The sequence below is a fragment of the Novipirellula rosea genome (assembly GCF_039541335.1).
In the GTDB taxonomy this organism is placed as follows: domain Bacteria; phylum Planctomycetota; class Planctomycetia; order Pirellulales; family Pirellulaceae; genus Novipirellula; species Novipirellula rosea.
This window is the reverse complement of record NZ_BAABGA010000043.1, coordinates 1-57671: the sequence shown is the minus strand read 5'-3', so window position 1 is coordinate 57671 and position 57671 is coordinate 1. Positions and strand designations below refer to the sequence as shown.

The window sequence follows — 57671 nt, the reverse complement described above, 5'->3', positions numbered from 1 at the left end:
CTCGGGTAATTTGTATGCTGCGATGGGTCCGAGCCCCTATATCCTACTCGCCGACCACACGGCTCAGGGCGAATACACACCTTGGTTGACCAACATTTCCTCCTTCCGTTGCCCAAGTGACCCGGGCGTAGGGCTCCCTGCGCAAGGCCGGACGAATTACGGCATCTGTCTCGGCGACTCGCTGTACTATCAATACAATGCAATCACCGATCAGTTCGGAAAGTCGGCCTCCACTTTTGCCGACGCGAATAACGTTAACCGCGGAATTTTTGCTCACGGTCGTCTCAAGCCGAAGTTCCGCGACGTGCTTGACGGGCTTTCTAACACGATTATGGCTGGCGAGTTCAATACGGACTTGGGCGATCGAGACGTCACCACTCAACCACGCAGTGGCATCAATGGTCACCACCTTGACCCGAAAAAGGCTTACGAGCAGATCGATCCTGAGCGACCAAGGTTTTGGCTTTCGACTGCCTCAACGAATGGAAGCCCCGAAGAGATGCGAGGCTACAAATGGGCATACGGGTTAGCCGTATTTACCGGCATTACGACGATTCTTCCTCCCAATGCCCCCGTGGTCTACGACACTTCAAGCACCACCGCCACTGACATTTTCCGATGGGGAATCTGGTCTCCCAGCAGTCGGCATCAAGGTGGTTGTCACGTGTTGATGGGGGACGGTGCAATCAAGTTCATCACCGATTCGATTGAATCGGGTGGCGGCCCAATGGTGTCGCATAACGGCAGCGGCGGTACGCTTCCACCGGGCTCCGCAAGTCCTTATGGGTTGTGGGGAGCGTTGGGAACCAAAGCCAGCCGTGAGACGATTGACCAAGCATTCTAGTGCTTCGTCAGTCTTTGAACTTTAGTGTTTCTAATGTAGTGGAGCTTGCTAACGCTCCCTGTTCCTTGGGGTGGGAGGAGCTTTAGCAAGCTCCACTACAGGTTGGTCGTAGCGGAAGTCGTCAAGACTTTCGGCGGATTACCCGAACGAACCAGAACTCTCACGCGAGTTCCGTTACTCTATTGATAAATGATTAAGCTGTTACGCTGCATTAATCTGCAATCTACAATCTGCAATTCGTAGTTTGCGCGACGGGGGTCAGTCGCATAGTCTATGGACGTAACGAGTTCGGCATTTCACAACATGGTTCCCCCTAACGGTTAAAAAATGATTGACAACAAACTGAACGGTTTAATTGCAGCGACTTATACACCGCTGCATGACGACGGTGAGCTGAATCTTGATCCGATTGCGGCGATGACCGAGTGGTTGATAGCGCAAGGCATTAGCGGTCTTTACGTGTGCGGAAGTACGGGCGAGGGAATGTCACTCAGTGGAGCCGAACGGCGAGTCGTGGCGGAGGCCTACGTCCAGTCCGCCGCTGGACGCGTGCCTGTCATCATTCAAGTCGGACACAACAGTCTGGCCGAAGCGAGACAGCTTGCTGTTCATGCGCAAGAGATTGGTGCGAATTACGTCTCGGCGACCTGTCCGTCGTACTTCAGCATCAATGATGTTAACACGCTGGTTGATTGCATGGCTGAAGTTGCCGGTGGTGCACCTGAGTTACCGTTTTACTACTACCACATTCCTGCGCTGACCGGGTCGGCACTGGATATGGTCGAGTTTCTCGAGCGTGGGGGCAAACGAATTCCCAATCTTGTCGGTCTGAAGTACACCGACACCAAACTGCACGAGTTTCTGCAGTGTTTACAGGTGGATCCGAGAAGATTCGATGTCGTTTGGGGATGTGATGAAATGATGCTCGGCGCGTTGGCAACGGGTGCCACCGCAGCAATCGGCAGCACCTTTAACATCGCAGCTCCGCTGTATCTTGGAATCATGGAAGCGTTTCGCCAAGGTGATCTGGACGAAGCCCGACGTCTACAGTCGCTTTCGGTAGAGATGATTCGGAGGATAGGCAAGTATCCGTTCCATGCGGCCATGAAAGCGGTGCTCGGCATGAATGGATTCGATATCGGTGGCTGCCGACTGCCTCAGGGCCGTCTTTCGGAATCCGAAATTGAAAAGTTGCGAAACGATTTGTCGTCGCTTGGATACTTTCAGTGGTCACAGCCAAGTCCCGCACTTTCAGCAAATTCGCTATGAAGTTCTTCGCCGCATCGATCTTCCTTAGCTGCATTTACATTGGCTCGATGTCGATGTTCGCTGGTTCAAAGACTTGGTCCGCCGAGCCGCAATGGTTGATTTGGAACGAACTGCCACCGGTGCCCGATGAGCTTGGATTTGCTGGGCCTTATGCAGGCGTTCACAATGACGCATTGATCATCGCTGGCGGTGCTAACTTTGCCAAACCGGTTTGGCAGAACGACAAACAATGGCATGACGAGATCTTCGTACTTGTCAAGAACGGCCTCGGAAAAGACAGTAACGATTACGAGTGGAAAGACGGCGGCAAACTTGCCAAACCGATCGCCTATGGCGCCGCCGTCTCGACTACCGACGGCGTCGTCTGTATCGGTGGAAGCGACTCCACGGGCATGCATGATGAAGTCTTCGTGCTGCAGTGGGACGGCGAAAAAATCACAGTCGAGGAATATCCGCCGCTACCAAAGCCCTGTGCCCATGGCGCCGCCACGTTATCCGGTAATACGATCTATTTCGCAGGCGGCCAACAGGATGCGTCACTCGATTCGGCGATGTCCAATTTCTGGTCGCTGGACTTGTCGCAGCAAGGCGATCCCAACGCATTCGTTTGGAAAGAGCTTCCGTCGTGCCCAGGTCCGCCCCGCGCGTTCAATCTCACTGTCGCACAGCACAACGGTTATCACGATTGCGTCTATGTGATCAGCGGCCGGCGACAAGACGGCGAGAATGTTGACTTCCTAAAAGACGTTTGGGAGTACACGCCCGTGACACAGCAGTGGCGGCAGCGAAATGAAACGCCGCGGTGCGTGATGGCTGGCACCGGAATTGGGTTTGGGCAAAGCCACATCTTCGTCCTAGGCGGCGCCGATGGCTCACTGTTTTTCAAGGGCGATGAGCTCAAAGACAATCATCCCGGTTTTATCAAACAATCACTCGCGTACCACACGATCACCGATACCTGGGTCGAAGCGGGCGCAACGCCCGCGAATCATGTCACCACAATCGCGGTGAAGTGGGACGATTCAATCGTTATTCCCAGCGGCGAAGTTCGTCCACGCGTACGATCGCCCCAGGTGTATCGCGTCACACCGACCAGCACAGGCCGCGACTTCGGCGCGGTCAATTACATCGTCCTTTTTAGCTATTTGCTTGCGATGGTTGGCGTTGGCGTCTACTTCACCAACAAGAACAAGAGCACGAACGACTTCTTCCGCGGCGGCCAGACGATTCCGTGGTGGGCCGCTGGCTGCAGCATCTTTGCCACCATGCTCAGCTCGCTGACGTTCACCGGAATTCCGTCCAAATCGTTTGCTCAGGATTGGGTGTACTCGATTGGCAATTTCATGATTCCGGTGGTCGCGGTGCTGGCGGTCTTTGTGGTGATGCCGTTTTACCGCCGGATTGATGCAACCAGTGCGTACGAGTACTTGGAAAAGCGATTTAGTCCTGGGGTGCGTATGTTTGGCAGCGCCAGCTTCACGCTGTTTCATGTTTTCCGAATGGCCGTGGTGATGTCGCTCACCGGTTTGGCGCTGGCGGTCGCCACACCGCTCACCCCTGCACAATCGGTGTTGTTGATGGGAGTGCTAAGCATCACCTACTGCACGATGGGCGGAATTGAAGCGGTCATTTGGACCGACACCATCCAAACCGTCGTGTTACTGGGCGGCGGGCTGCTGGCGATGATCTTGCTGGTCAGCGGCGTGGATGGAGGTGTCAGTGGATTTACGACGACGGCAGCGGACGCGGACAAGTTTCAAATTGCCAATTTCCACTGGGACGCCACCAGTGCACAGATCGCCCTGTGGGTGATCATCCTTGGTTCGATCGCTCAGAATGTGTCGTCGTACTCTGCCGATCAAGCGGTGGTGCAGCGGTACATGACCACGGCGACTAAAGAGCTAGCAGCACGTTCGATTTGGACCAATGCGGTGCTGACTGTTCCTGCGACCTTGTTGTTTTTTGGGATCGGAACGGCACTGTTTGCCTTCTACAGTTCGCATCCCGAGAAATTGGATCCGACGATCACGACCGATCAAATTTTCCCATTGTTCATCGCTCGTGAAATGCCGATCGGAATCGCGGGGCTAATTGTGGCCGCCGTGTTTGCGGCAGCTCAGTCGACGGTGTCGACCAGCATGAATTCAACGGCCACCACGATCGTCACCGATTTCATGCGACCTTTGAATCTGTGCAAATCCGATCACGGTTACTTAAACGCCGCTCGTTTCTGGACGCTCGCTTTGGGCGTGATCGGCACACTACTGGGACTCGTCTTCGTGAATCCCGATATTAAGTCGCTGTTTGACACGTTCATTATGGTCATCGGTTTGTTCATGGGGGTGCTGGGGGGTTTGTTCGTGTTGGGAGCGCTCAGCAGACGAGCCAATGCGACCGGGGCAATGATTGGTGCGATCGTGGGCGCCGGCGTGATGTTTTGGATGTGGAAGTTCACTGCCATCAACGGATATCTGTACACGGCCAGCGGTATTACCTCCTGTGTTGTCGTGGGTTTCATCGCCAGTCTGGCGTTTGGTAAGCCATCAAACGATTTGACAGGCTTGACGATCTATACATTGCACGCCCCGGAAGCTGCTGCCCACACGGACCAGGTTGCACTGACGCCCCAAGAAGCAACAACATGATGCATTGGCGAAGTCAGAGGCAATCCGTTTTTTCAAAATTGGTATTTTTCAGACACTTTTCGGTGAACGCCAACAAAAACCGCTCGTGCCCAGGCTCCTGCCTGGGGACAGTTTTCCTGGGGCTTGCGCCGGGCCGCTACAACTTTGGTATTGACGTCGGATCTTTAGCGGTGAGTTTTTTTCGGCCCAAACTGCAGTTACCTCTCCACCGACGAAGTCGGGGGAGAGGTCGAGCACGACCTTTAGGCGTTGCTCGGGTGAGGGCGCGACCGCGCAATCGACCGCGCAATTCCGGTGCAAACGGCGTGATCATTGGTGAGTGGCTTGCTCGGTCAGCCCCCTCACCCGAACGTCGCTGAAGGCTCCGTTCGACCTCTCCCCCAACGAAGTTGGTGGAGAGGTGGCAGAAAACTAGTGCAACCGAGGATCACGACAACCCCAGAGTTTTAACAGTCCAGGCTTGCGCCGAAGGAAAACTACAGCCGCCACTCCGAGGCTAAAAAATATGCGTAATATACTCGCCCCAACACAAAGGCCATGTCGATGGATGCTATCCGCCGATCCAAACTAATTTCCACTTACCGTGACGGCTTACTCAACGACACATTGCCTTTTTGGACAAAGCATTGCGTCGATCGAGAGCATGGCGGTTTCATGATGTCGCTGGGCCGTGACGGTACCGTCATCGACACCGACAAGGGCGTTTGGCAACAGGGACGATTCACATGGCTGTTGGGGGAACTCTACAACAACGTCGACCAGCGACCTGAGTGGCTCGAGTTAGCAAAACACGGGGCAAAGTTCATTGACGACCACTGCTTTGACCCGAGTGACGGCCGCATGTGGTTCCATGTCACCCGCGATGGGAAACCGATTCGTAAGCGACGCTATGCGTTCTCAGAGAGTTTTGCTGCGATCGCCTACGGAGAGTTGGCCAAAGCGACGGGCGAATCACATTACGCCGAAAAAGCGAAGCGGACGTTTCGGCGTTTCATTGACCACAACCTGAATCCCCAGGACACCGCCCCCAAATTCACCGACACTCGTCCGATGCGTGGACTCGGCTTTCCGATGATCACGATCGTCACCGCGCAAGAATTACGCGAATCGATCAACCTACCCGATGCCAATGAGTGGATCGATCACAGCATTGACGACATTCGGCGATTCCACTTGAAAGAGGACATACAGTGCGTGATGGAAACGGTGGGCGTCGACGGCACACGGATCGATCACTTCGACGGGCGAATGTTAAATCCAGGTCATGCCATCGAGGGGGCGTGGTTCATTATGCTGGAAGGAAAAATCCGTGGCGATCAGGAACTGATTCGTACCGGCTGCCAAATGCTCGACTGGATGTGGGAGCGTGGCTGGGATCGCGAACACGGCGGAATCCTCTATTTCGTCGACGTCAACGGGTTGCCAGTTCAAGAATATTGGCACGACATGAAGTTCTGGTGGCCTCAAAACGAAACGATCATCGCCACGCTGTTAGCCTATGAACTAACTGGCGATCCGAAATATGCAAAGTGGCACGCGATGATTCATGATTGGACGTACAAACATTTTCCCGACCCCGAACATGGCGAGTGGTTTGGCTACCTTCATCGCGACGGAAGCGTCAGTTCGACGCTGAAGGGTAATCTTTGGAAAGGGCCGTTTCACATGCCACGAATGCAACTCGTCTGCTGGCAACTGTTGACCGAAACTGTGTAAAGAACAAACGAACTTACCCCCCAACACAGAGTATTCACGATGACTTTCAAACTGATGGTTCCTTTCACCATCATTGTCTTGAGTAGCTCACTTTTTGCGGCGAGTCCCGATTGGGAAAACGAGCAGGTCATCGGAATCAACAAGGAGCCTGGGCGTGTCTTCTCACTGCCGTATCCTGACCGAGACGCTGCGATCAGCCAAGATTGGCAAGAGTCCGCTCGCGTCCAAATGCTCAACGGACAGTGGAAGTTCTATTACGCAAAACGTCACGATTTGCGACCAACGGACTTCTTCACCGAGTCATTTGACGATTCCGATTGGAGCGACATCCAGGTTCCCGCGAGTTGGCAGACGCAAGGTTTCGGTGTTCCGATCTATTGCAACCAAGCTTACCCGTTCAAACGAGATTGGCCCAAGGTCACGGGCGAGCCCCCCCAGCATTTCACGTCCTATGAGTATCGCAATCCCGTCGGCAGCTATCGACGAACGTTTGAATTACCAGCCGATTGGAAGGACAGTGAAGTATTCATCCATTTCGGCGGTGTTGAGAGCGCGTTCTACTTGTGGGTCAACGGCGAAAAAGTCGGGTACAGTCAAGGCAGTTACCTGCCTGCCGAATTTGATTTGACCAAGTTTGTGAAGCCTGGTCAGAACACGCTCGCCGTACAAGTCTTCCGATGGAGCGACGGATCTTACTTGGAGTGCCAGGATTTTTGGCGACTCTCTGGCATCTTTCGTGACGTCCTGGTTTACGCGACACCCAAGGTTTTGCTGCGTGATTTCTTTTTAAAGTCAGACCTGGACGACGACTATCGCGATGCCACGTTTGCAATCGACACTCATTTACAGAACCGGGGCGAATCCAGTGCAACGGGTTCGGTTGCCGCTGAGATTGTTGACTCACGCGGAATGACCGTTTGGGAGGGATCGACCGGCGCGGTGACCTTGAATTCAGGAGAAGAAAAACAGTCGAAGATTCAAGGTTCAATCAAAGACCCACAAAAGTGGACCGGCGAAACACCAAATCTTTACAAATTGATCCTGACGGTGAAAGATGAATCGGGAACAACCGTCAGTGTCCATCGTCATACGATTGGTTTCCGCGACGTGGCGATCAGTCAACGTGGGGAATTGTTGGTCAATGGCAAGCCGGTCATTTTGAAAGGCGTCAACCGGCACGAGAATGATCCGGATACCGGGCGGCATGTCAATGAGGAGTCGATGCTCAAAGACATCCAGACGTTTAAGCGATTTAACATCAACGCTGTGCGATTGAGCCATTATCCAAACGATCCACGCTGGTATGAATTGTGCAACGAGTATGGGATTTACATGCTTGACGAGGCCAACATCGAATCACACGGTTATGGGTATGGCAAAGATTCGTTGGCTCACCCGCCCGAGTGGAAGAAGGCTCACGTCGATCGCTGCGTGCGAATGGTCCAGCGTGACAAGAATCATCCGGCGATCGTGATCTGGTCGATGGGCAATGAAGCCGGCACGGGTGAGAATTTCGCCGCCTGTTTCCAAGCCATCAAGGACCTCGATAACTCGCGGCCGGTCCACTACGAACGTAACGCGGACCCGTCAGCGATAGATGACATGGACAGCGTGATGTATCCGAGTGTCGACTACCTGCACAGCGTCGGAAAACAGGATTCGGCGCGACCGTTCTTTGTTTGCGAGTACGCCCACTCGATGGGGAACGCGACGGGTAACTTGGACGAGTATGTCGCCGCGTTTGAAGCCCATCCACGTTTGATTGGCGGGTGTATCTGGGATTATGTCGACCAGGGACTGCGACAAACCAACCCGGATGGCAAACGAGGGCCAGACGGGAAAGACTACCATTTTGCCTATGGTGGCGATTTTGGCGACCAACCCAATGATGGCAACTTTTGCATGAACGGGATTGTCGATGCCGATCATCTGCCGACGCCGAAAACATGGCAAGTCAAGTACTCCTACCAGCCCGCTGATTTTTGGTTTGATGGCAATCAATTGCGAATCCGCAATGAGCTGTTCCATACAAACCTTGTCGATTATGTCGACCTCGTTTGGACTGTGACGGACCAAGGTCGCCTTGTCGCCCAAGGGCAACTCCCCACGCCATCGATTGAGCCATGGAGAGAAGCGACGATCACGCTCGATTCGCTTCCAACACTCAGCGAAGTCCCAGGCTCCGAGTATCAATTGAAGGTTTCACTAATCCTAAAACAAGAAACCGCTTGGGCCGACAAAGGCCACGAAGTCGCTTGGAAACAATTCTCACTCGGCAGCACACCAGCGACGGTCCTCGATCCCGACGGCGTCGTTGACGTGCAAGAGTCTGACGTCGCGTTTGTAATGACGGGCAAGGAATTTTCGGTTGTTTTGAACAAAGCATCCGGACGGATCACAAGCCTAGTCTACCACGGACGCGAAATACTTTCGGATTCACAGGGTCCGCTACCGAATCTCTACCGGGCCGCTGGTGACAACGACGGTTATGCGGCGGGACAATGGCGAGGTGCTGGTCTTGATGATCTGCGGCACACCGCGACCTCGGTGCGACAGACGGCCCAAGCAAAGAACTACCAGCAATTCACGGTCGACTACGCCAGCGAGGGTAAAGCAGGCTTCCATGTCGAAAGTTCCTGTGCCTATACGGTTTTCGCCGATGGCAGCGTCGCGATCGACACCGTGCTCTCCCCGAACCAAGATAAACTGGTGCTGCCGCGAGTTGGAATGCGACTATTTGTGAATCCCAAATTTGAGCATGTGACCTACTACGGTCGCGGCCCATCGGAGAATTATGTTGATCGTAAAACGGGGCAAGCAATCGGTCGGTATCAGACAACGGCAACGGAGATGTACGTTGATTACGCCAAGCCACAATTCATGGGATCACGGTCGGACGTGCGTTGGACATCACTTGCTGATGACGACGGGAATGGCTTCGTAGTCACCTCGGAGACTCCGATCAGTTTCAGTGCGATGCACGTTACCGACCAAGGACTGACGGGCATCCGCCATCCGCATGAAATCCCCACTCGCAACGATATTGCTTTGACGATCGATACTGCAGAAACCGGGATCGGCGGCGGCAGTTGTGGACCGTCTTGTTTGACGGAGTATCGAGTTCATGGCACTCAGCACTTGCGTTTCATGATCCGGCCAATCACCGCAGGTGTCGATCCAAGTGAAGCGACTCGCCAGCGAGCGAATTTGGGTGGTACCCTGACGGTTTCACGCGACAATGCTGGAAACCTCAGCTTTCACCCAACGACGCGTGGTGCATCGATCAACGTAACGATTGACGTTCAGCAGCAAAGCTCCATTGAGGACATCAATTTGATTCAGGGCGGCAAAGTGATCGCGAGCGTGGATGCCGCTGAGGACGAGATTCCTGGAGTCCAGATCAAACGAGTCTTCGCAAAGAAAGTCGACAAATCGAAATGGACGGCAACCGCGTCTAGCATCCAATCAGGCGAAGGCGAGGTGAATCATTCGATCGACAACAACCCCGACACATTCTGGCACACCAAGTGGCAGGGAGGCGTTGATCCACCACCGCATACCTTGAAAATCGATTTTGGCTCGCCCCAGCAAATTGCCGGGATCAGTGTGCTGCCGCGGCAAGATTCAGCAAATGGACGGATCATTCGCTACGAATTATCCGCTAGCGAAGACGGGGTTCAATGGCAGCAAGTTGCCGCCGGTGTCATGCAAAATACTGACCGCCGCCAAGACATCCGCTTCACCAAGAAGCAAAATGTTCGCGCGATTGAGCTAAAAGTCTTGAGCGGACAAGCGGGCGATTTCGCGACCGTTGCCGAAATTGGGATTTTGGAGGAGTAGGCTTGCCACCGTCATCGCCGAGAATGAATCAACATACACGCCTCCATCAATCATTTCCCACAGCAGCGTAGGGTTTGATCAATTGATCCTCGCCGTCGGTCAATTCGTCAAGCGTGAAGCGGACGAAGCGGACTTCTTCGTATCCAGGTTCGTACAGCACGCCGAAGCTGCCATCTTTGAGCACCGTAATCTCTGAATAGGCTGACGGTCCCGGATCGATCACCTTGCCGTCGCTCCAAGTCCAACCGCCGTCGTAGCTAATCCGCACCGCCAAGTTTTCGCGTGCCGAATTGGACGCCGCGTTGACAAAAACAAGTCGATCTTTGGCATAGCCATCGCGTTTGGCCGTGTACTGAATGAGACAGGCGTTACAGCGTGGGTCGGGTAGACTGAAATCACTGACGCTGTCCCACGTTTGCCCGCCATCAGATGACCTGTGCACAAACCGCTTTCCCGGGCCGATCCGCGAATTCACCATCAGCGTTCCGTCGGGTAGCTCGACCACTTTCGACTCGTCGCCGGGACTGACATCGCCGATCGTTTCCCAAGTCGCCCCGTGGTCTCGACTTGCGAACAACGTGACGCCTTTGCCAACCCGCACATAGTTGTGAACGAGCAAGCCCGCACGCGTTTGAATCCCGCGGCCCGAGGTAATGAATTTGAAGGCATCCTTTAACTCAGGCCCCGCCACTTGATCGGTAAAGTCAATCGGCGCATCCCAAGTCGCGCCATGATCCGAGCTCTTTTGCACCACAAAACGGTATTCCTTACTCGATCGGTCGGCGACCATGTAGTTGTAGAAACAAAAGATATCGCCAGTGGTCTTGTCAACGATCAGCGACGGATCGCTACAGCCTCCGTCCTCGTACGGGTCAAGCACTTCCATCGCAGACCAACTCTTGCCATTGTCGGTGCTACGTCGAAAGACGATATCGATCGTGCGTTGGCCGATCAGATCCGCACTTCCTTTCCTTCGCGCATCACATGCCGCAATCAAATGCCCGTTCACCGCGGTTGCGATCGCGGGGATTCGAAAGGTATGGGTGTCGTTTTGGCCAGACACGAATAACGGTTGATCATCGATCAATTTCAGTGGCTCTGTTGGCATCACGTCCGACGGAATCGAACTCGGTCGCTGCAGCGGCGAGGCGAGCAGCGACAAATCGTCGATCAATACACCAGCCTTGGGTGCTGCGGTCACGCTGAAGCGAATCGCCTCGACCTTGTCCTCACCGGGGATCGCAAGTTGAATGTGCGACAGAAACCTCGCTCCGACGGTGACGATACGGTCAATCTTGGAAACCTCACACCATTTGCCACCTTGTTTCGCCTCGACCAAAAATGAAAACGGGTCTCGACCGGTCCAGCGTTCCGCGTGGAAGCGGACCCCTTTGACCGGTTGCATGTCTGCAGGAATCACAAACGTGATCGAATTATTTTCGTCGCCCAGCAGGTGTAAACACTGCTTGCCCGTGCGAGCAAATTTCGACGTGACACTTGCAGTCCCCGTCGCTTCGATGCGAATCGGACCGTCTTGGATCGTCGGGAATGCCGCGTCGCTGCCGTATTCAAAGGACGTGCTGAAGAGAACCTCTTCGGCGCATGCAGCGGTTCCCCCCAACCCCGAAAGCACGGCGTAAATCGTAAATACGAGGCGAATCCTCGCGACAGCAGTGAACATTTTCATCTCCGCAATCCCCTAATTGACGTTCGCGACGCAAGGACGATTAAGACAACGCGTACCTGCCCTGTCGGAAGCAAAACCCGCCTTGTTATAACATGGTATCACGCGGGGTACGCGGAGGCAAGAGTTTTCCATAGGCAGTGCGTCGACGCCGTTTTGACCTGGCGGCGGCAGATCGCAGCTTGCTGAAGGTGCGAATAACGAGGCTGGAAACTTAAGCCTCAGTCGTCGTCGTTTCGGCAATGGCTTCGGCCGAGGCGGTGTCGTCGAGTTCGTGATTGAGAATTTCAAGCAAGGTTTGCAGGAACACCACGACCATTGGGCCAACCAAAATACCGATCGGCCCGAACACTTTCACGCCGCCCAAAACGCTCAGTAGTGCAAACAGCGGGTGCAATTGCGAACGGCCGTGCAGCACATAGACTTTGATCACGTTGTCGATCGAGGAAATCACCAGCACGCCATACAGCGCCAACACAATTGCGGCAGTCCAGCGCTGTTCGACCATGCCAAGCCAAACCACACATGGCACCCAAACCGATGCGGCGCCCAGAAACGGGACCAACGACATCAGCGTGGTAGCCAAAAACAACAACACGACCGATTCAAATCCGAGCACATAATAGCCCAATCCCCCCAAGATCCCTTGCACGACCGCGCTGAGCACACTTGCCAACACGACCGCGCGACTGGTTCGATCAAATTCCAATAACAACCGCCGCTCGTAGTTGTCATCCAGCGGGCTCAGCCGCATCAAAGTACGAATCATCGCTGCACCGTCGATCAGAAAAAAGTAAACCGCAATGATCAGGACCAACAACCCCACCACGATCTTGCCAAGGTAACTTCCCGTTGCACTGGTTAAACTGACGAACCGCGGCTGCAGCGATTCACGTCCACGGCTCAATAGGCTCTTGAAATCTTCGGCACTCGGGTTGGCGATCAATCGCACTTGGCTGCGTAGCGTGCCACCAAGCAACGTTTGCATCCATGACCGGATTGCTGCCGACGCGATCACACTCTGGCGATGAAATTGTTCTTCTGCGTTGAGTTGATCCAGCGGCTCCGCAGTGTCGGATGGGTTGCCGTCAATCGTGCTGTCGTCCAATTCGAGGGCATCCGCGGTGGAGGAGGCTGACAATTCGGCCTCGCTCGCCGCTGCCGATGCGAGCGATGCCCCGCTGCCCATTGCATCGCTGCCCGTTTCTTCGCTGCCCAATTCTTCGACAGCCGTTTCCCCGCTGCCAAAATCCTGGGCGTCACTGTGCGACAGCAAAGATCTCTCCAGTTCGTTGAGGCGATCGATCGCGGTCTCCGCCGCAATGTCTGCCGTGGGCGGCCCTTCTACGTTTTTCTGCAAATGCAGGATCAACGATTTCGCTTCGGCAATATTGTCGAGGATTTCCTGACGATTTTCAGGAGCCTGCATCATGCCGGACAATGTTTTTAGGAACACAGATACGGACGTATCGGGATTGACCCCACGCAATCCTTCGCTCGACAGCACCGAATCATCTAAGGAATCGGTCAATTCATCCAAACGTCGAAATTTTTCGGCGTGGGGCAACGAAATCCCAAACTGGTCGCGGGCACGGTCCAATGCCGCCGTCAGATCGTTGAAATTCATGTGGCTGACCATCGCGGTAAACTGGCTGGTCGCGACCGACAACACGACAATCATTGGCATCAACACCATCATCAAAATCATCAGCGTGGTCGAAGCGGCAGCCAAGCGACGCTTCCCTTTTGTTTTGACGTAGATCCAATCGTGCACCGGTCGAAAGATCACGACCAGCAGCGCGGCCAAGAACAACGGCACAAAGAATCCGGCCATCACCTTGTAGAACAACGCTCCGACCGCGAATATACCGAGCAACAGCATCAGCACCGACAAAATCCGCGACAGGGACGGCAACCGCTCCAGCATCGCTTTGGTAGACGCCAACGTTCGCGGTGGCGAAGTGGTATCGTCGCCCGAACGCGTTGTCGATGCTGCCTGGCCGGGGGAAGCAATCGGTGTGGCGGGCTGAGATTGTTTGGGATTATTTTTGGGTCGACGTTTCGTCATCGAGCCTGCTCGACTTAGGGAGGGGGTAGGGAACTGGGGAAGCTTGGTTAGGGATTGTATCCCAATCGGATCGTGCCCGATTGTGAAGGATCACCGAATTTATGGATAGACGGAACAATCGTTCTCGAAAGAATCGCAGTGGTTAAGTCAAACGAAACCTCCGAAATCGACGCTGTCTCGTCACAGCCTGCGGCTTCGCATCGCAGCGGCCGCAAAAAATGGCTGCGAATCACCAAGATTTTGATTGCCATCGCGGTGATCGTGGGACTTTTTTTTGCCATCCGCTCGGCCGCACGCCAATGGCAAACCGAACGCGAGCGTGTGGTCCGCCAGATTCATCAAATCGACTTACAGATCGCCGCAGCGGATGATTCGATCACAACCCGCTCGCTAAAGCAGCAACGAACGGCATTGCGGCAAAGCATTCCCACACTTGCCAACATCCGCTGGTCACGCATCGGATTGGCCGCGCTACTGTACGCGGCCGGGACGCTTGTATCGGCCATGGTGCTTCGCGGCTGGTTGGCGGTGCTCGGGCATCGACCTCCGGCGGCTCTCGTTGTTGCCGCCCAAACGCTCGGACACATCGGCAAGTACGTGCCGGGCAAGGCGATGGTCGTCGTGTTGCGGGTCGGCGTGCTCAAACGATGCTCGGTGCCGGTGATGCCTGCGACCATTTGCGTGTTCTTGGAAACGTTCATGATGATGGCCGTGGGCGCCGCGGTCGCAGGCATCGTGATCGTCACGCTGCCGGTCCCGCTTTGGATGATGGTCGCCGCGGCAACCGGAGCGGTGCTGGCCAGTGTGCCTACGCTGCCCCCAGTGCTTCAAATTGTCGCCACTCGGTTGATGGGGCAAACCTCCGATCTTGGAAATCATGCCTGGTTAGCGTGCGGCAAGGGATGGGCTTGGTCGACCCTTGGCTGGATTTTGATCGGCAGCTCGTTCGCGATGATCGTGACCGCGATTCCGACCGCGGCCCCCCCCGCATCGATCACGCAATTGTTGGCGATCGCCACCGCATCCATTTCACTTGCCATGGTAATCGGGTTCGCGTCGCTGCTGCCTGGCGGTGCAGGCATTCGCGAATTGGTTTTAACGACCATTCTTGGTTTGGTGACCGGCCCCACGCACGCCTTGCTGGCGGCAATCATGGCCCGCATGATCTTCATCGCGGTGGAATGTTTGATGGCGTTTATTGCTTGGGTTTATATCCAGCAGCGGCTTGAACCGATTCGGCACGATATTTGTAGTGTGAGTCAGTAATGAAGCGTCATCCGATAACCAGTGCATGACGGAACGCTCATTGACAGTGCTTTAATTGACACTGTTTTAGATGGAAAAGCAGGGCAATTCCTGTCGTTTGATCCCCTCGAATTGATTCCCCGAATCCGATCCCCATTCAGTCCCATGGAAGACCAGCTTCACCAAATCATTGTGGTCTTGATCGCTGGCGCGCTTGGCGCCGTCGTCGGCATCGAGCGTGAGTTTGCAGACAAACCTGCCGGGCTGCGGACTCACATGTTTGTCTGTGCTGCCTCGGCGATGTTGGTGTTGCTCGGCGATGTCGTGCTCGAGCGATTCAATCAAGGCAACGAGAGCAATATTAGCGCCGACCCGATTCGGATGATTCAGGCTATCGTAGTCGGCATCAGTTTCTTAGGGGCGGGAACGATCATTCATCATCAAGACAATCGGGTCGAAGGGTTGACCACCGCGGCTTCGATTTTGTTAACTGCCGGAATTGGCATCGCCGTGGCGGTGGGACAACTCACCTTTGCCGTGGGCGTCTCCGTCATGGCAGTGCTCGTATTAATCTTCGTCGGTGGCGTCGAACGTCGCATCCAAAGACAAGTCGCGAAGAGGCAGCAAAGGTCGGCGGAATCCGGCAAAGTCCAATCGTAAGCGGTCCCCCTTCCATCAGGACCGCGTGGTTCCTTCATCGCTCTCGCCCAAATGCACCTTCGCTACGCTCGAATTCCAATAGTTCGATCGCCGCAACCATTTCTCGAATCCGACAATCATGTACGTTGCCAATCCAGTCAGCAAGATTCGCCACCAAGCATCCCAGCCGATCGGCGCGCTGTGGAAAATGCGGTTCATGATCGGCGAGTAGGTAAACGCCATCTGCAATACCAACATGGTGGCCACTCCGAGACCGATCCAGCGATTCGAGAATACTCCTATGGCGAACATCGATTTCGTCAGCGAGCGACAATTGAATAAATAAAACAATTCGACCATCACAAACACGTTCACCGACACCGTGCGGGCGACGACTTCGCTGTAGCCTTGGCCTATCGCCCATTCAAACGAACCAAAGGCCCCTACCAACATAACCAGCGAGACGAGGACGATTCGGCCGATCAACTCGCCAGTCAAAATTGGAGCGTGAGGATCGCGTGGAGGTCGCGTCATGATGTCGTCTTCCTTGGGTTCAAAGGCGAGCATCAGCCCCAACAAGACCGCAGTGGTCATGTTGATCCATAGAATTTGTACCGGCAGGATTGGCAACGCCACGCCCACAAAGATTGCCGCCAAAATCACAAACCCCTCGCCCATGTTCGTGGGCAGCGTCCATACGATGAACTTGGTCAGATTGTCAAACACGCCGCGGCCTTCTTCGACCGCAGCTTCGATCGAGGCAAAGTTGTCATCGGTCAGCACCATATCGGCCGCTTCCTTGGCCACTTCGGTCCCACCGATCCCCATCGCCACGCCGATATCGGCCTGTTTGAGTGCCGGTGCATCGTTAACCCCGTCGCCGGTCATGGCGACGATGTGACCGTTGGCTTGTAACGCGCGTACAAGCCGCAACTTCAACTCGGGGGTCGCGCGGGCGAACACGGCCACCCGATCCGCCACCTCGATCAACTGTTGGTCGCTGGTCCCGGCAAGATCGTGAGCGGTCTTGACGATCGGGGCGTGTTCGTCGCTCTGGCGTGTTCCATCGAGCCCGAGTTGCTGTGCAATCGCTTGTGCCGTCTTGGCATGATCACCGGTGATCATTTTCACGCGGATGCCCGCGGTCTGACACGCTTTGATCGCCGCCACCGCTTCGGGGCGTGGCGGATCAATCATGCCTTGCAATCCATAGAAAACAAGGTCGCCGACATCGCCGTGGCTGATGTCGTGGGTCGCCGGTGGCAGCGGTTTCCCCGCGAACGCCAACACTCGCAGTCCTTCGGCCGCCATTGCTTCGACTTGTTGATGAACCACCGCGACATCCAGTGGACAGGTTTCTCCCGTGGCCGTCATTGCCCGCGGACACTTCGAAAGCAGCACTTCCACTGCTCCTTTGACGTAAAGATGTCGCGTGTGATTCGCAGCGTTTTCGTGCAAGGTCGCCATGTATTGATATTGTGACTCGAACGGAATCGTGTCCAACCGAGGCGATTGCGTGTCGAGCTGCTTCGCGTCCAAGCCTGCTTTGCCCGCCACGGCGATCAATGCCCCCTCTGTCGGATCGCCTTGCACCTTCCATCCCGACTCGCTGCAAACCAATTGCGAGTCATTACACATCAATCCGGCCTGCAAACAATGACGCACCGCGGCGCTCGACAAAACCTCGGCTTGTTCGTCGCCGCAGACCTGTATTTTGCCGCTCGGTTCATAACCGCTTCCCGATGCCGTCAACCGCTGACCGGCGGCCCAGATTTCCAGCACGGTCATCTGGTTGACGGTCAACGTGCCTGTTTTATCGGAACAGACAACGGTGGTGCCGCCGAGCGTTTCCACCGCGGGCAATTTGCGGATGATCGCACGCCGACGCGCCATGCGGGCAACACCTATCGCCAACGTGATCGTCACTGCGGCAGGCAATCCTTCGGGAATCGCGCCGACGGCCAATGCAACGGCCGCCATAAACATCTCGAATTTGGCCTGTCCACGCCACACGCCGACGGCGAAGGTGACCGCAGCCAACAACAGAATCACGACCAACAACACGCGGCTGAATTTGGCGATTTTGCGCGTCAGCGGTGTTTCCAGCACATCGGCCAGCGAAATCAGTTCGGAGATCCGCCCGACCTCGGTTTTCGCTGCCGTCGCCACCACGACACCGCGGCCTTGACCATAAGTCACGAGGGTCGAGGCGTAAGCCATGTTGCGACGTTCGGCGAGCGGTGTTTCCAACCCCAGTTCGATCGCCTTCTTTTCGACCGGGACCGACTCGCCCGTCAGCGCCGACTCGTCCACTTGCAAATCACGCGACCGCAGTAAACGCAAATCTGCGGGAACCTTGTCACCCGATTGCAAAAGCACTACGTCCCCTGGCACCAATTCGGTTGACGGCACGTTGCGTGTTTCTCCCGATCGAATCACGCGAGCTTCGGTCAATGTCGTCTTGGCCAGTGCCTCGAGTGCCTTGGCGGCCTTTGATTCTTGTAGGTAGCCGATAACGGCGTTCACCAGCACGACTGCAAAAATGACCGATGCATCCACCCACTCGTCTAACAAAGCGGTGATCGCAGCCGCCGTTAAAAGAATATACAGCAGCGGCTGATGAAACTGCATCAGAAAACGAATCAGCGGTCCTGGACCACCGCGGACAGGAATGGCGTTGACACCAAAGTGCCGTTGCCGTGCCTCGACCTCGAACCGATCCAGCCCACGGTTTGCATCGCTCTTGAGCAATTGGACGACTTCGTCGGCTGCAGTCTGATGCCACAATCGTTCAATCAGCGTTTCCATGCTTTCTCCTGCCATTGTTCCCACACGATGGATGCCGTTTGATGTTCAAAGCCATTGGACGAATGCCACTGCGCGGAATCGTCCCCAATTGCGACTGCTGAATTCGAACACCATCACCGCGTTTGTGTTAGCCGTTTGGGCGATAGCCCCGGTTGGATGGTGGCGAAACCGTGGCTAGCGCCAAAACGACTAACCAAAGCAGCGAAACAATTGAGGACAATGGTTCTACATAGCAACGCAGATGTGCGGAACTGGAACTAGCGGCATCGCTACCGTCACGAATCGCACACGTGTGACGCTGTGTCTCGCTATCCGTTTCCGAAACCGTGCGGTTGTTCCGCAGAGCGATTGACGGCTTGATGCCAACGTTTGATAAACGTTTCGCCATGCTCGGCTTCGAGTCGCTGTCGTTCGACATGGACCTTCTGCAAAACTTTGGGCCACCACACGGTGTCGAGGTACTCGAGGCGACGCTTCTTTTCTTCCGCCGAGATTCCCTCTTCATTCGGATCCATGTCGGCATGATCAAATTTCATTTGCCGCCAACAGTCACCTTTGGCAGGCACATAGCCTGTGGAATCTTGAGGAAATTCTTCGCCAAAATGCTCTAGATCGGATTTGTGAAACATCTTCTATTCTCCTTTCGTAACCCCAGCGATCGGATCGTGATTGAATATCGCTAGCTCTATTGTACGATAACTCTGTTGTACAGAACCTTCATCACGAGTGAACAAACCCGATGGCGCCTCGTTTCGCGGGGCCAATAGCGTTCCCGGGGCCAATAGCGTTTTCGAGGGCCGATGAAACGTCATTCTTCAGTTGGGCGTAAACCCGCGGTGGATTCGTCGCTAGTCGCGTAAAACCAGCACGGGACAGTGAGCTAAACGAACGACGCGTTCGGCAGTCGATCCGATCAACAGTCGAGTAACACCCGTGCGGCCATGCGACGGCAACACGATCAAATCGAATCCGTTTGTTTCCGCATAGTCGGTGATTCCGTGTGCCGGTTCGTTGACGACCGTTTCGTAATTCAGTCCGCGGTGAGCAGCGTCGTCAAATTCCGCTTTTAACATTTCGAGCGCACGCTGTTGATGGCCCGTGTCGATCTCTTCCGACAAACCAATGTCGGGCATCCCCCAGCCTGCGCCGCCACCAAGTTCGATGCCGTTGTCCGCGGAATAGCCGTAGAGCGGAACCGGTTCAACGACGTGCAATACCGTAATATTCTCATTCTTGCCAGCGAGCTTCATCGCCGTCTCAACCGCGGGAAGCGAGAATTCAGAGAAGTCATACGGCACAAGAATTTTGGCGTGATCAAAATGGCTCATGATTTCCTCTGGCGGATCGGCGACGGAGATGCTCTGTATAGAACGGTTTGTCTTTGGTCCTACACACGACACACACGATTACGCACACGCTGTGCCAATTAGCCTTGCCACGAGCGAGATGATGGCAAGTATGCCGAAGAGCAAGTATGCCGAAGAACGGTGTTCGGCTGAATTCACAGACGTTATCGGTTTGGCTTACAGATTGTGGGCTGAACCGCTGTTGAACGATTCGCTGATATCGCGTCTACGGCTGGACACCACCGCTTCGGTTGCATATTGCTTCTCGATACAATTGGCTTCATGACAAAACAACCAACCAAAATCGTGGTGCTCGGCGGTGGGTTTGCCGGTGCGTATTGTGTTAAGCATCTCGAAAAGCGGATGCGTGGACGTAACGTCCAAATCACACTTGTCAACGAACAGAACTATTTCGTTTTCACACCGATGTTGGTCGAAGCAGCGACGTCCGCGCTCGAACCACGCCATGTGATCGTGCCACTGCGAGGGTTCTTGTCATCGAGTGATTTTGTGATGGCAAAAGTCCAACGCATCGACTTGGATTCTCAGAAGGTGACGGTTCAGCCCGAGTTTGGCGATTCCTTGACGCTCTGTTACGACCATTTGGTGATGGCGATGGGAAGCGTCACGCGGATGCCCCGAATCCCAGGGGTGAAAGATTATGCGTTTGGACTGAAAACGTTGGCCGATGCCACGGTCCTAAGAGATCGTGCTATCGGGATGTTAGAAATGGCCAACTTGGCCCCCGACCATCAGCATCGTCAGAGCTGGTTGACGTTTGCGGTCGTCGGTGCTGGGTACACCGGAGTGGAAGCGGCGGGTGAGTTTAATGCGTTTTTGAAAGAGGCACTCCGTGAATACCGCAACGTGAGCGAGTCCGACATACGCGTGATGCTGATCCAACGTTCCGGCCGAATCTTGGACATGCTCGACGAAGCAATGTCCGCGAAGGCGAGCGGCGTGATGCGGCGCAGCGGCGTCGAAATCCGTTTAAACGAAAGCGTCTCGGAGGTTTCCGAAACGTCCTTCACGCTACAAAGCGGTGAACAAATCGGCTCTCACACGGTGATTTGGTCAGCCGGAGTGGCTCCGCCGCCGCTACTGAAGGAACTCGACTTGCCAATCAACGCTCACGGGTATCTCGAGTGCGAGCGTGACCTGCGTGTGAAGGGACGCTCGAATCTATGGGGGATCGGCGATTGTGCCTCCAATCCTGACGCGGCGGGTAACGCGTACCCGCCCACCGCTCAGCATGCGTTGCGTGAGGGACGAATGGCAGCCGAAAATCTCGCGGCGGTGTTAAGCGGTCGCCCGACGCAACCGCTGAACTATCGCAACAAAGGCACGATGGCTCCGCTGGGCGGTCGTCAAGCGATCGCCAACCTGTTCGGCCTGCACCTCACCGGGCTGGTCGCCTGGTTTTTGTGGCGAACCGTTTATCTCGGCATCATGCCGGGTTTTGGCCGCAAGCTACGTGTGGCAATGGACTGGACTGCCGATATGTTTTTCCGACGTGATTACTCACAACAAAGTATTCATGTGACAAGCGAGCGAGCGACCGAGGAAAAGTGTTAAACAAGACTACCGCTGTTCCTAGCTAGCGAAACTCGCCAAGAGTTTTGGCTGGAGAGGGAATTCCGAAACTCTTGGCGAGTTTCGCTACGGCGATTCCTGGCAACTTGCGGCGTTCCCATTGGTGACGCGATTCTACTAAGAGGTGCTAGCGACGACGATTGCGACGGGCATCGTGAACAGGTCGATGCGTTCTTGCTGGGCAATCGAGAATCCGGCTTCTTCGACCAATCGCTCTAGCGGGATTGGTTGGCAATCGACGATGTGCGGAAAGTGAGTGTGCATCCAAACGTAGGTGCGTTCCACTACGCTTTCCGATTGACCGTCCGATACTGTGGCCATGCTGACCACACCAAGGCGTCCTCCCGGCTTCAATACTCGCCGGCATTCCGCTAACACCGTGGGAATCCTCTCGATCGGAAACAGCTCCAGCGTGAAGCTCATCACCACGCAATCGAACGTCGAATCGGTATAGGGCAGCGGCGGCGTTTCTTGGACGACCAACGCCACACGATCGGTATATCCCGCCTGCTTCAACCGCTTCATGGCAACGTCATGCATGCCGGAAGAGATGTCCACTCCCGCTACCAATCCGGTTGGCCCCACAGATTCAGCAATCGTCAACAGTGAATGGCCAGTGCCAAATCCGATCTCCAGTACGGATTCGCCCGGTTCGATGTCCAGCAGTGCCAAGCCTCGCTCGCGAGCGACATGCTCGCCTCCGTCAGCGATTAAGTCATAAGCGTGGCTGATGCGATCGTAAAACTTTTCCGTTGCGTTCATCGATAAGTGACTCTGCGGATGCGGGAATGAAGTACGGTGGGCCCTTCGTAGAATATACCGTTTTAATTGCGGTCGCGGTGCAAGTACCACGCCCCTCAGACAACTTGCGTCGCTTCAGACTCAATCGGTTGATGTCGCGTGACGTGTTCTCCACGAGGGGCTGACGCCAGTACCGGCCGGGGGAAATCACTTTTGCAAAGCCACACATTTGCGATCCGTCGTTTGCGTTTTGTCGTTTGCAGCCTGTCGTTTGCGGAAACCGAGATCGTTGAGAACGAGTGGCGATTTGAATCGCTCATTCCGTACATGACAACTGGCAAGTTCGGCCGCTGAACGTGTTCGACAGCCGCTCCCCTTCCTCCTCCTAAATCCCACCATGAGTTCTTCAACGCTGCCCCAACTCACTCGACGACGGTTTCTTGGGTACTGTTCGGAAATAACCTCGTGATTCCAGTTTTGTTACAAATCACGCGAGAAGTATTTTCTCTGTAGTGGACGAGGCTACGAGTCCCGCCGTGCCACTAAGTCGCTGGGACTCGTAGCCTCGTCCACTACATTCAAAGTTCATGTCATTCGGGTAACATCTTGTAATGACGAAGTTATTTGCGAACGGTTGCTTAGCGACATGGCCATCGCTACCGCGGTACTGGCTGCGGGTTCCTGTCCAAGTTGCTTGCTAACCATCGCGAGTGTCACATTGAATACTTCTGCGATGTTGACGAGACAACAGGGCATGAGCGGCTGGATGAATTTGAAAGGTGGTTCCACTATCGTCCCCAGTTGATCCGCGACATGCGTCAAGGGCTCGATGACAGAGTCGTCTAAAAAGCCTGCCCTTTGGCCGGCTTTATGGAGACTCATCGTTCTAACGGTTGCGGACATGCGGCATGTTCAGCGGCCCGATAAAACATCGACGCAGTTTGAATCGACCGCTTCGTCGGATGCTTTTTTTGGAACTCCGCTAGAGGATTGATGTTGTCAGCAATTGCTGAATGTGCTCCGCTGCTCGCGTGAAGTACGAAAACCAACATCTAGCGAGCAACGAAGATGATACGCGACATGGATTTGATTCGAGCGATTGTGCTTGCGATTCGCAAGCATGAAGCGCGGCCATCGGCCTGTGAAGTCCAACAACTCATTGGCGATGTCGACGACGGCGTATTCGCCTATCATATCGAGTTGTTGACCCAAAGTGCCATGGTGAGCGGCATCGACACGGGCCCCCGGAAAGATCGCTACGGCAAGGCGAACATGGCTTTAACTTGGGCGGGGCAGGAATTCGCCGACAACATCGTCAATGATGAAGTCTGGACGAGTGCGAGAAAAACGCTGGATGACGCCGAATTGAAATCAGCATCATTCGAGGTTTGGTCGCAAATTGCAGTTGCGAAGATCACTGAACGTTGGGCCGGTGTTTCCAACCGTTGATCCGGCAGATTGCTATCATCGGATCAATCGGCGTGTAAATCACTACTGCGACTAAACCTATCGAGTCAGTTTCTCGCCAGAAAACGTTTCGTGTGAGGCCCCGTCCCAATCATTCAACCGCCAAATGCCATCATGAACCATTTATATCTGTACGAAAGAAGACAGCGGCGGACCGCCATGCTGCTTCTCATCAATATGGGTGTACTGTTCGCTATGTATGTAGCAGCTCGTAAGCTGATTCAGCCGACCGAGGCGGCCGAGCAATTGTTTTACTGGATGAATATTGCCTTGCCGGTGGTTGAACTCGGTCTACTCGTTGTTGCTGTTCTCTTCTGGGTTCAAAATAAAACGTTCAGGATAGCGGTGGACGCCGACCAGTTTGAAATTATCGATCCGCTTTCAAAGAATGCTTCGTTCTCTGTCCCGGTCAGCGAAATTGTTGAGATCAGTCAGACTTACGAGAAGCATGTCGGGTTCAGTAAGATCACGATGCAGATGAAGTCGGGCAAACGGATACAGATCTTACAAAACTACAACTACAACCGAGGCAAGCTGTATGCAGCATTAGCGAAAGCAAATCCCACCATCCGTTTGCCGGAACACGCATTTCGATTCAAGCAAGTGTGACAAAAATAAGAGAATTAAAAATCGGCACTGTAAATTGGCACTGTAAATTGGTGCCACCCACCGATCTCTGCGTTCTACGCTGCAGGCGATGGATGAGGGGTGCTGATGGTTGAGATTCGTGAGAGAGTCGGGAAATGGTTGCCAGCGAATCCGCGTGAATCGCTTTGCTGTAGCGGTTTGAATTGCGTTTGTTCGCATGATTCGCGGGCGAGAAAACGCGAAGTGACACCGATGGATTGCGTCCTGCCTGCTTACGCGTTGTCGGGATCGGCCAAGGCGTGCATCAGGATTGCGGTGGCGACGGCGACGTTCAGACTGTCGGTTCCGAGCTGCATCGGGATGGTGACTCGGTCAGATGCAAAGTTTTGAATGGCCAACTCAACGCCGCTCGCTTCGTTGCCGACGATCAGCAGGGCGGGTGTGTCATTGACGCGAACGTCTTTCACCCGTGTAGCAGGTGATTGCAATGTCGAGGCGATCGTGCGAATGGTGGTGGCCGTGGTCAAACGCTGCAAGTCAGCCAGTGGATCGTCCAAGCGAAACAGACGATGTTTGAACACCGCGGCCATGCTGACCCGAATCACCCGTCGGTGGAAAGGATCAATCGTTTTTCGATCGACAAAAATATGATCGATGCCCAAGGCGGCAGCACTGCGAAAAATACTGCCGACGTTCTCCGGCTCCGAAACACCCAGCAGCGCGACGCTGAGTTTCGGGATCGTGGGCAGTGCAATGAAGTCGTCGATCGTAGGAATCTCCGGACGAACGCCACACGCCAACACGCCACGATGAAACTCGAACCCGATCAATTGGGAGATATCGGCATCGGACAGCGTGTAGATCGGCACATTCGCGGGGACGATTTCGGCGTATTCGTCGCTGCGGTGCTGCTGTACCAAGATCGATTCGATTTTGTAATCGCTTTCGATCAAACGGCGAACCACCCAATTTCCCTCGACAACAAAATGGCTTCCGTCCTTCGATAATTCACGATGACGCAAGTCGCGATATTTGGCGATCCGGGGATCGTCGATTCCGGTCGCCTGGATCACTCGGGATGGGTTCATCGATAGAGGGTGGAGGATACGGGAAGGAGAATGAGGGTGGATGGAGGAAGACTGGTGACAGATGACAGCCTGGACGTCTATCCCACATTGGGGGAAGTCTATTCGACGTGTTGTGCTTTGGGGTACGAACCTAGCACGTCGAGTCGCTTGGTTTGTTTGGAAAGGGTGGCGATCGCATCGGCAACCGATTCGTCGTCGCGGTGGCCGGTCAACTCGACGAAGAACAAGTATTCGTTGCGAGTTTCAGGACAGGGGAACGACTCGATCCATGTCATGTTCAATTGATTGGTTTTGAAAATCGTCATCACGTCGGCAAGCGTGCCGGGTTGATGATTGATTTGAAACAGCAGCGATGTTTTGTCGTCACCGGTCCGTTGCGGTCGGTCTTTGCCCAGCACGGCAAAGCGGGTGACGTTGTTAGGATTGTCTTCGATGCTGGCCCCGAGCACTTCCAAGTCGTATTGCCGTCCCGCTTCGAGACTGGCGACGGCGGCGACACCGGGCTGTTCCGAAGCCAATTTAGCTGCGGCCGTGGTGCTGGTCGTTTCCACCAAACGCGCACCTGGAAAGTGGGTCGCTAGGTAGCCGCGGCATTGCGACAGCGCTTGCGGCTTACTGTGTATCTCGGTGATTGCTTCTCGCGGCGAGGCGGACAACAGATTGTGATGGATGGGCAGCACGACTTCGCCACAAATCTGCATTTGCAATCGGACAAACATCCCAAGCGTATCGACGATCCCGCCATCGGTACTGTTTTCAATCGGGACGACTCCCGTCGCCAAGTCGCCTCGCGAAACGGATTCAAAAACAGCCGGGATGGAGTTCAGCGGGGCAAAGTCGGCCCCTTGGCCAAAGTATTTGAGCGACGCGAGGTGGCTGTAGCTGTATTCGGGGCCGAGAAAGGCGACGCGAATCGGCCGGACCGAGGCGAGGCAAACGCTGGCGATGTGGCGTAGGATATCACGCTTGGATTCAGCCGATGTGGTGTTTGCGACGTCCGGAGCTGCCGCATTGCCGAGCGCAGCGATCAAGCGATCGATGTGCCGACTCGACAACGCCATCGGCCCGGTGCTGGACGCTTGCTCGCTGGGATCACTCGATTTCGCATCCTCGATCACCAACGCAGCCCGCTGGTCCACCAGGGTCAGGATGTCGCGGTCGATCGCATCGATCTTGTCTTGGTTCGAATTTGGCATGGAAAGTGAGGATTGAGAGTGAGAGATGGGGTGTAAAGGTTTCTTGGGAGGAGCAGGGCAATCGCATGGCAGCAAATCGAATACTGTCATTTTGACACCGCCCTGAAAACTCGATGAAGTCCTTCGGGACGCGTCTGCCAGAAATTACCCGGTCGGAGTCAATGTCGTCGACGGGAAAAACGAGTTTCGCGAGAAAAACCGGGCTTTTCTTGGCTGCCAGGAAAAAACTGGGGCGTCAGACGCCAGTTCGGCACAGGCTTTGCCAATCTACAGATCGTCTCGCCTCAAGCTGACGAATCGACAACCAGTCCAGTGGGGCAATGACCCAACCTATCCAATTGAAACTTGTCACCTAAACCTAAACGTTTAACGCGACAACCGAACGAATCGAGAGACAGGAGAATTTAGTAATGGCTCAAGGCGAAAAAATTATCGGGATCGACCTCGGCACCACGAACAGTGTGGTCGCGGTTATGGAAGGTAGCGAACCTAAGGTGATTCCGAACCCTGAAGGAAACCGCTTGACCCCCAGTGTTGTCGCGTTTACGGACAAAGAAGACACCATTGTGGGCGAACCCGCACGTCGCCAAGCGGTCACCAACCCCAAACGCACTGTGTACTCGGCCAAGCGTTTCATGGGCCGCCGTCACAACGAAGTGGAATCCGAAGAGAAGATGGTTCCTTATGGCGTGACCGGTGCCGCATCGGAATACGTCAAAATCAAAGTGGGCGATAAAGAATACACGCCACAAGAAATCTCGGCCAAGGTTCTTCGTAAGTTGAAAGAATCGGCAGAGTCCTATTTGGGCCACAAGGTCAACAAGGCGGTAATCACCGTTCCGGCCTACTTTAACGATGCTCAACGTCAAGCCACCAAAGACGCGGGCCAGATCGCGGGTTTGGAAGTCGCGCGAATTATCAACGAGCCGACTGCCGCTGCGTTGGCTTACGGTTTGGACAAAAAGAAAGACGAAAAGATCATCGTCTTTGACCTCGGGGGCGGTACGTTTGACGTTTCGGTTTTGGAAGTCGCCGACAGTGGTGATGAAGACCAAGAGAGCCGCGTCTTCCAAGTGATCAGCACCTCGGGTAACACCCATCTCGGTGGTGACGACTTTGACGAAACCTTGATCAACTACGTTGCCGAGCAGTTCAAGAAGGACAACGCAATCGATTTGCGTAACGATCCGATGGCATTGCAACGGTTGCAAGAGGCATGTGAAAAGGCCAAGAAAGAGCTCAGCTCGCTGCCTGAAACCGATATCAATTTGCCCTTTATCACGATGGATCAGTCAGGTCCCAAGCACTTGACGATGAAGATCACTCGTAGCAAGTTCGAAGAGTTGATCGATCCCTTGGTCGAGCAATGCAAGAAGCCTGTATTGCAGGCGCTTGAAGACGCTGGCATGAAACCGAGCGACATCGACGAAATCGTTTTGGTCGGCGGTAGCACCCGTGTGCCTAAGGTTCGTCAAATCGTCAAAGAGATCTTTGGCAAAGAGCCTCATCAAGGCGTTAACCCTGATGAAGTGGTTGCCGTGGGTGCCGCGATCCAAGGTAGCGTTTTGGCGGGCGAACGTACCGACGTGTTGCTGTTGGATGTGAACCCATTGACGCTGGGTATCGAAACCGAAGGTGGCGTGATGACCGCGCTTGTCGAGCGTAACACCACGATCCCTGTGGAAAAGAAGAACGTCTTCAGCACCGCGGCAGACAACCAAACCGCAGTCACCGTCCGCGTGTTCCAAGGGGAACGCAAGATGGCTGCAAGCAACCGTTTGCTCGGCGAGTTCAATCTTGAAGGTATTCCACCACAACCACGTGGGGTTCCTCAGATCGAAGTCAAATTTGACATTGACCAGAACGGTATCCTTGCGGTTTCCGCCAAGGAACTGAAAACAGGCAAAGAGGCTTCGGTACAAATCAAAGAAGCAGGCGCTCTCGGCGAAGACGAGATCGAGCAAATGCGGAAGGATGCCGAAACCAACGCCGAAGAGGACAAGCGTCAATTCGAATTGGTCGAAGCGAAGAACAAGGCTCACCAACAGGTCTATCAGCTTGAAAAACTGATGACCGAGAACAAGGACAAGCTGAGTGATTCGGACACTGAACCGATGAACAAGGCGATCGAAAAGGTCAAGACGGCTGCCGAAGGTTCGGATACGGCTGCGATCAAGCAGGCTACCGAAGAGTTGGATGCCGCTTCGCAAGCGTTCAGTAAGGTGCTGTATGAAAAAACCGAAGCTGCGGGACCCGCGGCCGGTGACGCTGGCGCTGCTGCAGCATCCGGTGCAGCGGCTGCGTCAAGCGAAGATGACGACGCGATCGACGCCGATTTCGAAGTCAAAGACTAATTGATGTCGCTGAGTTTGACTCAGCGAATGATCCGAGACATTAGCGGGTGACGCCGATCCCGGCCTCACCCGCTAAGCTGGCCAAATTATCGATCGGACTCCGATCCGATCTCCGTGAGCCGCAGCCATCTACATCATCAGCGCTCGCGGCGCGAGTCCTCCGGTTGCAGCGTATCACAACGTCTAAAAACACAATGGGACTCTACGCCCGACGAGATCGGCTACGGCAGTGATAAACCGCTCGTTTGAACCGCTCGTTGCTTAGCACGCTTTCATTCTTTGGGGGGATGCGTGTTGGGATCCGTCCCCCGACCACAACCTGCGATCCACGCTAGGTCGAGATGTGGTGCTGCTTTTTCAGTAAAGGAGTTTTCTGTCATGGCGTTTCGATTTGATAAGCTCACCACCAAGGCCCAATCGCTTGTTGCGGAAGCCCAATCCCAGGCCGCGTCGTCGGGAAACCCTGAGATCTTGCCGTTGCATCTGCTGGCAGCAATGCTCGACGAGACCGATGGCATCACGCGACCGATGCTGAAGAAAATGAATGCCGACGCTGGCAAACTGAAAGAGCTGGTCGCGAGCGAGTTGGCGAAAGTGCCATCGGTTTCCGGCGGTCGCCAACCGGGGATCGCGCCAACACTGCAACGCACCTTTGACGCCGCAGCCGATGTCGCTGCAAAACTAAAAGACGAATACGTCAGCACCGAACATCTCTTGCTGGGGATTTCCAAGGTCGAAAGCAAAGCCAGCAACTTGTTGAAGTTGATGGGAGTCAAGGACGCGGATGTGCTCAAGGCAATGAGCGAAGTGCGTGGCTCGGCGCGCGTCACCGATCAAAACGCCGAAGACACTTACCAAGCCCTGGAAAAGTACGGGATCGATCTGACGCAATTGGCGGCCAAGGGGACGCTCGATCCGGTGATCGGCCGTGACAACGAAATTCGGCGTGTGATTCAAGTTTTGTCGCGGCGTACGAAAAACAATCCTGTTCTGATTGGTCAACCCGGAGTCGGCAAAACGGCGATTGCCGAAGGTTTGGCGCTGCGTATTTTCGAGGGCGACGTTCCGCAAAGTTTGAAAGACAAGCGAGTCATTTCGCTCGACATGGGAGCACTTGTCGCCGGAGCCAAATTCCGAGGCGATTTCGAAGAACGACTCAAAGCGGTGCTCCGCGAGGTCAAAGATGCTAACGGACAGGTGATCCTGTTTATCGACGAATTGCATCTTGTCGTCGGTGCCGGGAAAGCCGAAGGGTCGCCCGACGCGGCGAACCTGCTAAAGCCGGAACTCGCACGTGGAGTGCTTCGTTGTATCGGAGCGACAACGCTGGACGAGTATCGTCAGAACATCGAAAAGGATGCGGCACTCGAGCGTCGTTTCCAACCGGTCTACGTAGGCGAACCCACGGTCGACGATACGATCGCGATTTTGCGAGGTCTGAAATCTCGCTACGAATCGCATCACGGTGTCCGCATCACCGACAGCGCGTTGGTGGCCGCTGCGAACCTTTCGAACCGTTACATCGCCGACCGTTTCTTGCCGGACAAAGCAATTGACTTGGTCGACGAAGCGGCCAGCCGATTGGCCATGGAAAAGGAAAGTGTGCCCGAGCCGATCGATCGAATTCAGCGTCGCTTACGTCAACTCGAACTTGCCCATCGGCAACTTGTCGATGAAACCGAAGAGTCGGCGGTGGAAAAACGCGAGGAAGTTGAAGGCGAGATGGAGTCGCTGAACCATGAACTCGCGAGTCTTCGTGAGCAGTGGGATGCGGAAAAGATGGGACTCGACGATGTCCAATCGGTGCGTCAGGAAGTCGAGCGGCTCGAGCACCGATTTACAACACTCGATTCCGAAGCCAAACAAAAACAACTGCGTGGCGAAAGCCCCGAAGACGTCTATCGCGAGATGCTCGAAGTCCGCGCTCGTTTGACCGAATTACAAGCCAAACTTGATGACGCCGAACAGCGCGACGCAGCCCCCAAAGAGGATGCCGAGAGCCACGAGGATCGACGGCGGTTACTGCGTCATGACGTGACCGAAGAAGAGATCGCCGAAGTCGTCAGTGCATGGACCGGAGTCCCGCTGAGCCGAATGCTCGAAACCGAGCGGGCGAAATTGTTGGTCATGGAAGAACGGCTCCATCAACGTGTGATCGGTCAAGACGAAGCGGTCCAGTCGGTTTCCGACGCCGTACGGCGTAGTCGTAGTGGACTGCAAGATCCGAATCGTCCGATTGGTTCGTTCCTGTTCCTCGGCCCCACCGGAGTCGGCAAAACTGAGTTATGTAAAGCGCTCGCCGAAGTGATGTTTGATGACGAGCAAGCGATGGTGCGGATCGACATGAGCGAGTTTATGGAACGGCACAGCGTCGCTCGTTTGATCGGTGCCCCTCCGGGATACGTGGGTTACGAAGAAGGGGGCAAGTTGACCGAAGCAGTTCGGCGACGCCCCTATGGCGTAATCCTGCTTGACGAAATGGAAAAAGCGCATCCCGATGTCTTTAACATCCTGTTACAAGTCCTTGACGATGGCCGGTTGACCGATGGTCATGGACGTACCGTCGACTTCTCGAATTCGGTCATCGTGATGACCAGCAATGCGGGCAGCCAAGTGATTCAACAGGTCACCGAACAAGGGGGCGATGAGCAAGAGATGCACGAAGCGGTTCAAGAATCGTTGCGAGCACGTTTTTTGCCAGAGTTTTTGAATCGGATCGATGATATTGTCATCTTCAAACCACTCAATCGCAAAGAGATTCGCCAGATTGTCAAGTTGCAACTCGCCTCTCTTGGCAGCCGACTAGAACAAAATGGTTTGCGATTGGATGTGTCCGAGGCCGCTATCGATGAAATCGCATCGACGGGTTACGATCCGGTGTACGGAGCACGACCGCTGAAGCGAGTGATTCAGAACGAGGTTCAGAATCGCTTGGCCAGTGCACTGCTGAAAAGCTCGTATCCTGAAGGGACGACCGTGCGAGTTGATTTCCAGGAAGGCGAATACATGTTCTCCGGAAGCTAGGGGCAGGCGACGTTCCAGAACGTTTCAGAACGTTTCAGGGCGTTTCAGGGCGTTTCGGCAATGAACCGGTGGTCGAGCTCTGCGAACACCACCGGAACGCCTTGTAGCGTGACAAAATTTCATCCCAGCCCACCCCCTGGATGACACACGGGAATCCTGTCGCGGCTAGAATCTCCCGCATAATACGAACAGCACCCCCAATCCGTGTGGTTCGTACAAGCCGTCACGTTTCGCTAATTATTGAACTCCAGCGGGGCGATTCGGCGAATCGTAGGCGACACCGCTTGGGTTCTAAGCTATCCCTTCATCAGCGTCTCTTACTCTGCTGATGTTGGTTGATGAATACTGATTCGAATCGAGCTGGCCTGTGCCGATCGCGACCTCGTCGAGGTCTAGCGATGATCCATGTGATCCTGCTTCTGGTGGTCACCGTGGTGTTTTTCGCCGTTGGATTTGCGGTCCATTCGCGTGCGGTCGAGCAATCGCGAGTCGCCAATGCGTTTGATTATCTCGAGGATATTCAATTTTCGCAGCACCTTCATTTTGTGCGAACGGGCAAATACGCGAACCGGCTTGCAGATCTCGACTTGTCGATTCCTTCGCCCGCCTATTTTGCGGTGGGCGAGATCAAGATATCGAGACACGATGGAGTGTTTCCCGGATGGGAATTGCAGTTACATCGCGCTGGCGCGGCGCCGCTGTTTGGCCCTTATGCGATCACCTTTAATGGTGCCGGGTTCGACGCCAGTCAATCGTCGGTCGAGGCGTCGATCCTACCTTACGATCCGGGGCACGTACGAATCAATCGCGTGTCGACGCTTGCCATTTTGCGTTAAACCCTTCGCTACTTTCCTTGCTGGTTGAACATTTTCCATGTCTGCACCGATGTCTGCACCGATTAATGTTGTGGGTCCCGTCGAATTGTTGATGGACGGTCCCATGGAACTCGCTGATTTTTCAGGGCTCGCCTACGATGTGGAAGTCCAGCGCCGCGACGTCACTACCGAACTGGCCCAGCAGTATGCGAAATACTACGCACTTCCATTCTTTGATCCTCCCGAAGATGCGCCGCTGCCGATCGATCCCGGCATTGCCGAAAGACTGCCAAGCCAATGGTGTTTTCGTAATCAGGTAGCCCCGCTGAGCGACGATGGGAAGATCGTCGAAGTTGCGGTGATCGAACCTGACAGCTTGCTGCTGGCTGACGAAATCCGGCGTTTGACCGGCCGCCAAATGCAGCCGCTATTCGCCACTGCGACCGTGATGGATCGCTTGATTAAAACGCTGTACGGCGACGAATTGACGGCATTGGTGGTTCCCAAAAAGTCGACGATGATGTCGGCGAGCCAAACCGCGTCACAACCGCCCGCGTTGCCATTGCCAGTATCGCCCGAGGATTCGGGAAAGGCGATTGCGACAAAAAATCCATTGCCTCACATTTTGCGTCCGCTGGTTCAAGAAGTGGTCACGCAGATTGTCATCGAGCCTCATCAGCACGCGTTTCGAGTGCGAGCGCGTGGTCCCAAGGGGATGTATGTGCTGCAGGGACTCAGCCGAGTCGAGGGGAACGAGATTCTAGCCCAAGTTGCATCGCGTATGCATTTGCGTGATAGCGACCGAGCGAGTCTGCAGTCGACATCGGCATCCGGTGAATTTCGCGTTCGTTTGGGAGCAAAACGCGTCTCGATCTTTGCCTCGTTTTGTCCAGCGACTTCGGGCACGATGCTAAATTTGACTCGCACGATTTCCCAGTCAATCCCCGTGAGCATCGATCAGCTCGGGTTTCAGCGAGCGCAGCTCGAAGTCGTTCAAAGCGTGCTTCGTAAACGAAGTGGCTTGATTGTCTTGGCGGGCCCACGTCAAAGCGGCAAAACAACGACACTGTACTCGATGTTGGCTGAATTGAATGATCCGAGTCTGCTGATTTGCGCATTAGAAGATTCAATGTCGATGCCCTGCGAAGGGATCAATCAACTTTCGCTCTGCAAGCACGCGGAAATGGACAAAGTGGCTGCAATGGAATCGCTGGCCAGACAATCGCCCGATGTGATTGCGATCGACAAGCTAGACAACCGTGACGTCGCTCGCGCTGCCATGCACGAAGCAGCGATGGGACGTTTGGTGATCGCAACGATCGAAAGTGCAGATCCGTCGATGACGCCGGTCCGATTGAAACAGCTCGGTTTGGAAGAGGGCGAATTGGACAAGGTTTTGTCCGCCATCGTTTCGCATCAAAAACTAAATCGGTTGTGTCGCAAATGTTGCCTTTCGCGTCCGATTCATCCCGAGGAAGCGGAGCAATTCGGAGTGGACATCGACACGATGGTATCGTGTCCGAGTGGCTGTGCCGCATGCCGTGATTCAGGCTATGACGGAAACATCGTCGCATTTGAGGTGCGGCAAAGCGAGCCGGAGTCGAAAACCCGGATCGTCGACGTCGTAGCATCCCACGTTCTGGCCGGCTCCGTCGCCACCGACTCGCTCCGATAATCTCGTTGACACTCCGCGATCAAAACGCGAATGGCGTCGAGAGCTTGCCCCACACCATTCGCGATGACTCGCAGCTTCGCCGCGTCTATGGGGTTGCCCAGCGAATGTCTTCTTTGCGTTGGCGAGCTTCCCATTTCTTGATCGCCTGACCACGTCGAGCTGCATTTTCTTGTTCAGGGCGGAAACTGAGTGTCACGCCGGTGATCTTACGCAAATTTTCCAAAGCGAGTGCTCGGACCGACATCGATGGTGAATCGAGACTGCGGACAAGCATTTCGTCGCCCCCCTCTTGAAGTTGTTTTTGCGAGAAGCCAACAAGCAACTGAAACAAAGTTCTGGCGTTGCCTTGATCCATCCGCTCGATCGCGTCTTTGACCCTTTCTGCTGTTTCGACATCGCGGTCAACCGCATTTAGCAGGGCGGTGTAATGATCACTCCAGTACGAACGTTGGTCCGCTTGGCTGAGCATCCCGTCGCCTCCGAAAAATACGTCGGGCCGTCCCAGAGACAACAAAGTCCGCGCCGCTAGCGCCCCCGCTTCGCTACGGCGGAACATGGTGGCTTCGCGAAGTGAGATCTCGACCGGTTGATCGGGGATCATCAAGCCCAACAGTGCTTCACGCGCCGACGACTCGAGCGATTGATCGTTCGGATCCGGTGGGGTGATCCACGCGAGTGGTGTCTTCGATTCGGACGCAGCGCCCGGTTCCGCACCGCGTCGCACCCAGCGTTGACCTGTTGCCAGATCAATCTGGTTCTCGCTATCCGACAGCCCGATTTTGCCTTGAGCGACAAACACGCCAACCGTATTGATGTGGTTTTCTTTCTTCAGCGGATCAAAACCGGGAGCGCGGAAATGGGCCATCGTCATGGCAACAAGCGATTCGATGTCGGGAAAATCTAACGTCAGTGACTTGTTGTCGATGATCACATCGATTGATGCACCGGGCTTGAGAGCCTCGAGCATGATGCGACCATAATCCACATTCAACACCGGTTTCTCTTCACCGCCTCTGGTCCAGCGAACCTTCGATGGGCCGACCAATGTCACCGCCATATCATCGACCGTGTCTAGCCGAACACGATAGGTTGGCGCACAAACGACCGTCTGCTCGGTACCAATTACCGCATCCTTGCTGATTTGAACCGGGGTTCCATCATCGCCAATCGCAAAAACGAGTGCGGAATCGCTTGTCACTTTGGCCACAGCAACTCTGGGAAGCTTCGCCGTGTCCGCAGCCGCTTTGGGATCCGTGACTTCTTTGATTGTCGGAGGAGCGCCCGCGTCGTCACCGGTCGCCGTCATCTCGGCTTTGGGATCGCTCGCGGTCGGGACACCTGCGGGTCCGGCTGGCGCGGGCACTTCGGTTACCGCCGGAGTGTCGACGTCGCTGCGGGGAGCGGGGGAAGCGGGGCTGCCGGTAGGTGCAGGAATCGCAGCACTTTCACTCTCTGATTTAGGTTCACTCGCCGGTGATGGCATCGCTTCACTGGTTCCCCCCGGCGGCAAATCGGTACCATCGACCGCTGGTATCGGAGGAGCCATCGGATCCTTTTCTGGACTTGGCGCGACCGAAGTCACTGCATCCGAGGTTGCTGTTTCCGAGGTTGCTGCGTCTGGGCTTCCTGCGTCTGGGCTTCCCGCAACTGGGGTCCCCGTGGGTGCGGGAAGTGGTGCAGGGGTGGGAAGATTCTCAACGGCTGGACTGCTGTCGCCTGTCTCCGCTGCTGGAGTCATCTCTCGACCCGGAGTCCCCACCGGGACCATCGCGGGCGCATCGCTGGCCGACACTTCGATCTCTTTAGTCGGTTCAATCGGCGAGCCAAAATCGTCGGTTTCGACGTCGGACCAAGTCGGTCCCGAATCTGCCTCGGCCACCGTCGATCGGTTTACGAGCGGTTCAAAGATGCGAACCAGTGCAAACAACAACACCGCAGCGAGTGCCAACGATACCAACCACGGCGCAATCCGGCTTGTCCGTATCGACCCACCGTACATCTGCGCCGCCTCGAGTGCCGAGCGCGGACGACCACTATTCATCATCGCGTCGCGTCGACGAACTTCCAATGCATCCGATTGGCGGATCCGTGTCGGAGCATCCGATACGCCCGAATCGCCGGGGCCGACCGGTTGAACCACACCGCCGGGATGTGCCGTGTTGGACTGGGTTGCCGCTTCATGCAACGCATCGAGTTCCGATTGCTCACTTCCCGCCGGCACCTCGATATCCGAAACCGGCTGAGGACTGATCTGAGTTGGATCGGCATCGGGCATTGCTACCGATGAAAAACTGCCCGCCGTGGCCAGATCCGCGATATCCCGATCAGGCAACGAGTAAATCCGCTGCCGCAGTTCCGGAGACACCTCGGCCGTCTTGCCCAAAACCATGGTCAGGATTTGATGACATGCCGCCGCTTCGGCGAGCTGTTGGTCCGATTCCAAACACGCTCGTTCGATTTCCGAGATCTGTTCGGCCGACAACGTGCTGTCGAGGTATTCGCTAATCACGTTGGCTTCTTCGACCGGGCCCACCGCATCGGGCGCGGGCGCCGAGAGATTGGTTTTCGCCAGATTAGTACGAATCCGCTGGACCAATTGCCCCGCAAAACCGCTCTCGGCGACTTTCACCCGCAGCGATTCTGCGTCATTAGGGTCCAAGGTGTTGTCGAGATAGGCCAGCAAGGTGCGAAGAGTTAGTCGCATGATCGTAGTCGTGATTGAGTTGTACCGAACTTTGCAAAGCCCATCCCCGGATGAGGAAGACTGATGATTTAGCTAGCCGCTTTGGCGCTAGCGGGCTGTTGATTTAATCGAAATGCAAATCGCAGTGGTGAGCCGTGGGCCGTAAGGCACCGGGTAATGCGTGGAACCCGGCCGCTCACGCGTCACGGCTCACAAAGTCAACAGCCCGCTAGCCACGGTTCCGTCAACATCTAACCGGGGCTAGCGTCCAAACGGCTAACTTGGTGATGTCGTACTAAATCAGCAGTCCCTGAGGGGGTGGGGGGAAAGTTCGGTTGGGGACAGTGTGAAATCAAATCCTCTGTATTAGTTAGTGACCTAGCACACAGAGATCCGTGCAAGAATTTGCGAAAATTTCGAAAAGAAGTCGGCGAGACGAAAGAAACCCCGATTCAACTCGCTTGCCCGTAGATCTCGCCATTCCGACGCGATTATGATGACGGGCCAACGCGATGATGAAATCGGGCAGTCCCTTTCGACGTAGCTCGCAGAAATCGTCGCGTGCCCCCTGAGCCGAATCCACCTCGGACCGGAATTCCAATTCCCCCTCAACACCCCACCAGGATGATTGATGAAAAACATGATTTTGAACTCCTTTGTGATGCTTGCTGCTATGACGTTGCTCACATCGACCGCTCAAGCCGCCCAGCCGGATCGCGAACTCTACGAAGTTCGCTCGTATCTGCTTGGCGAAAAAGGGGATGCCAAAGCGATTGACGCTTATTTGCAGGACGCGTTGATCCCGGCACTGAATCGACATGGCATCAAACCGGTGGGCGTTTTCACCAATTCGGAAAACGACGAAACGGGCAGCGAGCGAATCGTGGTCGTGATTCCTTATGCTAACGCCGATCAAATTCTCGCGACTCGCACCGCGTTGGCGAAGGACCAGCAATATCTTGCCGATGCGAAGAGCTACCTGGATCGCGAACCCAAGAACGCGCCGTACCAGCGGATTACGTCAGAGCTGCTTTCGGCGATGGATTGTATGCCTAACGCCAAAGTTCCCGAGGGTACGCTGTCTAACGACGATCGGGTGTACGAACTGCGATTGTACGAGAGCCCCAATGAGCGGCTCGGCGATCTGAAGGTCGAAATGTTCAATTCCGGCGAAGTGCCGATTTTTCTCGACAGTGGGATCCAGCCCTTGTTTATCGGCCAATGTGTCGTTGGCCCCAACACCCCCAGCTTGACTTACTTGACGGTCTATCCAAGCGAAGAAGCTCGGGGCAAGGCGTGGGATGCGTTTCGCGCTCACAAGGACTGGGCCGTGCTAAGCAAGGTTGAAAAGTATCAAGGCACCGTCTCGCACATCGACAAGTACGTGTTGGTGGCCAAGCCCTACTCGCAGATGTAGCCGCTGAATTCGCAGAGGTAGCCAATCGTGTACGTTGGCGGGGCCGCATGGTTTCACTAACCCGCATCGTTGGCTTACGCGGAATCGGCAGGATCACCCGAGGTTTCATTCCTCGAATTTAGCCTCGGGATGACTTTTCTCGCATCGTCGTGCGAGTTAGGATTTGCGTCATGACACCAATGATGAAACAGTATCATGAAGCAAAAGCCGCTTGTGGCGATGCGCTTTTGTTCTTTCGCATGGGCGACTTTTACGAGTTGTTCCTCGATGATGCAAAAACAGCGGCCCAGTTGCTGGGATTGACTCTGACCAGCCGCGATCGAGACAGCGATAACCCAACCGCGATGGCGGGTTTTCCGCATCATCAGCTCGATTCGTATCTCAATAAGCTGATTCGGGCAGGCTATCGAGCCGCGGTATGTGAACAGGTCGAAGATCCCAAGCAGGCCAAGGGACTCGTGCGACGCGAGATCACTCGGGTGGTAAGTGCCGGGACGCTGACCGACGATGGCTTGCTCGACCCTCGCGAAGCCAACTTTCTGGCTGCGGTTTATCTGGTCCCGGTCAAGTCGTCGGGAAAAAAATCCAATGGAGATCCACCCGAACCGCAAGCCGGGATCGCCTGGGCCGAACTTTCCAGCGGTCGCTTCGAATCGGGCGTCTTTCCGGTCTCGCGAATCGAAGACGAACTGGCTCGCATCGGGCCTGCGGAAGTTCTGTATCGCGAAGACGATGCCCGCTTCAGTCCCGACACCACCGCCCCTTGGTCGTGGACCTCGCGGCCGGCATGGTCGTTTGCCGAGGATGCATCACGCGATGCATTGTGCAAACAATTTGAAGTTCACAATCTCGAAGGCTTCGGGTTCGGTGACACCGACGGCCCTGCCATTCGGGCTGCCGGAGCGGTGTTGGCGTACTTACAAGAAACGCAGCAAGGCGGACTCGATCATTTTCGCCAAATCAGCGCCCACCATCGCTCGCCAGTCTTACAAATCGATGCGTCGACTCGGCGAAGTCTCGAAGTCACTCGAACGATGCGAACCGGATCACGCGAAGGCTCGCTGCTGGGCGTGATCGATCGCACGTGCACTCCGATGGGCGCGCGGCTGTTGGCCGATTGGATAGCAGCCCCCCTGGTTCATCGCGATTCCATCGAAGCCCGACTCGACGCGGTTGCGGAACTCGTCAACGATTCGCGTCTGCGAGGGGATGTCCGCGCGACACTCAAACGAACGTTTGACTTGACTCGGCTGCTGGCTCGCATCGCCACCGGACGCACCGGCCCGCGGGACCTGCAACAGGTTTCTCGAACGCTCGAAAATCTGCCTGAATTAAAAGCCAAGTTGACCGATCGCAAGGCAGAGCGTTTGGGGTTCGTCGAAGCTCATTTGCACCTCTGTCCCGAATTGCGTTCACAGCTTGAAAATGCATTGGCCGATGAATGTCCGCTGAATGCAGCCGATGGGAATTTTATTCGCGTCGGGTTTGACGAAGAGCTTGACGGGTTACGCAAAATGGCGGCAGGCGGCAAGGAATGGATTGCCGCCTATCAGCAGAAACAGATGGAAACGACTGGGATCACCAATCTGAAGGTCGGTTACAACCGCGTCTTCGGTTATTTTCTAGAGGTGACCAACGCCAATAAAGATAAGATACCGACCGAGTACATTCGCAAACAAACACTAAAAAACTGTGAGCGATACATCACGCCGGAGCTAAAGGAATACGAAGAAAAGGTTCTCGCCGCGGATGACAAAGCCGCTTCACGTGAACAGCTGCTGTTCCAAAACTTGCGGCATGAAACGCATCGTCATCTGAATATTTTGCAAGAAGTGGCCGTGGCGATGGCCGAACTCGACGTGTTGGCCGCGCTCGCCGAAATCGCGGCACAGCGTAAATGGGTGCGCCCGGAATTGACCGAAGACTCGGTGCTGCGGATCGACGCAGGACGCCACCCGGTGCTCGACGTGACGTTGCCGCAGGGTGAGTTTGTCCCCAATGATTGCGTGCATTCCCCTGAGGCTGGAATGATCTTGTTGATCACTGGCCCGAACATGGCGGGAAAGAGCACCTACATTCGCCAAGTCGCACTCATCACACTGATGGCACAAGCCGGTTCCTTTGTGCCAGCCGATTACGCTTTGGTGGGAATCGCCGATCGCATCTTTGCACGTGTCGGAGCGAGCGACGAATTGAGCCGTGGGCAAAGTACGTTCATGGTCGAAATGGTCGAAACCGCCCGGATTTTGAACACCGCGACATCCCGCAGCCTTGTGATCTTGGACGAAATCGGCCGTGGAACGAGCACGTATGATGGGTTGTCATTGGCATGGGCGATCACCGAACATTTGCACGAGCAAGTGGGATGTCGCACATTGTTTGCCACCCACTACCACGAATTGACTCAGCTCGAAGAAACGCTGCCTCGCGTTGCCAATTTGAACGTCGCGGTCAAAGAGTGGAATGATGAAGTGGTGTTCTTGCACCGCATCGTCAGCGGAGGCGCGGACAAGAGTTACGGAATCCATGTTGCTCGATTGGCCGGCATCCCCAAGGCCGTCAATGAACGTGCCAAGGACGTGTTGGCGCAACTGGAACACGAGCATCGCGATGCGTTGGATCGCCCGAAGTTAGGAGGCCCCGCCCAAGCCGACAGCAACGGGAATTTCCAATTGACGTTGTTTGGTTTCGCCGATCATCCACTCTTGGACGACATTCAAAAATTGGATGTCAACGCGATGACGCCGATCGATGCCCTGCAGTTCTTGCAGTCGGCCAAAGAGCAGCTCAAAACCAAAGTCTAAGTGCCGGCAACCGATTGTCGCACGGCTTTCCAAGCCGTTAGCGCGCGTCACGCTTGATCGTCGAACCGCGAGCAACCACGTTCTGTGCCTATCGAACGGTCACCGCAACGCTTCCAGCTTGGAAAGCTGGGCGACAATCGACTTGGCCGCAAGCTCTGGGTGGGGCCTCGTTGTGTTAGGGATCGAGCGTGCAAGCTCCGCGCAACCAACCGTCCCCGGCCGCTATCGCGGCCGACCCTCCCGCACACGGGAGGGTAAATCCGCTATTGTCGCACGGCTTTCCAAGCCGTTAGCGCGCTTCACGCTTGATCGTCGAACCGCGAGCAACCACGTTCTGTGCCTATCGAACGGTCACCGTAACGCTTCCAGCTTGGAAAGCTGGGCGACAATCGACTTGGCCGCAAGCTCTGGGTGGGGCCTCGTTGTGTTAGGGACCGAGCGTGCAAGCTCCGCGCAACCAACCGTCCCCGGCCGCTATCGCGGCCGACCCTCCCGCACACGGGAGGGTAAATCCGCTATTGTCGCACGGCTTTCCAAGCCGTTAGCGCGTTTCACGCTTGATCGTCGAACCGCGAGCAACCACGTTCTGTGCCTATCGAACGGTCACCGCAACGCTTCCAGCTTGGAAAGCTGGGCGACAATCGACTTGGCCGCAAGCTCTGGGTGGGGCCTCGTTGTGTTAGGGACCGAGCGTGCAAGCTCAGCGCAACCAACCCTCCCCGGCCGCTACCGCAGCCGACCCTCTCGCACACGGGAGGGTAAATCCACCATTGTCGCACGGCTTTCCAAGCCGTTAGCGCGCGTCACGCTTGATCGTCGAACCGCGAGCAACCACGTTCTGTGCCTATCGAACGGTCACCGCAACGCTTCCAGCTTGGAAAGCTGGGCGACAATCGACTTGGCCGCAAGCTCTGGGTGGGGCCTCGTTGTGTTAGGGACCGAGCGTGTAAGCTCCGCGCAACCAACCCTCCCCGGCCGCTACCGCAGCCGCCCCTCCCGCACACGGGAGGGTAAATCTGACGGGCCGGAACTCCGCTGCGCTGCAGCCTACGAGCTGATGAGGATGGAGTATCATGGGAGCACGACGACACTCGTTATCGAGAGTCATTGTCTCACCTCGCACTCCCCCCTCACCAAGGATCCCCTGCCAATGCAAAAGCCAAATCGCACGAACCGACGTGACTTTCTTGCCACTTCGGCCTCCGCCGCAGCGATTGCTGCCCCCTACTTCATCTCATCACGAACGCTCGGCGCCGCTGAGCATGTCGCACCTTCCGAAAAAATCACCCTCGGCGTGATCGGGATGGGCCCACGATGCACCTACGATATGAAGTCGATTCTGCAGCTCGCGGATGTGCAGTGTGTTGCCATCGCCGACGTTCAGCGATCACGCCGAGATGCGGGCAAAAAACTTGTCGATGAACACTACGGCAATCGCGACTGTCAACTGTATGGTGATTTTCGTGAATTGCTGGCCCGCACCGATATCGATGCGGTGATCATCGCGACGGGCGATCGTTGGCACGCCGCCGCTTCGATCTTGGCTGCCGAAGCAGGCAAAGATGTGTATAGCGAAAAGCCATGCGGAATCACGATCGGAGATTGCCAAGACATTTCGAAGACGTTCGAGAAAACCGAACGAATTTTTCAGGCGGGAACCCAGCGACGAAGCGTCCCCAATTTCCGCACGGCGGTCGAGCTCGCACAAACCGGTCGACTTGGAAATATCGAATCGCTTCATGCATCGGTCTACATTCCGACACTGCGAAACGAATGGTTGCCCGGTGAGCCAACACCAAGCAAAGAGGTCTGCGATTGGAACATGTGGCTCGGCCCCGCTCCGTGGCGTCCTTACAACCCGAAATACGTCAGCGGTGGTTGGCGGGGTGAATACGACTTCGACAGCGGAGCGAGATTGTTGGATTGGGGCGCCCACACCGTCGATCTGTGTCAATGGGCAAACCAAGCCGATGACACGATGCCGGTGGATTACGAACCGACCGACGAAAATATCACCTGCACCTATGCCAATGGCGTCAAGTTGGTCATCGACTTTCTCGCCGATCCGTTCGGCAATCGTGGACCACGCTGGATCACCCGGCTTGGTACTTGTCCCGTTCGGTTTGTCGGCAGCGAAGGTTCGCTCGAAACGGGTGACGAAGGCGAGATCGTGGCAAGTTCGGCGAGCCTGAATCAAGAACTGGCTCAAAGCAAACGCGTCCGCGGACTCGACGTTTCCGCTCACGCTCGCAACTTTTTTGATTGCGTTAAAAGTCGTCAGCAAACGGTATGCAATCCAACCGTGATGCGTCGATCGCATGTCGCCTGTCACGCGGCCGCGTTAGCATGGATCCTGAAACGCAAACTCACCATCAATCCCGAAACCGAAGAATTTGTCGATGACGACGAAGCCAACCGTCTGCGTTTCCGCAGCCCCCGCGTCTGGTCGTAGCGAAATTCACCAAAACTTTTGGTAGCACTACCACAAACGGCGGAGCGACTAAGTCGCTCCGCCGTTTTCAGAATCGATAAATGGTACTTAGGGCTAAGCGTCGCTTGGCCTCGCCTGTTGTTTCGCTGGCGTTATGGTTTGCGGCTCCGCCCCGTTCTGTTGGGCACGGACCAACATCCCGTCATGGGACAAGGCAAAACACACGGATGGTGTTTTTTAGCGGCGCCGCGCGAGCCGCCTGGTCGAATTTGAACGTTGCTCTCGCTGCAACCGGACGGCTCGCGCCGTGCCCCTACCAAAGTAGATTCTTGAGCCCATTCGCTATTTGGATTTCAGGGTCGACAGATAGGCTACCACGTCCCGCACCTCTTTGCGTGTCAAGACATCGGTCATGTCGGGCATAATCGAAACCTCGTTCTTGGATACATCTTCGATTTCGTCGTTGCTCAACCGGATCTCTTTGCCCTGGCTGTCGGAAATGACCGTTTCATCTTCGCTTTCGGATTTAACTAACCCCATCACAATTTGTCCCGAATCCATCAGGAACGATTGAGTTTGGTACTTCTTGTCGATGTCCTTGCTGGGCGCAATGACGCTTTGCAGCAGATAGTCACGGTCTTTGCTGGCCGCGATCCCAAGTAAGTTAGGTCCAACATCGCTTCCCTCTTTGCCAACCTTGTGACAGCGAATGCACTGGGCACCCAGATGTGTATTGAAGAGGACTTTGCCTTTGTCGGCGTCGCCCCCGTCGCGGCTGACCAAAAACGGACGCGTCTTTTCAGGCGTGGTCGCCCACCGTTGGTCTAGCGCCGCAGTGGCTTTGTTCAGCGCCGCTTGAATCGCGGGGGATTTCTTCCCGCGATTCTCGGCCGTTTCTAAAACATCCAGGATGATCTCGCTCGGCAAAGTGCCGCTGGTGACTTGGTCCAACATCGAAATCAATTTGTTCCGCGATGCTTCACCCTGCTGTTTACTCAATGCCGAGATCGCATACTGTTTGATCGCCAATTTCTTGCTGTCCGAAATTAGACGTGTCAAGAAAGCGTCGGCTTGATCGGCATTGTATTTTGCATAGAAGTTGATTGCGGTCAGTTGCAGATTCGTTTCAGAATCCTGCATGGCTGCGGGGAGCACCTTTTTCAGTACCTCGGGATTTTGTTTGTCCAGCGTTTTCAGTGCAGCGATCCGAAGATCGACATCTTGGTTTGTGGTGCGGACGATTTCACTGAGCGAATCGGCCGACAATGGGGTACGGGTTCGGGCGGCAGCGTCAATCGCTGCGGATTGCAGTTTTGGATTGTCCTCGCTCGCCAATTTCGACAGCACGCTGCCCAAGCGCGCGGCGTCCGTTTCCCGCGGCAGTGTCGCATAGCGTCGTCGCCCATCGACCCGGTCCAACAGATCAGGTTTCATCCACGAACCCAGCATCTTGATCGCTTCGATTCGCAGCGGAACGCTGTTGGTTTCTTGGCTTGCGTAATGGGCGACGGACTCAAAATGCTCGCGGCCTCCTAGGCGATAGTTCGCATTGAGCAGTCGGCGAATGAACGATTCCCCGTCGTGTTGGGCCGCGGGCAGCGCGGCGGCCAGCACCTGCAATTGCTCGTCACTCGAAAAATCGTCATGCAGCGCACGAGCCGCTTCGGTCGCCACTTGTTCGCTGGCGTCGCCGAGAAACGGCTCAAGTGAACGCGGCGATTCATTGCCACGAAGGGCGACGACCAAGTTCAGTCGGCCGACCAAGGTCGAAGCGTCTTGGGCCGCCGTCAACTGATCGGCGGTGGCACAGTTTCGTAACGCTCGCGAGACCGCAAATCGCAGATAACGGTCCGATTCGGTAAGCGAGCTGGAGAGCTGGAGCAGCGGATCGACCGCGTCGGCGGACGCGTGTTTGCTTAACGCGATCATTGTCATAAAACGAACGCGATCGCTGTCATCATCAAGTAATGGCAGAAAGATCGCGCCATCGACACCATTGATGTCGGTCAAGGTTCTCGCCGCTTGGGCTCGCATTTCCGCATCCTCGGATCGGAGCAGCGAGATCAGCGATTCGATGGCTGTTGGTTCGCTGCCGCGAGCGAGTTGTCCAAGGCCCCAGATTGCATGGACACGCGTCATTTCGGATTCCGACGTCAGCGCACTGCGAAGCGTGTCGATGTTTTTCTGTTTGACCAATTCAAACTGGGCCCCCATGCGGACGCGTTGGTCATCGTGACCGAGAAGTCGATGGAGTTCCGCGGCAGACAGCTGCGAAAAGCCGTCTTTGAGTTGCTGGGCCACCTCGCGGCGTATCTCGGAGAGATCCGAATCGGGAGCATCGATTTTCCAAACCGCTCCCGACTGATTCAGCGGATAGCCGCCGCCCCAGTCAACGCCATACAATGCCCCGTCGGGACCAAAGTTGATCCCAACCAATGGAATGCCGCTACCAATTGAATGTTCGTTTTCCATCGTAAACGAAGCGCCCGCGGGCTTGGCTTGGAAGGCGAATTGGAAGCCACCGGGAGCTCCGGTTAAGAAAAAGTAATCACGATACGCCGACGAAAGCGCGGTTCCGGGATTGAAGGTAAATCCGGCGGGGCCATCGATATAATTCTTGAGCGTGGGAAGGATGTAGGAGGGTTGTCCGTCAAAATGAGGCACCCACAATCGTTCGTCGGTCCAGGGATTAAAACCGCTGCCACGATACTGATAATTGCAACGCCATCCAGCATCCATGTCACGAACGATATAGACCAATCGCTCTTTTTCATTGGGTTGATCGGCGTCGTTGTCGACGCCAAACAGGTTGCCGAATTGATCAAACGCTAACTCTTGCACGTTTCGCAGTCCGTGGGCAAACACTTCAAAATTGCTGCCGTCGGGATCGCATCGCATCACCCCACCTTGGTTGGGATAGTGAAAGCGTTTGCCTTCGCGTGATGTCAACGAGATTCCCTTGTCACCGATCGACCAATAGATCTTGCCATCGGGGCCGACGGTCAAACCATGCATGTCGTGACCAGCATAGGCGATGTGAATCGCGAATCCCGATGCAATCGCTTCGCGAGTGTCGGCGACGTGATCGTTATCGGTGTCTTGCAAACGCCATAGATCGGGGGCAATCGTGGCATACACATCGCCATTGAACCACAACACGCCTGCGGCGATTCCGGTGACTTCGGTTTGAAAGTCTTCGGCGAATAACTCGAATGTATCGGCAGTGCCATCGTGGTCGCGGTCACGCAGCGTGTGGATCTTTTCGCTGATGACGGTCAAGTCATGCCAATCGTGCGATCCATCGTCGTTTAGATCATCAACCCGCTTCCGGTTCTTCTCTTGGTCTTGATTTGGGGCCAGACGTTGATGATAAAAATCGCGGCGGTCGTTGACGCTTTGGAATCCAACATCGTTGGTGATCCAATCGCGATTATTGCGAATGTCAAGATCCTGTGCCTTCCGCCGCTGCGTTTGCGTCACGTATGCGGTGCCTTCGTTGTCAAAGCTGATTGCCACAGGGTCGGGCACATTGATCTCGCCACTCCACTTGGTGTAACGAAGCGGAGTCGAGCTTGGCGGTTCTGCTGCAACCGCAAAACTGAACTGGCAAACGAACAAGACAGCGGCGAACAAGACAGCGGCAAACTGGCGAAGATGTAAAAGCATGATGCAGTTTTTTAGGGTTTCGAAGTCGTGACGGAGTGCTGGGCCGGCTGCAGCGCAGGATCGTCGAGATCAAGTCGATACAAGATTTGGTTATAGTCGTAATACGGCGTCGGCGCCGCATGATTGGCGAACTCCGCCGTATACGTCCCTTCGAACAGCAGGACGTGATTCCCCGCCGGCGTCAATTCAGGATGCAGACGTGGATTATAGAACGTGTAGTTGTCATGTGAAAGAATTTCGACGGCGTCGCCCCAAGGTCCCATAGGCGAGTCGGCTTCGGCGTACCACAGCGTTCCAAAGGCGGACGGTTTGCCGAACTTTTGCATGAACACTGTGACCCAGCGTGTGCGGAACGCATTCCATGCAAGCGAGCCTGAATGCGGTACGATCTCGCTGCCATCGTCGGCCGAGCGAAGTGTTTTTTGAGGCGTCAGCGTTTTCCAATTCTCGAAATCTTTCCAGGCTTCATAGGTGCCGGCGATTTGAATGCGAGGCAGCGGGTTGCCGAACAGCAGCCAACGCGTTCCCGCTGCGTCAGTCCAGAATACCGGATGGCCTTCTTCGGCGAGCGATGGCGGCGGAGTCCCGTCGGATGCTTTCCATACCGTGCGGACGATTTCAAATTCCGAGTTCGACTCGTTCCACTCGCATAGCCCCGCTTCGTACGTCTGAAGATGCCCTTTGATCTTTCGATAAAAGGCAACCAAATGTTCGTCGCCATTTTTGTCCGGCAGACTGACGTATCCGGTCAACCAAGTCGGCCCGTCGCCGGGGATCGGAGCAACGCCTTTGGGGCGCCCGCGTTCATCGAGGAATAGATCGAACTTGGGTTTCAGCGGCGGTTGCAAGGATTCGAACGGGTCGAGTGACGTCGTCCCACTGGTCATATCGAACACGCCCAATGGGTACGAGGCGAGCTTGGTATCGCCCCATGCCCAAAACAGCTTGCCACGATGAACGGCGGTTTGCACGGTGTCGCATCCAAACACCGGGCCGTCGTTCCAATCGAGTTGCTCGCCGAGTTTTTGGCTTTCGGCAAACAAGCCTGATCCCGTCAACCGTCCAACCCGCTTGGCAATCGCGGTTCGTTGTACCTTTACAATCAGCGTTTTGCCGCGACGGGGCGTTAGACGAACGCCGCGAAAACCAAATCCGTCTGCCGGGATCTCATAGCCATGACCGATCACGCTGAAATAGACTTCACGATCGAGCAGCGATGGATCATCGATCGCGATCACTCCGGCGTTGTCGGAGACGAAGCGGACTTGGTGAGTCGTTTTTAATTCAACCAACGGGACCGGCCACCCCGATTGATCATCGACGATATGAATCCGGCACGCCGCCAAGGTTGCCGCTGCATCACCTTGAGCAAAGCTGAATGACGCTGCCGTCAATCCAATCAGAATGATGGTCAAGAAGCGTGCTAGGAAATTCAAATTGGATGCTTTTGAAAAATGTCTCGGCGCCGTTTCGATCGCTGCCAGACCGTTCGGCATGTTTTATTCAGTGAGCCGCGCACGCGTCCGCGACGGGACGGCTGATCTTGATGCGGTCTCTCGATGACGCGTTGGGTTATGATTTTAGCTGCGTTCGGGGGCTTTGCCCCAAAATACAAAAGCGTAACTTCAAAACTCACTCTTCGAACCGGCTATTGACGCAGCTCGCCAATCCGCTGCAATGCTTCCCCGGTCGCTTGCTCGGCAGCGGGGAAATTTGTAACGGTTTCCATCTCGGTTTCAGCAGGCGTCTCGAGTTCACTCGCCCTTTCGCTCGATTCGCCAGGGAATTGCGGTTGCGGGCGAACGGTGAGTCCCCAACCATGCAGAATTCCGAAGCGATCGCTCTGCGTTCCGCTGATCACCAATTGCCAGGGTCCCTGAACACTTTTGCCATTGAACGCACTCAATCCAGGTTGGCGTTTGACGAGCGCTTCGGGCTGGAAACTGCCTTCAAACGGAGCCCGTGCTTTGGTGATCGAATAGCGAGCCGAGTCGTCAAAGATGGTTTGGTTGAAGTGGTCGTCGTGAGCCCCGACACCGCTGAATAGTTCGATTCGCGTTCCATCGGGGCCGACCAAGTAACCATCTAAAAACGAGGTGTAGGTGTGCGTGATCGACAGCTGGACATCCAAGTCGGCGATCAGGTAATTCTCGTCGATGTAAATTTCCGAGACCACGGTTTTACGTGGCGGCAGCGGTTCCACACTGTCGCTACGATAGCTGCCGCCGACAAGTGACTTAGCCGAAATGGCTTCTGATGCAGTCAGCAGTCCATCACCGTTAGTGTCATAGGATCTGAATTCGTCGATCAGTTCCTCGGTCCACTCATCGGTGTACTCGTCCATCGCCACTTGATTGTCGCGGTTCCGATCACGTTCGTAGAACCAACCTGGCAACCCCGAGGTCAGGTCACCCGCTTTGGCTTGCATTTCGTTGAGATAAGCTTGCAGCTCACTACGCTGGATTTCGCCGTCTCGGTCTACATCCAAGCGGCCAAAGGGGACTCCGAGACGGACCGCTTCATCGGCGCTAAGTCGGCCATCACGATCGGCGTCAAACCGTCCCAACACGGTCGATGTCAGGTAGTCACGACCGCCACGACTGCGACTGTACCGGTCTCGCGAACTGGATTCATCACGGCGAGGCTGTGACGGTACGACACCGTTTCCCGTGCGCTGAGCCTTCTTGATCAGCTCACTGGAAACTCCGGACAACAATCGACGTCGCGCGTAACGCTGAGCAAGTTCAAGTCGACTGAGTTTGTTGTCGTTGTTGAAGTCTTCAGAAAAGGGGTCGCGGTATTTCCAATCCGCTCGTTGAGCTTCCGCACGATCAATAAATCCATCGCGGTTGCGATCCGATCGGCGAAGTGTCCGTTCGGCGTAGTCGATATCTTCTTGGGTGTAAGGGTACTTTACCTCGGGCAAGCCAAACTCGGGTACCAGCGGTTGATCGGGTGCCGTTCCAAAATCCATCGGATTGACATAGTCCTCGACATCCACGTCACGTCCCGAGACACCATTGTTCATCGCGTAGTAGACTCGCGCCGCCTCTTGCCACTTATCGACGCCATAAGGACGCTCGAGTGACATCCGTCGCGCCGCACCAACACGTTCAAGGTACGGGCGTGCCAAGGGTGTGATCTCGGACGGATCGATGTTACCGTTCTGGTTGGTGTCGAGTCGTTCGAGCGATTCACGTAGACCGGATTGAGCCGACGCGTCGTCGACGCAAAACATCACGCCGATTGCGAACACGATCGCAACCATCAAGCATCGTCGGAAGCACAAGTGTGGTTTCATCGGAATCGGCAAGGGAGGCAGGGGAAGGAATAAGGTGGGGCAGGAGGCGGAGAGGCAGATGGTCGGGGCAGCGGGAGCCGTATATGATCGCAGAGCGACCAGAGACGATCCTGCTTATCGAGAGCTGCGGCTGCGTGACGAACTGCTACGCGCGGTTCCTTCACCCAGGATGACTTGATGCAACAGTTCACCGAACACTTCGCTGTTCATCGGCGTGACGACTTCGATCGTCTGTTCGCCACGCGCATCGATATGTTTGGCAAGTTTTTCGACTTCATTGAACAGGTCACGCGGAGCGGTGACGATCAGCGAATTGCTTGCTTCGTGAACGGCAACGGTCATCTTGGGTTCGAGGTCACGTTCGGGTTTACTGTCCGCCGTTTTCAGACCTTTCTTGGCGGCCGCAGCCAACTTGGCTTCGGCGGCGCGTTGGGCAGCAACGGCCGCGGCGCTTCCACCACCCGCTTGCCCTTTCTCTTTGTCGCTCAGGATGCGTCCGGCATAGGCTTCGCGGATTGCCTCGGCAACTTCCGACGCCTTGGTGTTGACCAATTCGATCACGTTCGAGGTTCCGTAGGTTTCGACCGAGGTGATGCTTTGGTCCTTGTCGATGATTTTCAAATAGCTTTCGATGATGTCAATGTCGGCAGAGGTGCCTTGAGCAATCAGCCGATTCAATCGCGAATCGGCAACGATCGTAATCGTGCCCGACATCATCGTTGTCGTGCCATCGTTAGAGGTCACAAAACTGCTTAACAGTCCGCTGGAGGAACCGCTTGACACATAACCATTAACCAACGTGCCGGCTTGCGCCTCTTTGGCGGCGTCGCCTCCGTCGAGCAGTTCGCCCAACATTCGCAACGCATCGTCCGGCTTGGTGTGCTTTAAATAGAACACAATCGGAGTTACCGGCGGCGCTTCGATCACTCCTGCGATGCTGCGTAAATGGGATTCAAAATCATTCAAAGCTTCAGTGTCGTCCGACTGCATCAACACACCCCGCGGGGTCAATTGGCAACGAATTGCGTTCGCTTGATTGGTGGTCGTCGCCGTCAGTAGGCGAGCGGCACCTATTCGCGGTGCGTTTGTGCGAGCCGAATTTTTAACACGAGTCGAGGCAAACGATTGTTCGTCCAATTCAGGCTGATTCGTATTCTCTTCGTGAGCGTCCTCGTCATGCAGAACTCGCTCGGTTTTCATTTTTTCATTCGGCGCGATCGCGGGGTACATGATGATCGGGTTCGAACGACGCCAGAATTTGGTTGCCGTTTCGAGCAACTGCTCCGCTTGAGGCCCACGCAGTGGAAACACGCGAGTTTGTTCGCTGTGAGTGACATCGCCATTGACTTCCAACCCCGAAACGATCTTTTTGATTTGATCGATCTGTGCCCGCTTGGCGCGGACAAACAATCGCATGTTGCCGGGGTCCGCATCGATTTTTGGCGCGTCGGGGTCGATCGTTTTTGGATCGTCCAGCGGGTCGGGAAGATCGAGCATTTGTTCGAGCAAGCTGATCGCGAAATAAGGATCGACGGTCTTCAACTGAATGACCTCGAAATCAGCTTCAGATGCTTGTAGCTGAGCCACGGTTTCTGCAATCTCGGCTTGCACCGCAGGAGATGCCAAGGCAACAACGCTGCGAGCAGTTTCATCGACCGACAACCGAACCTGCTTTCCGGCCAACAGGGTTTGCAGGACGTTGTAGACCGTTTCCACGTTCCCGCCCTCGACGATGTGCGATTTTAAAACCATCTCGCCAGGGGTGGCAGTCATGCTTGCTTTGGGTTTGTCGATGGCGGCCACCAACCCTTCGATCAACTTGACTTTGTCTTCCAAGCCCGTGACGAATAGATTTTTGCCCTGCAGGTCGGAGGAAATACTGACGTCAATTCCAATCATCTCGTCGGTCGCTAGACCTAGGTGAGGACGGGCGACCACCAGGATGTCTTCGGCTTCGACATGCTGGAGCGTGAAACTTTTGACGATCGTGCCGTCTTGCATCGCATCAGCAGGTTGAAAAGCAGCGAGTACCGCTTGAACGTTTCGTAATTTGGCCACCGTGTCGGTGATCATTAACTGATTGGTGCGAGTCAGAACCGCAGGCGTCGACATCAACTTCAACGCCGACAATTCTTGAACCGCTTCTTCGGCGTCGATGTCGCCGAGCGAAAACATGCACTTCACGACGTGGTGTTCACTGGTGTTAGCAAGCTCCTCGACGCTGATCAGCTTTGCCAGTACATCGAGTTGCTGCAAACTTCGCGGATCGCTCAGATTGATCACGGATAACAATTGGTCGCTGCGAACCAGGGTAAAACCTTCGGACAACAAAAACAGATTGATCCGATCGATCGCTTGCTGATGCGAAAACACGGTGGGATCGGTGTAAGTAAAGCTGCCTGGCGGAAGGTCGCCAAAATGTAACGCCAATCCCGCTTCGTCGGCGATCCAGCGGATCACTTCACGCCACGGCACCCCCTCGAACGAAAAACGAACCATGCCGTCGGGAAGCGGCGGAGCGGCGATCTCGCCATCCGGTTCGTGGACCACCATTGCAGATGGGTCGACCGATGGGGTCAGCGGCGCGGGTGTCTGGGCGGTGGAGGTCTCGGCGGGGGGCTGTTCAGCGGATGGCACTGCGTCCGATGGCATTGCGTCCAGCGCCGGTGATTGGACACTTTGGACAGCCGTTTCTTGCGGAGCAGCCTCCTGCGGCACTGATTCAAGCTGTGCTGTTCCTGGCTGCCCTGATTCCGAGGGTGCGGTTTCTTGAGCCATCAGCGGCGAGAGGAACGAAGTCGATAGCAAAGGAGCTACGAATACGAACGCCGGGAACAACCGGATTCGTGAGCAACGTCGAGTCCGTAAATGGGTCATGGCAAAGATTTCAGTTGGAAACAGGCTGGTTCGGACGCCAAGCGTCGGCGGCACGGTCCAGCGGCTGAGGGAGGGAGGCGTCAAGGAAACCGGTGAGGTTTCAAAGGACGGATCAAAGGAGGGAGCTTTGCGAAAGGCGTGGGCTCGCGGTTCGTCTGTGAAGAAGGGTGCACTTCTTCCCCACCGTGAGCAGTGGCATGTTAGCCAGAAAACGAGAAAAAGTCAATCAATTACTGGGACAACCGGCCAAGCCCACCCCCAGCAAGAGTGCCGTGGCGGCTGCCCCATGCGATTATCCAAGTTTGTGGTGCGGCGTGAGCCTGATGCTATCGAGCTTAATTTCGCCATCGACGCCGCGAACCCCCTCGGCTAAACAGATCTCCTACCTGATCGGCAAGCGAACTCACGCCTTGTCGCTCCCACCAATTCGATCCCGCCCGATTCCATCATAGACCCGTTTCTCCGTAACGACTTTGTCCATGAATATGTCATGGCGTTGCATTGGAATCTCGTCAAACATCTGGCACTCGAACGCCAACGAAATGAGCGGTGTTTCGGGTCTGGCGTTTTCAAGCAATTTGTCGTAGTAGCCTTTGCCGTGCCCGATCCGTCCCCCGGCAGCGTCAAAGCCGACACCGGGAACCAAGATCAAATCGAGCTGTTTGACATCAACATTTTTCGACGCGGTGTTTCGCAAATCTTCACGAGGTTCAAGGATCTCGTACATTCCGACCTCGAGCTCCTGCAGCGATTCCAGCAGGAACAATTGCAGCTCTCCGTCGACGCAATACGGAATCACGATTTTTTTATCGCTCGCCACAGCCCCCGGCAACGCGTGCCGTGTGCGCACCTCGTCGCGAACGTCGACGTACCACATCACCCACTGGGCCGCCACGTATTCAGCCAGTTGCACAAATCGGTTGGTGATTTGCTGGCTGACCGCGTCCTTGGCGGGCTGAGCTTTCCGCGCGGCGTGGGCCGCTTTGCGGATCTGCCGTTTCTTCTCCGCGAGAGCGTTTTGGTTCATGACAACGAACATGGTTCCAGAAAAAACGGCTACAGCTCAGCGTGACCCTGAGCTCACTCGGCTATAACGACTTAAACTTTTCTGCCGCGTCATCCCATGCGGACCGGTCCGCTGGATCAAACTGTTTGGTGCCAAAGCTGGTCCGGATTAATTCGCGAGCTTCGACGATCGAGCCGAGTTGCCCCGTTCCCATCATTTGCACCGCGATATTGCCAGCAGCAGTCGCTTCGACCGGACCAGCCACCACGACGCGATCACAGGCGTCCGCGGTCATTTGGCAAAGCAATTCGTTTTGCGAGCCGCCTCCAACGATGTGGATGACATCGATTCGATTGCCAACCAAGGTTTCTAACATTTCCAAGCAAGCACGATAGCGAAGCGCCAAACCTTCGAGTGCTCCGCGATACAGTACACCGTTGCTCTCGGGAGCCTTTTGCCCGGTGCGTCCAGCGTAGCTGACGATCGCGTCCACCATATCGGTCGGCGCCACAAAGGCCTCGTCGTCTGGGTTGATCAACAATTCAAATGGTTTCGCGGCCAAGGCACGCTCGACCATTACGTCCCACGACTCGGCCGCTTGGCGACGTTCGAGCGATTTTCGGATCTGCTGGAAAATCCACAGCCCACCAATATTTTTCAGCAGTCGCGTGCTGCCCTGAATGCCTCCTTCATTGGTGAAGTTCAACTCGGCGCACTTTGCATTGATCCGTGGCTGAGCCAACTCGCATCCCATCAACGACCAAGTGCCCGAGCTGATGTAGCACCAATTTGGTTTTTCAGGCGCGAAGTCGTTTACGGGAACCGCGATTACCGCCGACGCCGTGTCGTGCGTCGCTGGAATAATTACGGGTACGTTGTCGAGTCCCGTCAATGCGGCGACCGACGGCTGGATGACGCCAAGTTGACTGCCAGGCTCCGTCACGTTCTGAAAAATCTTGCCAGGCAATTGGAAGCGAGAAATCAGCTCCCTCGACCATTGGCGGGTGCGAGGGTCCAGCAGCTGAGTGGTCGAGGCGTTCGTCGCTTCGATACTGCGTTTCCCCGTCATTAACCAGTGAAAGAAATCGCCCATCATCAGAAAGCCATCGGCGATCTCAAGCGAATGTTCGCCATCCAATCGAGCGGCGACCAGCTGGTACAACGTATTGAGCTCCATGAACTGCAGCCCCGTCGCCTCAAATATTTCTTGGCGAGGCACAATTCCCCAGGCACGCTGCATCGCCCCTCGTGTGCGGGGGTCACGGTAGTGACGCACCGGACCGGTCATTTGGTCCTGGTCGTCGACCAAAACATAATCGACACCCCAGGTATCGACTCCGACTGAGGCGACGGTGTTGAACTGCTGTGCCGCAGTGCGAAGTCCATGTTGGATATCCGCCCACAATCCGTGGACGTTCCAGTGCATCGATTGCTGAATCGTGACCGGGTCGTTGGCAAACCGATGGACTTCCGCCAGTTCCATCTGATCATTTTGAAGCGATCCCGCAATCACGCGGCCGCTCGAAGCACCTAAATCAACCGCCAAATGGACCGGAGCCAAGCTCATCGTGGTGAATTCCTTCGTTCTATTGTCTGGTTTCGGAAGCAGAAACGCAGATGATAGCAGGATATTGCGAGACTGCCGCCCTTGGTGGAACACTAACGGCGCCAATTCCGGGGAACTGCGACCTTCGTGGCGACTGCCGATTTCGGTTAGCCGTTTTGCCGCTTACCACGGTTTTGTCATCATCGAACCGGCACTCGCGTCCAAACGCAACGCTGTAAAGCATTTAGAGGCGGCAAATGATGGCATTTGCGCTCCGTAGCTACGCTCGCCAGAGCGAGGACGATTGCCGCGCTGCTGCGAATCTCCAACTTCTGGCGAAGGCAGCTTTCCGAAAATACTCCACGGCGTTCCACTCTACCCGCAGCCTCTTGTGGGGGGCATGAAAGTATGCGTTTGTGCCAGTCCGCTGAGACACGTTTTCCAGCGGGGCTATGGTGTTTTGTTCACTGCACCGGTGGCAGCGATTTTCCTGGGGGACGTTCAATTTTCCTGCTGCTGGACAATCGATTTGCAAGCGAAAAATAACCCGAATGGCGGTCGCAAAATGCAGCCTTAAAAATGCATTCGATTGACACAAACTTTTTTAACTGCCGCAAGCGGAACACTTTATGTCACAAGGGGCTCCCCCCTGAAAACGAATTTGGGAAAACTGTGGTTGACCCGCCACCTGCAAAACGTAATCTAACGGTGTCGCCACATCACTCATCCGCCATTTTTCAGAGGCGGAATCCAGCAGCATGTGTACGATCGTCAACTGACGCTAAGTCGTTGATTTGATTAGAGTTATCCAAGGGATCGTTAAGGCTGTGTTCGGACAGCGTTACTCGTCCTGCTTAATATTGCGCTAGCAATGGATTGCGTTTAATTGCGTCTTCCGCGAGTTCGCCTCGCGTGGGGTTTACGCGGTCAGCTTGCGGCCACGGGCTGATACACGTCGATAAGTCGTTTGACATTTGTCGATCGATAAATCACGGACCTCACGGGCCGGGTACACGGAGTACCCGGCCGCGAACGCTCGCGAGATGCATTCTCTTTTGAGCCAGCCACACAGAATGTCCCCTTCCCCTCTGGGAGGTTCGGCGGCTGAAAGCGTCCGGGGAGGGCTAGTGACTTCTCGCTTGCACGACCTACTTCTAACACTGCGAACCCCACCCAGAGCCGGCTACCGCCGACTCTGACCTCCCCAAAGGGGAGGTAAAGCAAATCCACCCTCCCGCTGGGAGCGACCGTGTTAGAATTCGGCAATAGCCGCTTATCAAAAAACTAAATTTTTG

The 57671-nt window shown here is 55.3% G+C and carries 33 protein-coding genes (1 of these 33 running past the window's edge); 18 read left to right on the top strand and 15 right to left on the bottom strand.

Annotated features, from left to right (window positions below; translation table 11 throughout):
• From ABD971_RS17615 to lacZ, 5 genes are all read left to right on the top strand, one after another.
• A protein-coding gene (locus ABD971_RS17615; RefSeq protein WP_339942971.1) for a DUF1559 family PulG-like putative transporter crosses the window boundary here: on the top strand, window positions 1-844 show its 3' portion. Its footprint begins 371 nt before the window's first position; 844 of the gene's 1215 nt are visible here — the last part of the coding sequence; its start codon lies beyond the left edge, outside the window; the stop codon is at window positions 842-844.
• A gap of 327 nt (window positions 845-1171) precedes the next feature.
• Window positions 1172-2113 (top strand): dihydrodipicolinate synthase family protein, encoded by a 942-nt coding sequence (locus ABD971_RS17610; protein WP_345324200.1) that lies wholly within the window; start codon window positions 1172-1174, stop codon window positions 2111-2113.
• Window positions 2110-4758: a sodium:solute symporter family protein gene (locus tag ABD971_RS17605; RefSeq protein WP_486348646.1), complete on the top strand. Its 2649-nt coding sequence runs from the start codon at window positions 2110-2112 to the stop codon at window positions 4756-4758. The genes ABD971_RS17610 and ABD971_RS17605 overlap by 4 nt, the downstream gene beginning before the upstream one ends.
• Window positions 4759-5301: 543 nt before the next feature.
• The gene (locus ABD971_RS17600; RefSeq protein ID WP_345324198.1) at window positions 5302-6474 is read left to right on the top strand and encodes an AGE family epimerase/isomerase; all 1173 of its coding nucleotides are present in this window, start codon (window positions 5302-5304) and stop codon (window positions 6472-6474) included.
• Between the two features lie 39 nt (window positions 6475-6513).
• Entirely contained in the window at window positions 6514-10314 is a 3801-nt protein-coding gene (gene lacZ, locus ABD971_RS17595) for a beta-galactosidase, LacZ type (RefSeq protein ID WP_345324196.1), read from the top strand.
• Between the two features lie 46 nt (window positions 10315-10360).
• On the opposite strand, the gene ABD971_RS17590 is transcribed toward lacZ, so the two are convergent.
• Window positions 10361-11995 (bottom strand): sialidase family protein, encoded by a 1635-nt coding sequence (locus ABD971_RS17590; protein WP_345324194.1) that lies wholly within the window; start codon window positions 11993-11995, stop codon window positions 10361-10363.
• 217 nt (window positions 11996-12212) lie between these two features.
• The gene (locus ABD971_RS17585) at window positions 12213-14066 is read right to left on the bottom strand and encodes an AI-2E family transporter (protein WP_345324192.1); all 1854 of its coding nucleotides are present in this window, start codon (window positions 14064-14066) and stop codon (window positions 12213-12215) included.
• Window positions 14067-14204: 138 nt separating this feature from the next.
• Here ABD971_RS17585 and ABD971_RS17580 point away from each other — a divergent pair, with 138 nt between their 5' ends.
• Together ABD971_RS17580 and ABD971_RS17575 are read left to right on the top strand one after the other, a co-directional pair.
• On the top strand, window positions 14205-15332 hold the full coding sequence (locus ABD971_RS17580) for a lysylphosphatidylglycerol synthase transmembrane domain-containing protein (protein WP_345324190.1): 1128 nt from the start codon (window positions 14205-14207) through the stop codon (window positions 15330-15332).
• A 144-nt stretch (window positions 15333-15476) separates the two neighbouring features.
• A complete protein-coding gene (locus ABD971_RS17575; RefSeq protein ID WP_339946480.1) occupies window positions 15477-15971 on the top strand; it encodes an MgtC/SapB family protein in 495 nt (164 codons plus the stop codon).
• Between the two features lie 15 nt (window positions 15972-15986).
• Here ABD971_RS17575 and ABD971_RS17570 read toward each other — a convergent pair whose 3' ends face one another.
• Window positions 15987-18758 (bottom strand): cation-transporting P-type ATPase, encoded by a 2772-nt coding sequence (locus ABD971_RS17570; protein ID WP_345324188.1) that lies wholly within the window; start codon window positions 18756-18758, stop codon window positions 15987-15989.
• Between ABD971_RS17570 and ABD971_RS17565 the strand changes: the two genes are divergently transcribed.
• Window positions 18757-18936 (top strand): hypothetical protein, encoded by a 180-nt coding sequence (locus ABD971_RS17565; protein ID WP_345324186.1) that lies wholly within the window; start codon window positions 18757-18759, stop codon window positions 18934-18936. The two genes, ABD971_RS17570 and ABD971_RS17565, sit on opposite strands and share 2 nt — an antisense overlap.
• A 130-nt stretch (window positions 18937-19066) precedes the next feature.
• Here the strand turns inward: ABD971_RS17565 and ABD971_RS17560 are convergent, their stop codons facing one another.
• Window positions 19067-19387 carry a hypothetical protein gene (locus tag ABD971_RS17560; RefSeq protein ID WP_339946477.1) on the bottom strand — a complete coding sequence of 107 codons (321 nt, stop codon included), beginning with the start codon at window positions 19385-19387 and terminating at the stop codon, window positions 19067-19069.
• 219 nt (window positions 19388-19606) lie between these two features.
• On the bottom strand, window positions 19607-20086 hold the full coding sequence (locus ABD971_RS17555; protein WP_345324184.1) for a universal stress protein: 480 nt from the start codon (window positions 20084-20086) through the stop codon (window positions 19607-19609).
• A gap of 300 nt (window positions 20087-20386) precedes the next feature.
• Between ABD971_RS17555 and ABD971_RS17550 the strand changes: the two genes are divergently transcribed.
• On the top strand, window positions 20387-21679 hold the full coding sequence (locus tag ABD971_RS17550; RefSeq protein ID WP_345324182.1) for an NAD(P)/FAD-dependent oxidoreductase: 1293 nt from the start codon (window positions 20387-20389) through the stop codon (window positions 21677-21679).
• A 135-nt stretch (window positions 21680-21814) separates the two neighbouring features.
• Here the strand turns inward: ABD971_RS17550 and ABD971_RS17545 are convergent, their stop codons facing one another.
• Window positions 21815-22459 (bottom strand): class I SAM-dependent methyltransferase, encoded by a 645-nt coding sequence (locus tag ABD971_RS17545; RefSeq protein WP_345324180.1) that lies wholly within the window; start codon window positions 22457-22459, stop codon window positions 21815-21817.
• Window positions 22460-23506: 1047 nt separating this feature from the next.
• On the opposite strand from ABD971_RS17545, the gene ABD971_RS17540 reads away from it, so the two are divergent.
• Entirely contained in the window at window positions 23507-23887 is a 381-nt protein-coding gene (locus tag ABD971_RS17540) for a DUF2513 domain-containing protein (protein WP_345324178.1), read from the top strand.
• A 132-nt stretch (window positions 23888-24019) separates the two neighbouring features.
• The gene (locus tag ABD971_RS17535; protein ID WP_345324176.1) at window positions 24020-24514 is read left to right on the top strand and encodes a hypothetical protein; all 495 of its coding nucleotides are present in this window, start codon (window positions 24020-24022) and stop codon (window positions 24512-24514) included.
• Window positions 24515-24765: 251 nt separating this feature from the next.
• On the opposite strand, the gene ABD971_RS17530 is transcribed toward ABD971_RS17535, so the two are convergent.
• Entirely contained in the window at window positions 24766-25581 is an 816-nt protein-coding gene (locus tag ABD971_RS17530; RefSeq protein WP_345324174.1) for a TrmH family RNA methyltransferase, read from the bottom strand.
• Between the two features lie 98 nt (window positions 25582-25679).
• Window positions 25680-26777 carry a prephenate dehydratase gene (gene pheA, locus ABD971_RS17525; protein WP_345324172.1) on the bottom strand — a complete coding sequence of 366 codons (1098 nt, stop codon included), beginning with the start codon at window positions 26775-26777 and terminating at the stop codon, window positions 25680-25682.
• Between the two features lie 410 nt (window positions 26778-27187).
• Here pheA and dnaK point away from each other — a divergent pair, with 410 nt between their 5' ends.
• The 4 genes from dnaK to ABD971_RS17505 all read left to right on the top strand — a co-directional run bounded on the left by dnaK (window position 27188) and on the right by ABD971_RS17505 (window position 34645).
• The gene (dnaK, locus tag ABD971_RS17520; protein ID WP_339946468.1) at window positions 27188-29131 is read left to right on the top strand and encodes a molecular chaperone DnaK; all 1944 of its coding nucleotides are present in this window, start codon (window positions 27188-27190) and stop codon (window positions 29129-29131) included.
• 378 nt (window positions 29132-29509) lie between these two features.
• On the top strand, window positions 29510-32155 hold the full coding sequence (gene clpB / locus ABD971_RS17515) for an ATP-dependent chaperone ClpB (protein ID WP_345324169.1): 2646 nt from the start codon (window positions 29510-29512) through the stop codon (window positions 32153-32155).
• Window positions 32156-32553: 398 nt separating this feature from the next.
• A complete protein-coding gene (locus ABD971_RS17510) occupies window positions 32554-32991 on the top strand; it encodes a hypothetical protein (protein ID WP_339946466.1) in 438 nt (145 codons plus the stop codon).
• Between the two features lie 49 nt (window positions 32992-33040).
• Window positions 33041-34645 carry a GspE/PulE family protein gene (locus tag ABD971_RS17505; protein WP_345324167.1) on the top strand — a complete coding sequence of 535 codons (1605 nt, stop codon included), beginning with the start codon at window positions 33041-33043 and terminating at the stop codon, window positions 34643-34645.
• A gap of 85 nt (window positions 34646-34730) precedes the next feature.
• Here the strand turns inward: ABD971_RS17505 and ABD971_RS17500 are convergent, their stop codons facing one another.
• Window positions 34731-37349: a hypothetical protein gene (locus ABD971_RS17500; protein WP_345324165.1), complete on the bottom strand. Its 2619-nt coding sequence runs from the start codon at window positions 37347-37349 to the stop codon at window positions 34731-34733.
• Between the two features lie 610 nt (window positions 37350-37959).
• On the opposite strand from ABD971_RS17500, the gene ABD971_RS17495 reads away from it, so the two are divergent.
• The 3 genes from ABD971_RS17495 to ABD971_RS17485 all read left to right on the top strand — a co-directional run bounded on the left by ABD971_RS17495 (window position 37960) and on the right by ABD971_RS17485 (window position 44001).
• A complete protein-coding gene (locus tag ABD971_RS17495; RefSeq protein ID WP_425571328.1) occupies window positions 37960-38745 on the top strand; it encodes an NIPSNAP family protein in 786 nt (261 codons plus the stop codon).
• A gap of 170 nt (window positions 38746-38915) precedes the next feature.
• A complete protein-coding gene (gene mutS / locus ABD971_RS17490; protein ID WP_345324163.1) occupies window positions 38916-41549 on the top strand; it encodes a DNA mismatch repair protein MutS in 2634 nt (877 codons plus the stop codon).
• Between the two features lie 1150 nt (window positions 41550-42699).
• Window positions 42700-44001, top strand: coding sequence for a Gfo/Idh/MocA family protein (locus tag ABD971_RS17485; protein WP_345324161.1), 1302 nt, complete (start codon window positions 42700-42702; stop codon window positions 43999-44001).
• A 321-nt stretch (window positions 44002-44322) separates the two neighbouring features.
• On the opposite strand, the gene ABD971_RS17480 is transcribed toward ABD971_RS17485, so the two are convergent.
• The 6 genes from ABD971_RS17480 to ABD971_RS17455 form a co-directional block, all read right to left on the bottom strand.
• The gene (locus tag ABD971_RS17480) at window positions 44323-47646 is read right to left on the bottom strand and encodes a PVC-type heme-binding CxxCH protein (protein WP_345324159.1); all 3324 of its coding nucleotides are present in this window, start codon (window positions 47644-47646) and stop codon (window positions 44323-44325) included.
• A gap of 11 nt (window positions 47647-47657) precedes the next feature.
• Window positions 47658-49142 (bottom strand): hypothetical protein, encoded by a 1485-nt coding sequence (locus tag ABD971_RS17475; protein WP_345324157.1) that lies wholly within the window; start codon window positions 49140-49142, stop codon window positions 47658-47660.
• A 152-nt stretch (window positions 49143-49294) separates the two neighbouring features.
• Window positions 49295-50947 (bottom strand): proprotein convertase P-domain-containing protein, encoded by a 1653-nt coding sequence (locus ABD971_RS17470; RefSeq protein ID WP_339942263.1) that lies wholly within the window; start codon window positions 50945-50947, stop codon window positions 49295-49297.
• Between the two features lie 114 nt (window positions 50948-51061).
• Entirely contained in the window at window positions 51062-53908 is a 2847-nt protein-coding gene (locus tag ABD971_RS17465; protein WP_345324154.1) for a secretin N-terminal domain-containing protein, read from the bottom strand.
• 319 nt (window positions 53909-54227) lie between these two features.
• On the bottom strand, window positions 54228-54851 hold the full coding sequence (locus tag ABD971_RS17460; protein ID WP_345324152.1) for a 5-formyltetrahydrofolate cyclo-ligase: 624 nt from the start codon (window positions 54849-54851) through the stop codon (window positions 54228-54230).
• 61 nt (window positions 54852-54912) lie between these two features.
• A complete protein-coding gene (locus ABD971_RS17455; RefSeq protein ID WP_345324150.1) occupies window positions 54913-56397 on the bottom strand; it encodes a rhamnulokinase in 1485 nt (494 codons plus the stop codon).
• Window positions 56398-57671: the final 1274 nt, after the last annotated feature.

Bases quoted from the DNA above. Each gene is read 5' to 3' on its own strand.
- ABD971_RS17535 (WP_345324176.1), top strand. From the start codon at position 24,020: ATGAACCATTTATATCTGTACGAAAGAAGACAGCGGCGGACCGCCATG.
- ABD971_RS17530 (WP_345324174.1), bottom strand. From the start codon at position 25,581: ATGAACCCATCCCGAGTGATCCAGGCGACCGGAATCGACGATCCCCGG.
- pheA (WP_345324172.1), bottom strand. From the start codon at position 26,777: ATGCCAAATTCGAACCAAGACAAGATCGATGCGATCGACCGCGACATC.
- clpB (WP_345324169.1), top strand. From the start codon at position 29,510: ATGGCGTTTCGATTTGATAAGCTCACCACCAAGGCCCAATCGCTTGTT.
- ABD971_RS17590 (WP_345324194.1), bottom strand. From the start codon at position 11,995: ATGTTCACTGCTGTCGCGAGGATTCGCCTCGTATTTACGATTTACGCC.
- ABD971_RS17550 (WP_345324182.1), top strand. From the start codon at position 20,387: ATGACAAAACAACCAACCAAAATCGTGGTGCTCGGCGGTGGGTTTGCC.
- lacZ (WP_345324196.1), top strand. From the start codon at position 6,514: ATGACTTTCAAACTGATGGTTCCTTTCACCATCATTGTCTTGAGTAGC.
- mutS (WP_345324163.1), top strand. From the start codon at position 38,916: ATGACACCAATGATGAAACAGTATCATGAAGCAAAAGCCGCTTGTGGC.
- ABD971_RS17475 (WP_345324157.1), bottom strand. From the start codon at position 49,142: ATGCCGAACGGTCTGGCAGCGATCGAAACGGCGCCGAGACATTTTTCA.
- ABD971_RS17560 (WP_339946477.1), bottom strand. From the start codon at position 19,387: ATGTTTCACAAATCCGATCTAGAGCATTTTGGCGAAGAATTTCCTCAA.
- ABD971_RS17585 (WP_345324192.1), bottom strand. From the start codon at position 14,066: ATGACGAAACGTCGACCCAAAAATAATCCCAAACAATCTCAGCCCGCC.
- ABD971_RS17565 (WP_345324186.1), top strand. From the start codon at position 18,757: ATGCTTTCTCCTGCCATTGTTCCCACACGATGGATGCCGTTTGATGTT.
- ABD971_RS17605 (WP_486348646.1), top strand. From the start codon at position 2,110: ATGAAGTTCTTCGCCGCATCGATCTTCCTTAGCTGCATTTACATTGGC.
- ABD971_RS17480 (WP_345324159.1), bottom strand. From the start codon at position 47,646: ATGCTTTTACATCTTCGCCAGTTTGCCGCTGTCTTGTTCGCCGCTGTC.
- ABD971_RS17455 (WP_345324150.1), bottom strand. From the start codon at position 56,397: ATGAGCTTGGCTCCGGTCCATTTGGCGGTTGATTTAGGTGCTTCGAGC.
- ABD971_RS17610 (WP_345324200.1), top strand. From the start codon at position 1,172: ATGATTGACAACAAACTGAACGGTTTAATTGCAGCGACTTATACACCG.
- ABD971_RS17510 (WP_339946466.1), top strand. From the start codon at position 32,554: ATGATCCATGTGATCCTGCTTCTGGTGGTCACCGTGGTGTTTTTCGCC.
- ABD971_RS17555 (WP_345324184.1), bottom strand. From the start codon at position 20,086: ATGAGCCATTTTGATCACGCCAAAATTCTTGTGCCGTATGACTTCTCT.
- ABD971_RS17575 (WP_339946480.1), top strand. From the start codon at position 15,477: ATGGAAGACCAGCTTCACCAAATCATTGTGGTCTTGATCGCTGGCGCG.
- ABD971_RS17600 (WP_345324198.1), top strand. From the start codon at position 5,302: ATGGATGCTATCCGCCGATCCAAACTAATTTCCACTTACCGTGACGGC.
- ABD971_RS17505 (WP_345324167.1), top strand. From the start codon at position 33,041: ATGTCTGCACCGATTAATGTTGTGGGTCCCGTCGAATTGTTGATGGAC.
- ABD971_RS17485 (WP_345324161.1), top strand. From the start codon at position 42,700: ATGCAAAAGCCAAATCGCACGAACCGACGTGACTTTCTTGCCACTTCG.
- ABD971_RS17500 (WP_345324165.1), bottom strand. From the start codon at position 37,349: ATGCGACTAACTCTTCGCACCTTGCTGGCCTATCTCGACAACACCTTG.
- ABD971_RS17570 (WP_345324188.1), bottom strand. From the start codon at position 18,758: ATGGAAACGCTGATTGAACGATTGTGGCATCAGACTGCAGCCGACGAA.
- ABD971_RS17470 (WP_339942263.1), bottom strand. From the start codon at position 50,947: ATGAAACCACACTTGTGCTTCCGACGATGCTTGATGGTTGCGATCGTG.
- ABD971_RS17545 (WP_345324180.1), bottom strand. From the start codon at position 22,459: ATGAACGCAACGGAAAAGTTTTACGATCGCATCAGCCACGCTTATGAC.
- ABD971_RS17540 (WP_345324178.1), top strand. From the start codon at position 23,507: ATGATACGCGACATGGATTTGATTCGAGCGATTGTGCTTGCGATTCGC.
- dnaK (WP_339946468.1), top strand. From the start codon at position 27,188: ATGGCTCAAGGCGAAAAAATTATCGGGATCGACCTCGGCACCACGAAC.
- ABD971_RS17460 (WP_345324152.1), bottom strand. From the start codon at position 54,851: ATGAACCAAAACGCTCTCGCGGAGAAGAAACGGCAGATCCGCAAAGCG.
- ABD971_RS17495 (WP_425571328.1), top strand. From the start codon at position 37,960: ATGAAAAACATGATTTTGAACTCCTTTGTGATGCTTGCTGCTATGACG.